The sequence below is a fragment of the Nitrospirota bacterium genome, from assembly GCA_004296885.1.
Taxonomy (GTDB): Bacteria; Nitrospirota; Nitrospiria; order Nitrospirales; family Nitrospiraceae; genus SYGV01.
Map to the genome: position 1 here is coordinate 57672 of SCVN01000015.1, position 57671 is coordinate 115342.

Below are 57671 nucleotides of genomic sequence, written 5' to 3' on the forward strand. Positions count from 1 at the left end.
AGTCCATCACCGTGCAGGAACAACACATGAAAGCCCAGGCGGCGGTGGTCAATGCCGCGGAGCAAAAAGTCAAGAACTTCGAGGCGCTGATTCGCTTCAAAACGATCGTCGCGCCCTATGACGGCGTGGTGACCGTGCGCAACATCAACGTGGGTGACTACGTCAACAAGGAAGGCACGCTCAGCACCAGCAAGGAGGCCAGCAATCTCTTTACCGTGGCTGACGTCGATAGGATGCGCCTCTTCGTCTCCGTGCCGGAGTCGTTCGGGTCCTTTCTCCAGCCGGGCCTGACGGCCGACGTGACGGTGCCGCAAATTCCCAATCGCCACTTCACCGCCACATTCCTGACCGTCGCCCGTGGATTCGACCCGGACACGCGCACCGCGATCACCGAATTCACGATCGAGAACGAGGACCGAGCCCTCTGGCCCGGCTCCTATGCCACGGTCCGCCTCACGGTGCCGGTCGACAGAAAAGTGCTCACGATTCCGTCCAGCGCGCTGGTGTTCCAGGAGAACGGCACGCAAGTGGCCGTGATTGCGGATGACGGCCGCCTGCACTTCAAATCGATCACCGTGAGCAAGATCCTCGACGCCACGGTCGAAGTGATGGAGGGGATTTCCACCAGCGACCGCATCGTGAACAACCCCAGCGCCGCGTTGCTCGAAGGCGACAAGGTGCGCATCGTCACGCCGGCGCCTGGCTATGAAGTCGGCACGCAGGACGCGCCGGGGCCCAAGGAACCATCTTCGAAAGCTCAAAAATGACGCTCACCTACACATGATGATCACGCGATTACGAACGAGGCCGGACCTGTCGCACATCCTTCGCGCCTGTACCCGGCGCGCCGGCTTCTTCCTGCTGGCGCTTAATCTGTCGGCCTGCGGAGGCGACTGGTTGCCGCACGCAGACCTGGCGCCCGCATATCAACCGCCGCAATATGTCGTCCCCGCCTCATGGCGCGGGGCAAGCCCCTTCGTCGAGGCCAAGCCGTCGGACGGCGAACTGCGTCCGGACTGGTGGAAGCTCTACGACGATCCGATCCTGAACAGGCTCGAAGAACAGGCCATGGCGGCCAATCCCAATCTGCAGGCGGCCGCCGAGCGCTTCGTCCAGGCCCGCGATATGATGATGAAGGCCCGCTCGCGCCGCATCCCGCAGGCCGGCGTGGGGTTCGGCGCCTCGAACAATAGGCAATCCCCCGACACGCTGTTTCGCGCCCCCGACAGTCCGCTCCGCGAATCGGACGTGCTGCTCTCGGGGCTCGCGTCCTGGGAGCCGGACTTCTGGTCGGTGATCCGCAATGCGACGCGCGTGGAGACCTACCGGGCCGAACAGCGCGCCGCCGAATATGGCCTCGCGCGCCTCAGCCTGCAGGCGGAAATCGCGGCGAACTATTTTACGCTGCGCGGCTACGACGCGCAGGATGCGATCTATACCCAGTCGATCGATCTCTACAAACATTCGCTCGACATCGTCAACACCCAGTTCGGCGGCGGGATCGCGTCGGCGCTCGACGTCGCCCGCGTCGAATCTCTGCTGTACAGCACGGAGACGAAAAAAGCGCAGATTCAAGGCAAACGCCAGGTGATCGAACATGCGATCGCCATTCTCGTCAATAGGGTACCGTCCAGTTTCACCATCGAGCCGATGGATGAACTTCGCATGCCGAATTACACGATTCCGCAGACAATCCCGTCCACCTTGCTTGAGCGCCGGCCTGACATCGCCGAGATGGAGCGCCGGATGGCGCAGGCGAACCGCGCCATCGGCATCGCCCGCGCCGCTTTTTTCCCTGATGTGAAGTTCCAGGTCGGCGGCGGATTTGAAGATACCGGCTTCAATCTGGTCAAGCTCGCCGAGAGTTTCTGGTCCTACGGCTCCACCGTGTCGCTGCCGGTCTTCCAGGGCGGGTATCGCCGCGCCCAGTTGCAGCAGTCCTGGTCGGCCTACCGCGAGACGGAAGATCGGTACCGTGCGACGGTGCTCAACGCGTTTCGCGAAGTCGAGAACGAGTTAAGCCTGACGAACCGGCTGACCCTCGCGGCCAATCGGCAGGACGCCACCGTCGGGGCCACGCTGAAAACGCAGGATCTGTCCATGGAGCTCTATCAAGGCGGGCTCATTTCCAGCCTCGATCTGATTTATGCGCAGGTCAACACGCTCACGGCGCGCATCGAGGCAGTGGAGATCAAGGCCGAATTGCTGAGAGCCACGGCAACCCTCATCCGCTCGCTCGGCGGGGGCTGGAACCGCAAGCAATTGCCTACCGACGAGGAGATTCAGCCGTTCGATACCCTCGAATATAACTTTGACAAACTCAAAAAACCGCCGCCCGCAGGAGGCATCGATGTCAACGCGGGCAATAACTGGGTGAATAATGATCTGACCAAGCCCCACCTTCCGTGACCGTCCCGCCGCGTCTCGCGTTAAGAAAGAAGGCAAGAAGTCCTACCCGGACCAGATCTGGCCGACCGACGCGGCCGTCCCTGCGCCTCCCAAGAAAAAGGGTCAGACCCCGAAGACCCCGGATGTGTCTGTCCTGCGCCGGCTGCCGAATGTTGCCTGAAGCCTGACACTTTTGGCGCTTGCTTTTTGCCTCGATGTCTATAAGAATGTGGATGGCAATAGCTACCCACTTCCCGTTGAGGAAACCCTATGAAAACAATCCAAATGACCCTTGATGACGACTTGGTCAGCTCGGTTGACAGGGCGGTTAGACGACTGAAGACGAGTCGCTCTGCCTTCACAAGGAATGCCTTGCGCTCAGAGCTGGAGCGGCTCCGCGTGCAGGAGCTTGAGCGGAAACACAGGGAAGGATATATCAAGAGGCCTCCGAAGAAAGGTGAATTCGACGCCTGGGAGCGTGAGCAGGTCTGGGCCGACTGATGCGCCGCGGCGAAGTACGGTGGTACAAATTCTCCCTTCCGGATAAGCGCCGACCTGTTGTCATCTTGACACGGGATTCCGCGCTGGATTTCCTTGGGGAAGTGACCGTCGCGCCCGTGACCAGCACTGTTCGAGACATACCCTCTGAGATCGCTCTCGGAGAAGAAGACGGCATGCCTAGGGCCTGCGCCGTGAATCTGGATCACATTCAGACCGTGTCCAAAGGAAAGATCGGGGCCCTTATCACGACGTTGAGCACCGACCGGATGGCCCAGGTGCGCCAAGCCCTTCGTTTTGCGCTAGCGCTGTAGCGATATGACCGCACGGATGGCATCTATGGAAAGCCTTATGCGAACGCTCAAAGAGCATCATTACCGGGAGTCCGGGCTTTCCAACGTCTACTTGCAGAATATCGCCTCCTATCGGTGTGACTGCGGGGAAAAGCTCGTGCAGATCCCAGCCATTGACCGGCTGCATGATGCTGTCGCCTATTACCTCCTGAAAAAGCCGTCGTTGCTCACTGGAGAAGAATTTCGTTTTCTCAGAAAATGGGTAGGACTGACGGCCATCCAATTACTGCCACTCCTCGGGGTAAAAACCAGAATTTCAATTTCCCGCTGGGAAAATGGGAAAGCACCGATTACCGCCTCCACGGATCACGCCATGCGACTGCTCGTAATGCGTCTCAAAGAGGAATCCCTCCATCAACGGATGTTCACCGAAATCGAGATTCAAGGGCACTTTGAGCAAATGGGCGCCAAGGCCGGCAAACCCGTACGGGTTACGATTTCCAAAGCAATGCTGGACCGCCTCCCCTTTCCGCATCAACCTATGGCTGCTGCTCGTTAAGCAAGTGAGCGCGCTGGTATCACCAGGGCGCCAATAGATACGTTGTCGCTGACCTCCGCCCCCGCTCAGTAAAAACATCGCGGACGGAAGCGACTACGTCACCTTGCTCTAATTCTTACAAGTTGCTGGGGACCTAGGCGGGAATCCCGCAGGACCGGCTCCGGGCCGACAGGCCGGACCGGTCCGCAGGGGTTCGGGGGCGCAGCCCTCCTTCACTTGTTACTAATGGTCAAAGTAGCACATGTAACTGCATATTCTCGTTATTGCTGTTGCTAGCATTGACAAGGCAAGCAGCCACTTCTAGTCTAGGTGGAGCTGGCCATGCAGTTTTGTATATTTTGCATGGTTGGGAGCTGGCATTTCACCCTCCTAGCCGGAGTTTGCCATGGAGCATACGAAAGTTGTCACACCAAGCGAGCTGGAAGACTTTGCTGACCAACGAGATAGCGAAGCGGTGATACCGGAGCTCGTTGCTCATCTGGTAAATCTTTCTGTGCCCGACTTGTCACTTCGTCGAATCCCATATGGAGATGCAATCGGATTGCCAGGCCTTGATGGCCTAGTTTCAACGGAGGGCGGCTTTCGCGAATTTGTTCCTAAACAAACAAGTTACTGGGAAATCGGTCGTGGCGCCAATGCTCAGGGAAAAGCGACGGACGACTATACGAAGCGCACCCAAAGCACGCCTCAAGCAGAACGAGCGAGGGCAACATTTGTTTTCGTAACACCAAGGAGTAGGGATTGGGATCAACCAGCCCAAGCCGCATGGATCGACAAGCGAAAGGGTGACGGCTGGAAAGAAATTAAGGTTATTGACGGAGTGCAGCTGTGTGAGTGGTTACGGGAATTCCCAGCTTTAGGCAAATGGTTGCTTCAGCGTATTGGACTAGTCAAAGCTCCTACAGGGTTCCAAACTCCCGCAGAGCACTGGTCAAATCTTGCGCAGATGGTTGGACCAGCCGATCCTCCGTTGCCGCCAAAGGTCTTCCTCGTAGGACGAGAAACTGCTTGCCAGCAGCTTGAGCGCCTATTCCGTCATGAAGCTCAGGAATTGATCCTTGCTATAGAGAGTGAACACGATGCAGAGGACTTTGTAGCCGCATTCCTGGAGTCACTGGATGAAGCCACGCGTCGTGGATATAGCAATCGGTGCATATTCATTTCCGATCCTAACGCTTGGCATACCTTTGCGAATTTGCGCTTCTCGCATGTCCTAGTAGCTAGTCCTAGGCTTGACCTAGCTGATACAAATGAACAGCTGCATCTTGCGGCTCGCACACGTGGTCATGCGATCATCTTTCCGATTTCTGGTGCCTGGTCTCATGGGGCTGAACAGCTTGTTCCAATTAGGAGCCCTTCTCACAGTCAGCTTGAAAAAACTCTCCTGGATAGCGGCTTTTCGCGGGAGCGGGCCGCTGAACTGGCCAGCGCCGGAGCACAGAGCCTAGCAGCACTGAAACGGTTCCTTCGCGGGTTGGGACAACTGCCGCCTTATGCAACGTGGGAAAACGCACGCCTCTTGGCCCAAGCGTCTCTAGTAGGCAAATGGAAAGGCAACAGTGAGGCGGACAAAAGAGCCCTGGAGATTCTCGTGGGAAAATCCTATGGGGAGTGGATCGAGGCGGCCCGAGCTGAAACATTGCGCGCGGACACTCCCCTTATCCAGAGAAATGAAGCATGGAAAGTGATCTCCCGTGGCGAGGCATGGGCCGCTCTCGGACCACGGATTAGCGATGAGGATCTAGATCGTTTTCAAAAGATGGCGCTTCAGATATTAGGCGAGAAAGATCCACAGTTCGAGCTAGAAAAGGAGGAACGATATGCCGCGTCTATTCATGGAAAGACGCTCACACACTCGCGTTCCATTCGAGAAGGGGTAGCTGAGTCGCTCGCCCTGCTAGGCGCAAAGGGAAATGCTTTATCAAGCACTTCGGACAGCAAGGCCGAAGGAACTGCAAGAATTGTGGTAAGGAGGTTGCTGGACCGCGCGGACTGGATAACCTGGGCAAGTCTCAATAATGAAATGCCATTGCTTGCCGAGGCTGCTCCTGATGAATTTCTTAACTCTGTCGAAGAAGCAGTTGAAGATTTAGCAGCTAGCCCTTTTATTGATGTGTTCCGACAGGAAGGCAGTGGTGGGGTTGGAGGCTGGAACTACATTACTGGAATTCTGTGGGCCTTAGAGACCCTTGCGTGGCATCCGAATTATTTAGGGCGTGTAACCATTTTACTAGGCGACCTAGCCGCTATTGATCCAGGCGGAAGTTGGGCCAATCGCCCTCTCAATTCGTTGGTAGATATCTTTCTTCCCTGGATATCCCATAGCCTTGCAGATTTGCCCACGCGAAGAACTGCTCTGGAGTCACTGCTGCGAGAACATCCAGGCGTTGCATGGAAGGTACTGCTTGGCCTCTTGCCTAGTTCACATGGAGTAACATCCGGCACACGCAAGCCAGTTTGGCGATCATTTATCACGCCCGGATGGAAGGAAACGGTGACAGTAGATCAATATTGGGAACAAGTTCGGACCTATGCTGAGATGTGCACCCAAGTTGCCGCGGGCCAACCGAACAAGCTCGTCGAACTCATTGACCGTTTAGCAGACTTGCCTGATCCAGCACACTCTCAGGTATTACGCCATCTCTCGTCACCAGCCGTAACATCTCTCTCGGATATAGATCGTGTGCGTCTCTGGGAAGCCTTGAAAGACATTGTCTTGAAACACAGAAGGTTTGCCGATGCTGAATGGGCGATGCCCGCAGAGCGGGTCGCAAAGATTGAGGAAGTGGCTAACACCCTAGCCCCTGCATCATTCGAAGTAGCCAGTCGACGCCTTTTTACGGAGCGCGATTTCGATTTATACGAAGAAAAAGGAAACTTTGAGGAAGAACAGAAACGGCTAGAGACCATTCGACACAATGCCATTAAAGACATACTAGCAGCTAGCGGCATGGATGGAGTCGTTCGATTTGCACGGGAAGTGGAATCACCGCGTAAGGTGGGGGATGCGTTAGGAACGATAGAAGATAGAAACATAGATGCGTTTCTTTTGCCAGCCTTTCTACAGACCGAAGACAGGTCACTGATTCATCTTCTTGGAAGCTTTGTATGGCGTCGCTATTGGAAGGCCAAACTGACCTGGCTTGACGAACAAATCAACAAGGGCTGGACAAAGGGTCAGCTCTTGGCGTTTCTTTTGCTAGTCCCTTCCGAGGAACAAGTGTGGCGTCGGGCAGAAGCTATCTTTGGGAACGAGGTCGATAACTACTGGAAGAAGGTTCGGTTTAATCCTTGGGGCATGGAGGCAGCAAATCTTCTAGAAGCTGCCGAGAAGTTGGCCTCCAATGGACAGCCAGCCGCTGCTATAGATTGCCTTTATGTGCTAGCTCACAAGAAAGTGCCCATTCCAATGGCTCTTGCATCAGCGGCATTGCTGGGTACCTTAAATACAGAAGACCAACAGAAACAAATTGATAGCCACCATATTATCGAGGTCATTACCTGGCTTCAGGAGCATGAAACCATGGACTCCGACGACCTCTTTAAGATTGAGTGGTACTATCTACCGATACTAAATCGGCTGCATGACGGCGAACCAAAGGTCCTTGAACATAAACTGGCTTCGTCACCAGCGTTTTTCTGCGAAGTTATTGGAGCTGCATTCAGATCAGATAAAGAAGACAAGGATAACAAAGGTGAATTCAGCGAGGTCCAGAAGCGAATTGCTCGGAATGCATATTCGTTGCTGCACGGGTGGCGCATTCTTCCAGGCACTGTCACCGACGGAACCTTCGACGGTGAAAGATTTACTGTCTGGCTGGAAGATGTAAAGAATCGCTGCAGAGAATCTGGTCATTTTCGAGTCGCCATGAGCCAGTTGGGGCAAGCGCTCGCTTATGCACCGCAAGACCCAGGAGGTCTTTGGATACATAAATCTATTGCAGCCGCTTTAGATTCAAGAGATGTAGCAGAGATGCGGCGAGCCTTCACAACTGGCCTGTTTAACAAGCGGGGAGTCCACGGCTTTTCCCATGGAGAAGAGGAAAAACAGATTGCCGCAGATTACCGACTAAAAGCTAAGGCACTGTCGGACAATGGGTTTCATAGGGTCGCCGACGCAGTTCGTAGCTTGGCCGAGGCATATGAACGTGATGCTGAGGCAGAGTCCCAAAGGGATCCCTTCGAATGAATAGTCTCCTTCCTGGAGGCTTTCATACACCCACCCTGCCGCTCTATCCCCTATATTATCCCGCTGAAATGGGAGCTTTCTTCCAAACAACAGTCCTTGATCAATGCATAACTGTCCGTACATTCTAACCGTCCGTACAGTTGTGAGGATAGCGGGCGATAAGGAGAAGCACCAGATGGATTATCGACCCTATTTCCTACCTGCGCGGAAGTTGGTGCCGGAGCCCGGACTCGAACCGGGACGCCCCTTTCGGAGCAAGGGATTTTAAGTCCCTGGCGTCTACCATTCCGCCACTCCGGCACTGCTCATGCCCAAGGAGCCCTTCAGTGCGGCATCGAACGTGGTGAGGATACAGGACAGGCCTACCCCTTTCAACAAGTTGCCGCCCCGGGATCACTCCAGGCAGAAACAGGGAGCCTTCTCAGCGCATTGGACAGAAATCTCATACGAGTGTCGAGTCGGGAGATAATATCGAAGCCTTGTGGCGATGCGCGGGGCACAAAGCAGGAACGGCCTGGGCCGGGGATGGCCACAGGCCGCTCGGTCGGAGGGCGTCGGTCGGAACCGGACGCGGCGGGAAGGGAACTCCTGTGGGAGAACCCGTTCGCTTAGGCCGCTTCCACCACCCGCGGGGTGTCCTTCTTGGCCACCAGCGCCTTGCCGCGCTCGATGGCCCGCTCCACCCCATCCTTCAGGTCACGGCCGATGCGGGTCGCCTGCACCTGCGTCTTCTTGGCATAGTGCCGCAGCTGCCGCCTGGTCTCTGTGCCGGACTGAGGCGCATAAAGCAACGCTAGCCCGGCTCCGACCGCCGCTCCGCCCGCAATCAAGGCCGCAATCTTCGCTGCTTGTCGTCCATTGGTCGTCATGGTCCGTCCTCCTTTGTGTATTGGTGGCGCCTGACCCTGCTGTTCCGTCGCTTATCACCTTCTTGAGTCTGATCAACGCCTTCGTCATGTAGCAAAGCAGCATCCATGCCAAATTTATAATTTTAAAATAATGATTTTTTAACAATTAGTTGCAGAATATACAAAAAGTCAACGTTGAACATAAGAACCGTGGATTTTCTACAACAAACCACAGTGCCCCGTTCCAAAAAGAAAACAGTTTTAGCTGGAGGACGATGGCTGGATGGGACTACCGGGCCGACTGGAGGAGCAGAATGGCCTTGTGCTGGGTTTCGGTTGCGTCTTGCCGCAATCCCTGCGCTGCATAGATGAGCGATAGGTTCACCAAACTGGCCGCCTCTTTGTTCTGGTCGCGCAACGCCCGATAGAGCGTCAACGCCCGCTCATGCTGCTCGGCCGCTCGCGCGAACTGGCCCTCGGCTAACGACAGACTCCCGAGCATGGCCCAGGCCTCCGCCTCACGACTCCGATCCTTGAGTGTTTGATAGAGGACCAAGGCACGCCGAGCCATGGCCATGGCATCTACCGACCGTCCATTGCTCCCATGCAGCCTGGCCAGACTGGTACGCAGGCCCGCCTCCGCCCTGAGATCCTGCTGCACCTCGGTCAGTGCAAGCCCCTCCTCGAACAGGGGCCGCGCGGCCGCTTCCTCTCCCTCCGTGAGATACCAGTCGCCGATCGCGCCGAGCGCCGATACTTGCTGTCGTCGATCGGCCCGCTCGCGCGCATCGGCCAAGGCGGCCTGCAACAATGCAAGCCCCGCGTCGGCCTGGCCTTGCCCGATCAGGAGCCGGCCCAGCCGGATGCGGGCCTCGCCTCTCCCGTCCCGATCGCGCGCCTGCTGAAAGAGCGTCTCCGCCTGCCCATAGGCCCGCTGCGCCTCACCCCCCTGCCCCGAGGCTTCGGAGACCCGTCCCACGCTCAGCAGCACCAGCCCCTGCGCCCGTGGTTCGGCCAAGGCCGCCCAGATCGTCACGGCTTCGCGCAACAGAGTGCCGGCTTCTTCATAGCGGCCCTGGCGCTCCAGCAGATCGGCCACGCTGCCCAACGCGGTTGCCTCCCCGCGCCGATTGCCGACGCGGCGGAAGGCCGCCAGGGCCCGTTGATAGTAGGGCATCGCTTCCTGGACATGATTCTGGATCGCGTGGAGGTCGCCGATGCGGAGCAGCTCCTGTCCGTCCAATGCGCGTGACGCGGGGGCGCGATCGTCTACCGGCAGCCCCGCCGCCGGCACAGGGTCGGTCGCAAGCAGGGCCGTGACGAGGGAAAGAACCAGCATGGTCCATGATACAACCGCCGCTCCCGCTTGGCTACATCTTGCAAAATGGGGCCGGCCTCCCTACTATGCGGGAACGAACGACGAAGGGAGCGCGCCTCGCCATGCTCGAAGCAATTCAATTTCCGAATCTGGACCCGGTCCTGCTCCGGCTCGGCCCCTTGCAGCTCCGGTGGTATGGGCTCATGTACCTGTTGGGCCTGACCGCCGCCTACTTCATCATCAAGGCACGGGCTGCGGCGCGCAATTTGGATTTGTCCACCGAGCAGATCTACGACATGATCGTCTATGCGGCGGTCGGCGTCTTCGTGGGGGGGCGGCTGGGCTATACGCTCTTCTACAACCTGCCCTACTACCTACAGCATCCGACCAAGATCGTGGCCGTCTGGGAAGGCGGCATGTCTTTCCACGGAGGGCTGCTGGGCGTGATCGTCGCTCTCACGCTCTTTAGCCGCCGCAAAGGCATTCCGGCCATGGTGGTGGCGGACTTGGCCGCCGCCGGCACGCCGATCGGGCTCGGCCTCGGCCGCCTGGGGAATTTCATCAACGGCGAACTCTACGGCCGCCCCACCGATGTGGACTGGTGCATGGTCTTTCCCGGAGCCGGACCTGAATGTCGGCATCCCTCCCAGCTCTACGAAGCGGGACTGGAAGGCGGCTTGCTCTTCCTGGTGACCTGGCTGGTCGGGCGAAGACCGACGCCGCCGGGGACGGTTTTCTGGAGCTTCATCACCGGCTACGGCCTCTGCCGGATGGTGGTGGAGTTCTTTCGGGAGCCGGATTTCCACCTGGGGTTCATCCTGGGCCCCTTCTCCATGGGTCAGCTCTTGAGCCTCCCGATGGTCCTGCTCGGCGCCTTTATGTTGGCCTGGGGGTATCGGCAAGAAACGCACAATGCAAAACGATGAATGATGAACGACGATCTATCTCGCGTTTAGCATTCATCCTTCCCATTCATCATTGCCTCAGTAGGGCATCTCCTCGTCATCCAGCCCGAAATAATGCCCGATCTCGTGAATGACCGTGTCCCGCACTTCCCGCACCACTTCGTCGGCTGTACTGTGACTATTGGCACAGCCCTAGTCGAAATAGCGTCAATATTTTGACGACGAAGTGACCAATTTTGCTACAGAATAACTTCATACAAAAAACCATGAATCGTAATACATTGATTATATTTGAATAATAAATTGGCTGCGATATTGCTCTTCCTTTGCTCATCAAATAAACGATGGGGCCCGCTCCGTTGCCCGTTTAAATTGGATCGACATGCCATGGTTACGAAGCCTTTCCGAAAATGGCACATTGCCTCTCAGTTCATTGGAGTTACCTTCCCAATCATTCTTCTGATTGTCGGGATCGCCGCATGGATGATCCATCAACACAACATTTCAAGATTACACGACAAACTTACCAAGAGAGCCCAAAGCATCAGCCTTCAGGTGATGGCGGACCGAAACTACTATACCAAGGTTATTGTCCCCCGCTTGATCGAGCTCGGAGGCAGCCTCGGCGCGAATTATCACCAAACCCGCGGACAATTCCCGCTGCCGGTGACGTTCGTCCAAGAAGTATCGGAGCAGTTGGCAACCCAAGGCGCTATCTTTCAGTCCCGTCTCCTCAGTCCCTGGCCAATCAACCCCAACAAGGGCCTGAAAGACCAGTTTCATCGCGAGGCCTTTGACTACCTGCGGATGCATCCAACCGGACGGTTTTACCGGTTGGACCAGTTGGAAGGTCGGACCGTCTTTCGGTACATGACAGCGGATATTGCCGTAGCCCAATCTTGCCTCGACTGCCATAATAACCACCCCCTCAGCACGAAACACGATTTCAAGCTGAACGACGTGATGGGAGGGTTAGAGGTCACCTTTCCGGCAGACCAATATCTTCAGGAAGATCGCGACGACTTGCTGATGATGGTTGCCGGAGGAACTGGGCTCTGCTTGATTTTGATGGGACTGATCACCATAGCGGCTCATCGGATGATCACGCAGCCGCTCGCCCGGCTGTCGGCCCACATGGATAGGCATGCCAACAAAATCACCGGGGGGCTCGCCATCCCAGGCGCAGCGCATATTGGCGGCAATGAACTGCTGCGATTCGAGGTATTTTTCGAACAGATGCTGGCGAAAATCTTTTCGCATCAAGCCAAGATTCAGAAACACGAAGCCGCGCTGGAAGTCGGCAATGTGCGCTTGCAGGAACAGATCGAGCAACAGGCTCAGGCCTGTCTCGACTGCGAGCAGCGGTTACGAACCGTGCTCGATTGCGCAAACGATGCCATTATCTATATCGACCTGGAAGGAACCATCCAGTGGTGCAATCAAAAAACAGAAATGCTCACGGGCCGGCCGGAAGCTGATTTGGTGGGACGGTCGGTTGAGGTTTTCCTCACGCCGGAATCCTTCGCCAGGGCCAGAGAGCGGCTGGCGTCGGTGAAACGCGGAGATACGGTCCCATCTCGCGTCGAATTCGATCTCATTAAGAAAACCGGCGAATTCGTGCGAGGGGAAGCCAACATTGCCAGCGTGCTGGAAGAAGGAACGGTCATCGGGCGAGTGCTGGTGCTGCGGGATATCGCCGAACAGAAAGTTGGATGACGAGGCCGGGGGCCTGTTTCAGCATCCTGCTAATAGGGCATCTCCTCGTCGTCCAGCCCAAAATAATGCCCGATCTCGTGGACAACCGTGTCCCGCACTTCCCGCACCACCTCGTCCGCCGTGTGACAGAGGCGCAGGATCGGCCCGCGGTATATCGCAATGCGCGCCGGAAGCTGGCCGCCCGGATCGAAGAAGGTCTCGTCATCCGCACCAGCGCCGGAATAAAGTCCTAACAGATCGTCTTCCGACTCCAGGCCCAACTCATCCAGCACATCCCGCGCCGGCTCTTCCTCCACCATGACCGCCACGTTCTTCATGATCCTGGCATAGTCCCGGGGCAACCCGTCCAGCGCTTGACGGACCAGACCGGAGAACTCTTCAGTCGTGACGGTCAACGCCGAACGTCGGCGGCGGGCCCGAGGCATAGAGTCTCTCTAGTATGTTTTGGGATCCATATACGCTTTGTCTTTCGACAGGAGCCCGTTCTTTTCGACCTGATTGCCATATTTGCGGAATGGAGGGGCATTCCAAATGACTTGGTTGCCGGGAGCCAGATTCGCCGCCTCTTTATAATGGGCGGTCGCCTCCTTCTTGTTGCCCAGCCGTTCCAGCGTCAAGGCCAGGTCATAGTGGGCCTCGGCCAACTCCGGCTGGACCTTGATCGCCGCTTCATATTGCGCTTGAGCCTGCGCCCACTGACCTTGCGTAAATAATTTGTTCCCCTCCTCCACGGCCGCGACCGCGGCGGCCGGCGTTCCTGCCGGAGCCTTCAGGGTCAGCACCGCCACGGCTGTCTTCTTCTCCGGCCCCGCGCAGCCGGCGACCACGAGGACAAGACCCAGCAACACCAGCACGTTCTTCATCATTTGCCTCCGCCGTTTCGGTTGGTGAGCTTCACACTTTCACGCCGACTCCGCTCCGCATAAAGATAAACTGGAAGCGGACCGGCCTGATCCCCAGACATGCGGCGGCCGCGTCCCGATAGACCTGGGCCTGGACCCGATAGTCCGCAGCCTTGGCTTCCGCCTCGCCGGCCGCCACTCGATCCGTCTTATAATCTGCAATCCAAACCTCTCCGTCAAGCCGGTACAGCAAATCCATCGCCCCATGCATCACGCAAGACCGAGGGCTGACGGCTGATGGCTGATGGCCGCCCCCATTCCATGGAATCGCAAAGGGCACTTCACGGCCCAGAATCTCGGCCCGCCTGAGCTCTGCAAAAGGCGCGGAGGCGGCAAACCCGGCAAAGAGTTCCTGCAACTCGACTCGAATCCGCTCTGCGTCCCCCGCCTGCTCCGCCGGAATATGCGCCCGGCAGAGGCGATCAATGTGGGCCGGGAGCCTCGCCGGATCAACGGCAAAGTCCCATGCCTGCACCACCAAATGGGCCAGGGTGCCGATCAACCGGGACCGCTCGGCCTCGCCCGGCTCACGACCGGTCGTCCCGGCTACGCCATGCGCCTGGCGCTGGAGCACTTGCGTCGGCGTCAGCTCGTCCGGCCGCAGACGCGCCGCAGCCCAGGCTTCATCGCGTTGCGCCCAGCGCCGCACCAACTCGGTCCCTGCCGCCTCAGCGCCGCGCAAGACGCCGAGCGGCTTCTTCTTCCGGGATACCGGATCGGCCGCCGCCATCACGCGCTGCGCGAGTTGCACGGACCCGACCCGACAGGTGCGATCCTCCGCCCGGCCCACCTCGCCATCCACCGCCTCGCGCAGCAGCGCCAGCAACGAATCGCGAGACGGCCGTCCGGGGAGCCCGCCGGACAGGATCAACCGTTCCTTGGCGCGAGTCATCCCCACATAAAGCAGGCGCCGCCGCTCCACCGCCTCCCTCGCCTCTCCTTTTTCCTTCGTGACCACCGCCCCCAGGCTGCACCGGTCGCCTTGCACCAGCCCGACCAGCCCGGTGGACCAGTCCTGCGACAGGAGCGGCGCCCGCCGGCTCGGCCCGGTCCCGTGGTGCAGCCCGGCCAGGATCACCACCGGGAATTCCAACCCCTTGGCTTTGTGGATCGTCAAGACCCGCACGGCCTCCAGCGACTCTTCGGCCAGCGCGCTCTCCGCTTCCTCCGGTTGTTCATCCAGCCGGCTCACCATCATATCCACGAATCCTCCCAGGCCCAGATGAGGCCGGTCGGCCAACTCCTCGGCCATGTGACGGACCTTGAGCAGATTGGCCGACGCCTGCTCCCCATGGAGCGACGAAGCGGCGATCTCCAGCAGCGGCAACCGTTCGAACAGCACGTGGATCGCCTCCGGGAGCGGGCGCAGGGGAAGGGCCAGGGCCAGCTCGGCCAACTGTGCGTATAGACGGAGAAGGATGGGCGCCCGCGGGCTGTCCCAGCCGTCCAGACGCAGGCCGGCGCGATAGTCCAATGCCCGGCGCTCGTGGAGTGCGACCAGCTCCCGATCGGTGACGCCGCCGAGGGGCGAGCGCAGCAGACCCACCAAGGCGATCCGGTCCAGCGGATTCTCCAGCACCCGCACGAGGTTGACCAGGTCAATGACTTCCTGCCGCCGGTAATAATGCTTCTCCCCGTCCGTCACGTAGGGAATGTCGTGGCGCCGCAAGGCATCCAGATAATCCTGCGCCTGGGTGAGCTTGCGGAACAACAACGCCACCTGCCCCGGCTTGAGCGGCTGCTGCCGGCCCTGCGCATCGGTCAGGACTTCATGCGCGAGCAGCTCCTCTTTGATCCACCGGGCCAGGGTCTCCGCTTCCGCACGGGTCGTCGCCGCCGCGTCCAGTGCATGCTCGTCCTCCGTCCCGCCCACCAGCAGGAGCGACGCGCCCGGCGCGGAAACGCCGCCCCGACGGCCCGGCTGGACGAGCAGGGGCACGTTCGGCGGCTGCAGGTGTTCCTGTTGCGTGAGCAACCGGTCGAACACCGCGTTGACCACGTCCAGGACCGCCCCGTGGCTGCGGAAGTTGGTCTCCAGCTTCAAGACCGACCCACCCCCCGACTCGATCTTCTCCACCACGCGCTCGAACGCCTCGATGTCCGCCCGCCGAAAGGCGTAGATGGATTGCTTGGGGTCGCCCACGATGAAGAGCTTTCCCGGCTCGAGCGCCACCGTCTGCCAGGTCACGGCGCAGGAGCCGGACCGTTCGGATAAGAAGAGCACGATTTCGTACTGCACCGGGTCCGTGTCCTGGAACTCATCCACCAGGATGGCGCGATAGTCCTGCTTGAGACGCTCGCGAATGCGGGGATGCTCGCGCAGCAACGTGCGCGCCCGCGCCAGCAGCCCGTCGAACGACAACCAGCCTTCCGCGACGAAGCCGGCCCTGACCCTTTCGACGAACGGCCGCAACAACCGCAGGAGATTTGTCATCAGAGGCTGGTCGACGGTCAGCAGGAGTTGAGCCCCTTCGATCAGGCGGCGGACCTCGGCGAAGTCCTGATCGGACCAGCCGGCCGGCGCCGCGCCGAGGTCCTTGCCCAAAATCTCGCGGCCGGCGCTATCGAGTTCGCCGAGACCTTCGATCCCCCGCTCGACGAGCAAACCGAACAGATCCCCGGCTGCGGCCAGCATGAACTCGACCTTGCGCCGCTTCGGCCGGTCGTGGGCCGACAGCAACGCCGCCGCCCGCGTGCACCGAGCCGCAAACCAGTCATGCAGCGGCGGACTGAGGTCGCCTCTCTCCACCTGGTCGGTCAGATCCGGGAGCGAGATCAACTCGCCGGACAGGGCTTGAGCCAGCTCGCGCAGCTCGTCCAGTCCCACCGCCCGCAGCACCAGCCGCCAGCGGGCATGGTCCGCCCCGGCCCGCCCCAACTCCCCGTCCAGCCAGGCGTCCCATTGCGCGGCAAAATACTCGGCGAAGCGATCCCCCTCGTCTTCCTGGAACGACGGGTCCACCCCGCTCTCGATCGGATGCAGACGCAGGAGATGGGCGGCGAAACTGTGCAAGGTCCCGATCTGCGCCTTCTCCAAGTCCCGCAGGGCGTCGGTCGCCCGCTCGACGATGCGGTCGGTGGTGAGCCCGTAGCGCTCGCGCAAGTCCGCCGTCGTGACCGCACCGGAGGCCGCCGGCTGCGCCTGCGCTGCCTCCGCCGCCGCCAGCAACGTGTGCAACCGCTCCCGCAGGCGGATTTTCATTTCGGCGGCCGCCTTGTTCGTGAACGTGAGCGCGACCAGCTGGGTGATAGGCACCGGCGCCGGCTCGCGCATCAACACATTGAGCATCCGGTTCACGAGCAAGGTGGTCTTGCCCGTGCCGGCGCCGGCGATCACCACGACATTGCGGTCGAACGTGGTCTCCGCCAACCGGCGAACGGCTCTATCCGCTATGGCTTCGTCCTGACGCCTCACGTCTCTTGCACCTTCTGCTTGCGCAACTGGCGCAGCTCGCGCGCAGGCGCGGACCGATATGCGCGCCGCCAGGTCGGCCCGTGATAGCGACGGCAGGCCGCCGCATAGTCGCAATAATCGCAATATCCGTCCGGCACAATCACAAACTGGCCGGCCTGGATGCCGTTCAACAACCGCGCCAACGTCTGCCGGATCTGCGGACCGGCCGGCCCCTGCCAAGCCGAGGCCTCAAAGGTCGCCCGGTCCACGGACTGGTCCCACCCGGGCGCGAGAAACAGGAACTCCACCCGCTCTGGGCCGAGGGAACGGACCGGGCCGGCCAGGACATCCGGCCCTTTCAGCCGCGCATACAAGGGCGGCTGCACACGCTGCCCCCGCACGGCCGCCTGCAACAGATTCCGGTCCTCGCCTTTCATGTCCCGGCCCTGTTTGAACTTATAGTCCACGATCCGCCAGCCCGGCGGCTGGCGCCGCTCGTCCACCCGATCCAGCCGGCCCCTGATGTGCACCGGCTTGAACTGAAGGCCCAGATCATCCAGGCTGCCCGACGCCTCGACCTCGAAGGCGACGGGTCGGAACCCGCCGGCCAGACAGTTCTCTCGATCCTGCGCGACCAGGACGGCAACGAGTCCCGCGACCGACTCCTGCGCCAACTCCCACAGCAGGGGATAGCCGGTCCCCTGGCGCGCCGCAATTGCGGCAAAGACATCCTGCACGGCCGACCGGACCAGGGTCTGTTCCCCATCTTGGCTCAGCCCGCCCTCCGGCCAGCCGGACTCGCGCAATCGGACATAGACCAGATTCAGCGCGGCATGGCACAACTCGCCCAGCATCTGAGCGGATAGGACTCCCGGCTCGATCGGCCGGATGGACTCCAGCCCCAACACCTGATCGGAAAAATATTGGAACGGGCAGCGGGCATACTGCTCCAGCGGCGTCGGAGCGATACCCCGGGCGGCCAGTCTGGTCCAATATCCCTCCAACGGACCGGCGAACCCGTCATAGGAACCGGCCTCCTCGCCTTCGATCCCCCGAAGCGCGACCAGGCTGTTGCGGAACAGGTCCGCATCGCGGCCCGTGGCGGCGAGGAACGATGTGACGTCGAGCCCCTCGCCCGCTTGATAGAGCGCCCACTCCGTCCTCGTCAGGAGGGTCGGCAGAAACGGCGCCGTGCCCGCCCTCGCCGCCAATCGCCGGGGCACATGCAGCACCGGATCGGACAGGCCTCCCTCGTCAGGTTCCGCGATCCCCTCCTGCACGAACGGCGACGGGGCCAGCACCCGCCCCTCCGCATCGGCACGCTGATACAACAGATAGAGCCGCTCTCTGGCGGCCTGCCGAAGCAGGGCCATCAGAAGTTGCTCTTCGTCATAGCCGGCCAGCTTTTCATCGATTTTGTAGCCCAGGGTTTCGGCGAGGGCCCGGCGGTCTCGGTCACGCAGGAAGGCATCCTCCCGAATCACGCGGGGAAAGATTTTCTCGTTCAACCCGATCACGAACAGGGCGCGGAAGGACAGACCGCGCGCCGCCATGGCATCCATCACCGTCACGCCTTGGCACCGGTCGTCCGTCGTCGGCAGAGTGGTCCGCTCCATCGCCCCGGCGAAGGTCCGCGCCCACTCCTCCCAGGAAACGACGACACCCAGCCGATCCAGCTGACGGAGTTGAGCCAGGACCGGCTCGACCGCCGACATCACCCGACCTCGGTCCGGGTCTTGCTCCCCCGTCTTCGGTCCCGACAGATTCACGTGCTGCTCCACCAACGAAGCGAAAGCGCCGGTCAGCTCTGCAAAGCCGCCCCGCTCCGGAAGAGCCCGGCAGTGCCGGATGAGTCGGGCAACCAATGTCCAGAGGATGTTCGCCTGGCCGTCACCCTCTCCTCCCCGTCCGTCCTCCGTCTGCGTCACGGCCAGCCGCTTCCAGTCCTCTTCCCCCCGCATGATCCCTGCCTCCCCGGCCAACCGTTTCCAGCAATCGGGCCTGGGTTCGCCGACTCCGTCCGATTCCGGCTCCGGCCCGACGCGATAGAAAGGCGACGTCAACAGATCGAGCACCGCCTGTCTCGTGAATCCGGAGACAGGCAGCCAGGCCAATTGCAGCAGGACCTTGGCCAGCGGCTCTCTGGTCACCGACGTCCCCCCTGTGGCGTTGAACGGGATGCGATGCTCGTCGAAAAGCCGGCGGAGCGATACCTGGTAGGGAGTCAGGGTCCTGGCCACCAACCCGATCTCATCGAAGCGATAGCCGTGCGTCTCGACCAGATTGAGCATCTCCTTGCAGACCGTCGTCAATTCGTCCTCGACTCCGACCGTGCTCAACACGTGAACCGGACAGGCCGGCCGGCGCGCCGCCGCATCCGCTCCGGCGGCTTCGCGGGAAATCTCGGTCGCCGAGAGGTGCCGATCGAGGAATCGCCGGGCGAACGCGAAACCCTGATGTCGGCCTTGCGGAAAGTACAGGGTGGCTGCAACATGAGCGGTAACCGCCTCGAAGAACGAGAGCTGCACCTGCGTGAGATCGTAGAACCCGTAGTAGCAGGCCCGGCGAAGCCCGGACAGAAAGGGGGATCGGGCAACCCATGGACACACCGCGGCGGTCAGATCGTCGGCCGTTCCCACTCCCAACGCCCGGCCGCTTTCCAACATCGCGGCCTGGAGCGTGAACAGCGCCCTCAGCATCGGACGTTCTTCCGCCTCAAAGAGGCCCTCGCTGAGCGCGCGCAAGGCCACAGCCGGCTCCACCGCGGCATCCTGTAAGTCGCGGACCGTCGCCCAAAGGGCGGCGACCGCGCCGGGGGTGGACCCGGCTCGAGCCAGGGGTTCCAGCTCCGGCAGCTCCCGCTTCAAAATGTGACTCAGGAGCTGCTCACAGAAAAAGTCCTGCACGATCTCGAGTTGCGGGGAAACCGTGCCCGGTTCGGCTGCGGCGCGCCATTCGCCGGCCAGCCGCAAGGCCAATTGGTAGAAAGTCAGGAAGTGGACGTTGAGCAGGGGGAGGCCGGACTCGACCACCAGCAGTCGTCGCAGGTACGTAACCAGGGACGAGGAGGGCACGATGAGGGCGAGGGAGGCCAGGGGGTCGGCCGCTTTGAGCCGCCGCACCTCCTCAACCAGCGCCAGCTCAAGGTCGGGAGCAAAGGGGCCGGTGACGATACGGAGCATGGGGGACTAACGATGATTGCAGAGTGATGAATGATAAATGTCGGAATCCACACTGTTCAGCATTCCGCGTTCATCATGCATCATTTACCCGGTCTCAGGGCCCATCAATTCGCCGTTGCAATCCTGGCAGGCCCAGTCTCCGTCCACGAAGGCCATGGGGTCGCCGCAGAGGGGACAATCCGGAGGAGGTCCCTTGTCGATGCTGGGCAAGGGAGGAAGCTCGATATCTAGCTCATCGTCCTCAGCAGCCATCATGCATTCTTCCCACGCCCAGCCATCAGCGATCCGCCGTTCGCTCCCAGCCTGACCACCTAGGTCGGTCTCGGCGCGAGCGCCTTCTCGACGCTCTGCCTGGTGGGCACGCCGATAAAGGTCAGCCGGCCGTTGATGATCGTGGCCGGCACGGCCCGGATCGAATGTCGCTCGGCCAATTCCTGCCCGTCCGGCGAATTGATGTCCACTTCGCGATAGCTGAAGCTGTGTTTCACCCGCATTTCCTTGAACAGGCTCTTGGCCGACGGACAGGCCCCGCACGTGGACGAGACCAACAGCACGACGTTCGCCATAGATACACTCCTTCACCTAACAGATGGTGCATCTTAACACCGCATGAAAAGAGCGCGCAAGGCCGAGCGAGACCGCTTGGGCTGTGCGTGAGTGATCCTCTCCCCGGCCGGCAATCGTTCGCAAACATTGAAAATCCTCCGCCGGTCCCGCATAGTAGCCTGGCGTGTCACAAGGAAGGCCTGCATGAACTCGTACGCGATGCTGACGGCATTCGGGCAAGACCGTCCCGGAATCGTGGCGGCTCTGGCCGAGGGCCTCTCTCAGCTGGGCTGCAATATCGAAGACACCTGCATGACCAGGCTGCGCGGGGAATTTACCATGATGGTCATGGTGCGTTTGCCGACGCATCTGCCCGCAGAGGCCTTGGGCGAACGACTGACGCCGTTCACCTCCCCCCACGGACTCACGGTTCTCTGCCGCGAAGTTCCCACGCAGGCAGCCGAACGTGGGGCCGAACCGGACCTGCCGATCTTCATGCTGTCCGTGTACGGCGCCGACCACCCCGGAATCGTCGCGCAGGTCGCTCGCGTGGTGGCGGATCACGGGGGCAACATCACGGACATGAACACCCGCGTCATTGGAGCGATGGACCGGCCCGTCTATATCATGATCCTGGAAGTCCAGATGCCGGCGGGGTCCCACCCGGAGGCCTTAGGGCAGGCGCTCGATCGTCTCAAGCCGTCGCTCGGCGTGGACCTGACCTTCCGGCCCCTGGAACAGGTTCGCCTCTAACAGGATGTTGAAAAAGTCTGCCAGCTTTGTTCTCGCGTCGCTCGGAGGCTCACCGTATGGGAGAGCGAGAGGCAACGTACCTCTCCGCTCGTACATGATCGAAGCGAGCGGTTCAAGCGAAGCTCGGTATGTACCTCCTCGCCCCTCTCGTTCGCTGCGGCCGACCCCGTGGAAGAGGCGCGTCTTGGCGCGCCTGGGGTGGGAGGGTGAAACGTTGGTCTTTTTGACCATCCTGCTGGGTGCTCTGATACCTTCAGCGCCAGCCTTAGCCACGGCTCCGGCACTGGCCAACAATAGTCTTTCAGCAGCCTGCTAATCGTGCCGGTCCGACCCATCCTTCTGTATCCCGATCCGGCGCTCAAAGCCAAAACCACGCGAGTCGACCCGGCCAACCCGGAGGTCGCGGCCATCGTCCAGGACATGCTCGATACCTTGCAGGCATCTCCTGGCGTGGCGCTCGCCGCCCCGCAAATCGGACACTTGATTCAACTGATCGTCGTCGATGTGTCGCGCAAGAAAGGAGAACGAGGACACGGACTCGTGGTCCTCCTGAATCCTCACATTCTCCAGCAAGACGGGCCGCGGATCATCCGGGAGGGCTGCCTCAGCGTGCCCGACTACACCGGCAATGTCCTGCGGTACGAACGCACCCTCGTGCAAGGCCTCTCACCGGACGGACTGCCTGTCATGCTGGCCACCTCGGGCTTCGAGGCCCTGGCGTTTCAACATGAGCTGGACCACCTGGACGGGATGCTCTTTTTGGATCGCATCGCATCGCTCAGCACGGACCTGTTTCGAAGAAAGAGATAACGAGAATCCGGTCTCCGTCGGGACAACGAGATTCCGGCTACTTCCCTGGAAGCGGCGAAGCCGGCAATGGGGCCGCATCCTCACGGGAAGAGGCTGAGCGCGTTGCAGAGAGACTCGACGGTGGCAGGGCCGACGCAGCCGGGTCCGGCTGCCAGACGAATTCCGGCTGCATGAGGGGCTGGTAGTGCGGAGGGATCGGAAAGGGAAAGGAAAAGATTTCATACATGCCGGCGATCGTCCTGGCCCCAAACATGCCGAGCCCATCCACAGGGCCACGGAACGTGCCGGCCAGCCAGCCTTCATTCCGGCCGACCAGATAGATTTGCTTCGGCACTTCAACCCAGCCGAGGCCGAAGTTGGCGATACCCCGCGCGAGCTTGAGACCGATCAGCACATCCAGCCCCGGCTCTTCGGCCGTCTGTTCCGGCGGCCGAGATTCGTCCGCCCAGGCCGGCGCCGTGGCCACCACCAGGAAACCCATCAGCATCACTCTCACCAACCCTTGCATGAGCCCTCCCTCTGCATCAGGGTCGCCATCATAACCGAATCTTCGCTTGACCGCCACTTGAACGGGGGTGGGCCTTTTTCCTCCTCGTCACGTCTCCCCAGCCTTGCAAGTCTCTTCCCGGTTCCGCTAAGGTACGCCGTCGATGCCGCAGCCGCCAGCCATTCGCTCCGTGATCGTTGCCGCGATCACGGGTCTCCTCTACCCCCTCTGCTTTCCCGATTTCGACCTGGGCTCCCTGGCCTGGATGGTCCTGGTCCCGCTCCACCTGGCACTGGCCCAACCGGCTCCACCGCGCCGCTCCTTCTGGCTGGGATGGCTGGCCGGCACGCTCGCCTTCGCCGGCATCATGTTCTGGGTCATCACGGCCATGCACCAGTACGGCAAGGTGCCCTTGGCGATTAGCGTCCTCCTGATGCTGCTGCTCGCAACCTATCTCGGTCTGTTTCTGGCTGTGTATGCCCTCGGTTGGGTTTGGTTCAAACGCCGCCTCCCCGCCTTGGCGTTCCTCGCAGCCCCCTGCTTGTGGGTCACCTTGGAATGGCTCCGGACCTATCTCTTTTCCGGTTTGCCCTGGGCCTTGCTGGGCTATTCCCAATATCAATGGCTGCCGGTCATTCAAATCGCCGACATCACGAGCGTCTACGGCCTGTCGTTTTTGGTGATCTTGGTCAATGTTTCCATCGCGGAACTCATCCTCTGGGGCCTGGCCAAGCGACAGGCCCAGAGCGATCCCCTCCCCTGGCCGGCCCTGGCGGCCACGGTGGCGGCCATGGCCGTAACTCTGGCTTATGGCCACTGGCGACTGGCTAGTCCGGCACCAGCGACGCAGGACCGGCGCTCGATCGCCGTCGGACTCGTGCAAGCCAACATCGACCAGGCGCAGAAATGGGATGCCGCCTACCGGCAAGCGACGATCGACCGATACGCCAGACTGACCGTCCAAGCGGCCAGCGGGGTTGACTTGGTTATCTGGCCGGAAGCAGCCACGCCGTTCCTGTTCGAGCGTGAAAAAGATTACAAGCTGGAAGTCATGGATCTGGTCCGTTCCCGCCGGGTTCCGCTCCTGTTCGGCAGCCCGGCTCTCCGCTACTATCCCAACGGCCGCCCCTATTTGCTGAACAGCGCCTATCTGTTGTCGCACGACGGCATTCTGCTCGGCCGGTACGACAAGCGGCACCTCGTGCCGTTCGGGGAATACATTCCCCTGCACTCGTCCCTCCTCTTTTTCCTGGACAAGCTGGTGGAAGGCATCGGGGATTTTGAAGCCGGCGCCCAGGCCACCGTGCTGTCCCTGCCCAGCCAACAGACGCAGTTCTCCAGCAATCCCTCCAATGGCAAGGCCGCATTCGGCGTCGTGATCTGCTACGAAGTCATCTTCCCGAACCTCGTGCGGGAATTTGCCGCCAACGGCGCCGATTTCATGGTCACGATCACCAACGACGCCTGGTTCGGCAAATCCGCCGCCGCCTATCAGCACTTCGGCATGGTGGTCCTTCGGGCCGTGGAAAACCGCCGGGCCTTTGCCCGCGCGGCCAATACGGGCATTTCCGGGTTCATCGACCCGCAAGGCCGCATCTTGCGCGCCAGTCCCATCTTCGAAGAAGCGGCCTTCACGGGGACGATTCCGCTCGACCGGACCCTCACGTTCTACACCAACTACGGTGATGTCTTTGCCTATGCCTGTGTTATAATCACCGGACTTTTCGCCTGGCTGTCCAGGCAGGGGACGCGAAGGCTCGGCCCATACGGCAGCACGAAACCGGCGACAGGGAGATAGCTATACCCATGTTGGACGAACTGCGCGGCAGACTCAAAGCGATCGGCGAACAGGTCACCGAACTTCGGAGGCATCTTTGACCTCCCTCACCTGACCACCCAACTCCAGACGCTGGAACAGACGACCACGCAGCCGGACTTCTGGAAAGACTCTCAGGCCGCCGCACGCGTCAGCCGCAAAAAAGCCACCCTCGAGCGTGAACTCCGCCGCTGGGACGAGATCGAGCGGCAGCAGGAGGACTTGCGTGCGATGCTGGAGCTGGCCGAGGAGAGCCAGGACGCAGCCCTGGCCGGCGAACTTCAAACCGAGCTGGGCCGGTTCGAAACGTCGGTCCGCCAACTGCGGATCGAACTCCTGCTCTCCGGAGAACGGGATGCGAGCAACGCGATCCTCGAAATTCACCCCGGCGCCGGCGGGACCGAATCGCAGGATTGGGCCCAGATGTTGTTGCGCATGTACGTGCGCTGGGCCGAACGGAAGGGCTTTCAGGTCGAGACCCTAGACCTGCAGGCCGGCGACGAGGCCGGCATCAAGAGCGTGACGTTGGGCATCACCGGGCCCTACAGCTACGGGTATCTGAAGGCCGAGGCCGGGGTGCACCGGCTGGTCCGCATTTCCCCGTTCGATGCCAACAAACGGCGCCATACGTCGTTCGCCTCGGTGTTCGTCTATCCCGAATTGGAGGACGATGCGGAAATTCCGATCGAAGACAAGGACCTGCGGATCGACACGTTCCGCGCCGGCGGCGCCGGCGGACAGAACGTGAACAAGGTGGAAACGGCGATCCGGATCACGCACCTTCCGACCGGCATCGTCGTCCAGTGTCAGAACGAACGGTCCCAGCTTCAAAACCGCATGGGCGCGATGAAGATCCTGAAGGCGCGGCTCTACGAGCTGGAGCTGAAAAAGAAAGAAGCGGAGTTCCAGTCCATCGTGGGCGAAAAAAAGGAGATCGGGTTCGGCAGCCAGATCCGCTCCTACGTCTTCCAGCCCTACCAGATGGTGAAGGACCACCGGACGGACCACGAAGTCGGCAACATCAGCTCGGTCATGGACGGAGAGATCACCGAGTTCATCGAGGCCTATTTGCAACAACAGATGGCCGACACCAAGGAGAAGCGCTAACCGCGTATGGCTTATGGCAAGAGAAAGGACCGCGATTATCCTAGTTCCGGCCATCAGCCATCTGCTATAAGCCATTAGCTCTCGTTCTGTATGGATGAACTAAACGACCAACAGCAACAGCGCATCAAGAAGCTGGACGCCCTCCGCGATCTGGGCGTCCAGCCCTACGGCACCCGGTTCGAGGCGACCGACCGGGCCGGCCGTTTGACCCAGCTCCACGGCGAGAAGTCCAAGGAAGCCCTGGAATCGGAACGGGTCACCTGCCGGCTCGCCGGGCGGATCGTGGCCCTGCGCCGGTTCGGCAAGGCGGCCTTCGCGGTGCTGCAGGACGGAGCGGACCGGCTGCAAGTCTATTTGAAGAAAGACTTGCTCACCGAACAGGCCTACAAGGTCTGCGAGGGGCTGGACTTGGGCGACTGGATCGGCGTGAGCGGCCACCTGTTCCGCACCAAGACGAACGAATTGACGGTGGAAGTCGGCGAGCTCACCTTCCTCAGCAAGGCGCTGCGCCCCCTGCCCGAGAAATGGCACGGCCTCACCGACGTGGAGACCCGCTACCGGCAGCGGTATGTGGACCTGATCGCCAACCCTTCGGTGCATGCGATTTTCGCCGCGCGCAGCAAGATTATCGCCGGCATCCGTGCCTTCCTGATCGAAAAAGGCTTCCTGGAAGTCGAGACGCCGATGATGCACCCCATCCCCGGCGGCGCCACGGCCAAGCCCTTCGTGACACACCACAATGCGCTGGGCGTGGATCTCTACCTGCGCATCGCGCCGGAACTCTACCTCAAGCGATTGATCGTCGGGGGTTTCCCGCGCGTGTTCGAGATCAACCGCAATTTCCGGAACGAGGGGATTTCCACGATTCACAACCCCGAGTTCACGATGCTGGAATTCTACGTCGCCTACGCGGACTATCACGACCTGATCGCGCTGACCGAGGAGATGTTCAGCCGCTTGGCCCGCGAGGTGGTGGGGAGCACCACGATCGAGTACCAGGGCAAGTCGATCAACCTGGCCGCCCCCTGGCGGCGCTGGTCCTACCGTCAGGCGATCCTGGAAGTGAACAAGCTGGATGAACGGGTCCTGACAGACCGAGCGGCGGCCCTGGCGGCGGCCAAGCAGCTCGGCATCCCGGTGGAGGAGAAGGCGTCGCATGTGGACGTCCTCAACGAGATCTTCGAAGAGACCGTCGAGCCCCAGCTGATCCAGCCGACGTTCATCACGGATTACCCGATCGAGATTTCGCCGCTGGCCAGGCGCAAAGACTCGGACCCCTCGCTCACCGACCGGTTCGAGCTCTACATCGCCGGGCGCGAGATCGCCAACGCCTTCTCCGAGTTGAACGACCCGTTGGATCAGCGCCAGCGTTTCGAGGCGCAGGATGCCCAACGGGAGGCGGGCGACGAGGAAGCCCATCATCTGGACGAAGACTTCCTGCGCGCGCTGGAACACGGCATGCCGCCCACCGCGGGGGAAGGGATCGGCATCGACCGCCTGGTCATGCTCTTCACCAACCAGGCTTCGATTCGGGACGTGATCCTGTTCCCTCAACTGCGTCCGGAGAAATGACCGTGCCTCTGCCCGCTCTGCCCTACGAGGTGTTCGTCGGTCTCCGCTACCTGCGCGCCAAGCGGCGCAACCGGACCATTTCGCTCAACACCTTCGTGTCGGTGGCGGGCATTACGATGGGCGTGGCGGCCTTGATCGGCACGTTGGGAATCATGACCGGCTTCAAGGAGGACCTGCAGGCCAAGATTCTCGGCACGACGTCTCACATCGTGATCCACGACCGCACGCACGACGGCATGCTGGACTACGAAGCCCAAATCAAAAAAGTCGAGCAAGTCCCCCACGTTCTGGCGGCCACGCCATTCGTCTTCCGGCAGGTGCTGCTGACCTCGGAATCGGCGGTACAAGGCATCGTTCTGCGCGGGATCGATCCGCAACAGGAGGTGCGCGTCACCGAATTGGGGAAGAACATCAAGAGCGGCAGCCTGGACGGCCTGGATCGTCCCGAGCAACCGGCGCCCCAAGCCGCAAGCCCGTCCGCGGCCGGCGAAGCGGGGGCGACGCCCGAGCCGAAACATCCCGGCATCATCCTCGGCAAAGAGCTCTCGCTCCGCCTGAACGCCTTCGTGGGCGACCAGGTGAACGTGGTCTCTCCGGTCGGTCCTGCGTCCAGGATCGGCACTATCGCCATGACCCCCAAGATCCGCGTGTTCACCGTGGTGGCCGTGTTCGAGTCCGGGATGTACGAGTACGATTCCTCGCTGGCCTACATTGCGCTCCCGGAGGCCCAGAAGTTCTTCAACATGGGGACCACGGTGACCGGCATCGAAGTGAAAGTGGACGACATCTTCATGGCGGCCGACATCGCGCGTTCGATCGAGGCCGCCCTGGGCTTCCCCTTCTGGGCCCGCGACTGGATGCAGCTCAACCGGAACCTGTTCTCCGCGCTCAAGCTGGAGAAAATCATGATGTTCCTGCTGTTGGTGCTGATCACGATCGTCGCCTCCTTCAACATCGTGAGCACGCTCACCATGCTCGTGAACGAAAAGCAGCGGGAAATTGCGGTGCTCAAGGCCATGGGCGCCACCCGCAAGGCCATCATGCGCATCTTTATGCTCAACGGACTCATCATCGGGCTGACCGGGACCGCGATCGGAGTCCCGCTCGGCTATACCTTCCTCTGGTTCATCCAAACCTATTGGACCTTCGATCCCACGGTCTACTACATCTCGCATGTTCCCGTGCACATTCAGGCCCTGGATGTGATTCTCGTGTCGTTGTCGGCGATCCTGATCAGTTTCGCCGCCACCCTCTACCCCTCCTGGCAAGCCGCCAAGCTGGACCCGGCCGCCGCACTCCGCTATGAGTAACCCACAGACACAGCCATTGGTCAGGATCCTGGACCTGCACAAGTCCTTCCCCATGGGCGGGCAGCAAGTCACGGCCTTGAGGGGCGTCAGCTTCGACATCGGGCGGGGCGAATTCCTGGCCATCGTAGGAGCATCCGGCGCAGGCAAGAGCACCCTGTTGCAGATTCTCGGCACGCTGGACCAGCCGACCAGCGGCAACGTCCTATTCGACGGCCGTGACGTGTTCGGCCTGCCCGAAGACGAACAGGCCGAGTTCCGTAACAAGCAGATCGGCTTCGTGTTCCAGTTCCATCACCTCCTGCCGGAGTTCACCGCCCTGGAGAACGTCTGCCTCCCCGCCCTGATCCAGAACCGGCCCAGAGCGGACATCGAGGCGGAAGCCGCGTCACTCCTGAAAGACGTGGGCCTCGAACAGCGACTGCAGCACAAGCCCGGCGAACTGTCCGGCGGCGAACAGCAGCGGGTGGCGGTCGCCCGCGCGCTCATGCAACGGCCGGCGCTGGTGCTGGCCGACGAACCGACCGGCAATCTGGACACCCATACGGGCGAAGCCCTCTTCGCGCTCCTGCGCAAGCTGAACCGCGAGCGCGGCACGACTTTTGTGATCGTCACGCACAACGACAAACTCTCCTCTCAAGCCGATCGCATCGTCCGGATGGAAGACGGAACGGTCGCCGGCTCGTAATGTGGCGCCCCTGCTTCGGCAAGATTTTCGCGTGAGCCAGCCGATGAATAGGCTCGCGTGGGGATAAGGGACTGAGAGGCAGGCCAGCCATGCCGGCGGAACCGCGTCGCGGAACGACTCAGGAGGGCTTGACCCGTTCGTAGACCTTGGCGTCAATGAAGACCTGCAACAACTGGGCGTCCACCTTCCCGTGCTGGACCTCATCCTCCAAGATCGCCAACGCTTTCGGCGTCGGCACGGCCGGTTTGTAGGGCCGATCCGCGGCGGTCAAGGCATCGTAGATGTCGCTGATCGTCATCATACGGGTCTGAACCGAAATCGTCTCGCCCGGCACCTGGCGCGGGTACCCGCTGCCGTCCAACTTTTCATGGTGGCCGTAGGCGATGATCGGGATGTTCTGGAGGGTCTTGGTCCAGGGAATGGTCGAGAGGAACTTGTAGGTGTGGGTCACGTGGCTCTCGATCTCCAGCCGCTCCTCGGTCGTCAGGCTCCCCTTCGGAATGGACAGCGTGATGACCTCGTCCGGCGTGAGGTACGAGGCCGGAGACGAGAAGTAGTCGAAATGCAGGCGCGCGATGTCGTTCAAGCGCTCGAACCCGCCCTGTTTCAGAACCGACGGCTTGTTGCACTGGAGCAGGAAGTCCAGGATGCCTTCCGTGTCGGCCACCTGGCGCGCCAAACCCTCATCCACCTCAGCGAGGAGTTCCGCCGTTGCCTGCCGGTCACCCGACATCAAGATGTCCACCTTTTTCCTCAACGCCTGGACCTCTAAGGTCCGCTTGATGAAATCGAATCGCGCCTTGAGCATGGCCAGTTGTTCGGGCATCAACTTGTTGGCCTTGACCAGCACGTGCTCGCGCACGCCGACCTTGCCGAAGTCGTGGAGCACCGCGGCATAACGGATTTCCTTCATCTGGTCGTAGTCGAAGGTCACCGAGGCGTAGGGCCCGGTATCCGCCCGGTCCACGACCTCCGCCAGGCCGCAGGTCAGGACCGCCACGCGGCCGCTGTGACCGCTGGTGGTCGGGTCCCGGCTTTCGATCGCCGTGACGCTGGCTGAGATGAATCCCTCGAAGAGTTTGCTGATCTCTTCGTAGAGGTTGGCGTTCTCGATCGCGATGCCGACCTGATGCCCCAGACTCACGAAGTCCTGCAAATCTTCGTCGCTGAACAGGCCCCCGTCCTTCTTATTGATCGCCTGCAGCACGCCCAGCATCTTATCCCGCGCCTTGACCGGCACACAGACCATGTTGCGGGTGACGAAGCCGCTTTTTTTGTCGGCCTGTTTGGCCAAGCGGGGATCGTTCTGGCAGTCGTTGATGATCACCGGCTCGCCCGTCTGGGCCACGTAACCGGCAATCCCCTGTCCGACCTTCAGACGAATCTCGCGGACGCCCTCGCCCTTCTCGCCCAAGGCGACTTCGAAGTACAGCTCCTGGGCCGGTTCGTCCAGCAGCAACAACGACCCGGCTTCCGCATCCATGATGAACGTGATGGCCTCGATCGCCTTCTTCCGAATCTCCGCCTGATTCAAGCTGGAGTTGAGCACCTGGCTGACTTCTTGAAGCTTCTTCAGCTGCGTGATCTTTTGTTGATGGCTTTGAAAGAGGCGGGAATTCTCCAGCGCGATCGCCACCTGGTTGGCGAGGCTCGAGAACTCCAGCATATCCCAGTTGCTGAACGGCTGCCCCCCCAGCTTGTTCACCGCTTCGAGCACCCCCAGCGTCTTGCCGCGGGCCCGGACCGGCACGGCCAACAACGACCGGGTCCGGAAACCGGTCTGCTCGTCCACCTGATGGGCCACGCGGTCGTCGTGCTGGGCATCGTTGACGATCAGCGGCTGGCCGCTGTTTGCCACGAATCCCGCAACCCCCTCGCCCGACTTCAACTGAATGGCTTGCAACTGCAACCCCTTCTCGCCCACGGCCACCACAAAGTTGAGCTGGCCGCTCCGCTCGTCGAGCAGCAACAACGACCCCGCCTCGGCCTCGACCAGTTGCGCCGCCCCTTCAATCGCGCGCCGAAGCACCTCCCCCTCGTCCAGGGTCGAGTTCAGGATTTCACTGACCTGTTCCAGATATTTGATACGGACGATCTTCTGCGCGTATTTCTCCGCCAGCCGGCTGTGATCCAGGCCCGCCGCGAGCCGGGTGGCGACGAACGCCAGGATATCCAGCGCCCCCCCGCCCTGCTTCTTACCCTGGGACAGGCCGGACACCACCAACACCCCCTCCAGACGGTCGGCCCGTTTGAGCGGATAGGCCACCAGGTCCCGCGTCATAACCGGGGCTTCCTCCGTGGTCACCTGCGCGACCAGTTTCTCCCGCGCCTCCTCATTCACCCCGTCGACCAAGCCGCAATCAGCCACACAACGAAGCGTGCCCGTTTGTTCGTCGCGCACATAGGCCCAGGCTCCCTGCATGCCGCTGATTTCCAGCAACACCTCCAGGCAAGACCGAGCTACGTCCGTCAAGGCTTTGCCGCTGCTCATGGCCTCGAGGATCACTTGTTGCAGATGTTGAGGAATGCCGCTGGCGAGGGAGGTTCCGCGGGCCGCCAGGGTCTTTGGGACACGCACCGTGCTCGCACGCCGGCTGGGACCTGGCGCGGCAGTTCTGCGCGTGCGCGCCGCCGGACCGGGCTTGCGATTCTTATTGGGCTTGGATGAGGCCATGCGATGTCCTATCGCTCCGCGCGGCTATGCCGACGGTGCGGCCGAGCCGGCCATCGCGGATTTCAAGGATCGCGCAAACTGCCCGATGCGTTCGGCCAGACGCGGGTCTTGCTGGTGCTCACCGATCTGCCGGACGATCGCGCTTCCGACAATGACCCCGTCTGCAATCCCCGCCACCTGCGCCGCATCCTGCGGGGTCGCGATGCCGAACCCGACTGCCACGGGGACGTCGGTGGCGCGCCTGATCTTTTCGACATTGAGCCGGACCTCGCCCAGATCCGTCAGTTTCGCGCCGGTAATGCCCGTGAGGGACACGTAGTAGACGAAGCCCCGGCTGCGGCGGGCAACCATCGTACGGCGGGCCGGCGTGCTCGTGGGGGCCAGGAGGTAGATCAGCCGGAGCCCGGACGCGGCCGCCGGCGCATCGAGCGGCCCCGCCTCCTCCGGCGGCATGTCCGGCACGATCAGCCCATCCACGCCGGCCTCCGCGGCCTGGCGGCAGAAGGCCGCCTCCCCCATCGCGTGGATCGTGTTGTAGTAGGCCATGAGGACGAGGGGAATCTGCGTTCTCCTGCGCAGTGACGCGACGGTCCCGAGAATCTTCCGCAAGGAGGTTCCGCCCCGCAGGGCCCGTTCGGCCGCCGCCTGGATCACCGGCCCGTCGGCGATGGGATCGGAAAAAGGCACGCCCAGCTCAACGACGTCGGCGCCGGCCTTTTCCAACTCCAGCACCAACGTTTCCGTTTCCTGCAGCGACGGATCGCCGGCCATGATGTAGGTGACCAGGGCCTTCTGCCCTTTGGCCTTCAACCGTTCAAATGTGGCGTCGAGACGGTTGGTCACAGTGTCACACCTTTAATGCGCGCCACTTGCTGCACGTCCTTGTCGCCACGCCCGGACAGGTTCACGATGACCACCTGGCGCTTCTTCAGCTTGGGAGCCAGCTTCACCACCTCGGCCACCGCATGGGCGCTCTCCAGCGCCGGCACGATGCCCTCCTCACGCGCCAACAGATCGAAGGCCGCCATGGCTTCGTCATCGGTCGCCGACGTGTATTGGATACGGCCGGCATCATGGTAATAGCTGTGCTCCGGTCCGACCGCCGCGTAATCCAACCCTGCCGACACCGAGTGCGTCAAGTTAATCTGCCCGTCGTCGTCCTGCAGCAAATAGGTCATGGTCCCGTGCAACACCCCCGGCCTCCCGCCGGCAAAACGGGCCGCATGCTTGCCGCTCTCCACGCCCAGCCCCGCCGCTTCCACCCCGACCATCTTAACCTTCTTGTCCTTCAAGAAGGCATGAAAGAGGCCGATCGAGTTGCTGCCCCCGCCGACGCAGGCCACCAGATAGTCCGGCAGTTTCCCTTCCAGCGCGAGGATCTGCTTGCGGGCTTCCCGCCCGATCACGGATTGAAAATCGCGGATCATCATGGGATAGGGATGCGGCCCGAGCACGGACCCAAGGATGTAGTTGGTGGTTCGAACGTTCGTCGTCCAGTCGCGCATCGCCTCGTTGATCGCATCCTTGAGCGTCCGGCTCCCCGCTTCCACGCCCGTCACGATCGCGCCCAGCAGGCGCATGCGGAAGACGTTCAGCGCCTGGCGCTGCATGTCCTCCGTGCCCATGTAGATTTCGCAGGAGAGACCGAACATGGCGGCCGCCGTCGCCGTGGCGACGCCGTGCTGGCCGGCGCCGGTCTCGGCGATCACCCGCTTCTTCCTCATCCGGACGGCCAGCAGGGCCTGGCCGATCGAATTGTTGATCTTGTGGGCGCCGGTATGGCAGAGGTCTTCCCGCTTGAGGTAAATCCTGGCGCCGCCCAACCGTTTCGTGAGCCGTTCCGCAAAGTAGAGGGAGGTGGGGCGCCCGACGAACCGCTTCAGGTAGCCGGCAAATTCCGCCTGGAATTTTCGGTCCTGCCTGGCCCTGGCATAGGCCTGCTCTAATTCGAGGATGGCCGGCATGAGCGTTTCGGGGACATAGCGGCCCCCAAAGTCGCCAAACCGGCCATGCGTATTAGGCAGTTGTTGCATAACGCATTAGTCTAAAAGTCTGAAAGTCGACACGCCACATCTTCTTGAAAACTTCATGACTTGATGGACGTTCCATCTTGATAACTCACGCGGAGTATAGCCCCGAGTCTCTTGCTACACAAGCTTTGCGGCTTGAATGAACGCCCGGATTTTCGCCTGGTCTTTTTTGCCCAGGCTTGCTTCCACCCCGCTGCTCACATCCACGCCGTAAGGCCTGACGTGTTGAATCGCATCACGGACGTTCTCCGCCGTCAGCCCGCCGGCCAGGAGCACCGGAGCATGCCTGGCCACTTCCGCCGCCAAGGTCCAGTCCGCCACTTCGCCCGTCCCGCCATAGGCAGCCGCGGAAAAGGCATCCACGACAAAGCCGCGCACCCCGGCCCGGCCTTTGAATTCCGCCAAGCTGAGCAAATCGGCCGGACCGCGGAGCCGGAAGGCCTTGAGCAGGGGCCGCCCAAGATTTTCGCAATAGGCCGCCGTTTCATCCCCGTGGAGCTGGGCCAGAGCCAAGCCGCATTCGTCCATGAGGTTGCGGACTTTTTGGGCTTCCTCATTGACGAAGACCCCGACCGGCAACACGAACGGAGGCAGGCCGGCGACGATACGCTTCACCAGCGGAGCGTCCACGCAACGGGGACTCTTGGCGTAGAACATGAACCCCAGCGCATCGGCCCCCGCCTCGACGGCGGCGGCCGCATCGTCGGCATTCGTGATCCCACAGATTTTGACTTTGACGGCGCTCATGCGTCTGCGTACCCGATCGCATCCACGAAGGTTTGGGCGAACAAGACCGCCGGCTGCTTGGCCCACTGGCGTAACGCCCGGCAGAGATCCCCGACTTCGGCACGGCCCAGCCCAGGCCCGGCGACAATCTGTTTCCCGACTCCCTCTTCGATCCGTTGCGCCAACAGTTCGGCCACGAGCGGCACATCTTCGTAACAGTCGTAGATCGCCGACAGGCTGATGCGCGAGAATCCGGCCTCCTGCAAGAGGCATCCGAGTTCACGTCCCACATAGGGATTGCCCCCGTTCCGTTGCTGGATCGCCTTGTAGACCTGAACGGCCTGCTCGACGTCCGGATCGCGCGGCGCCATGAGGTTGCCGGACCAATCGGGGCTGGAAATCGCGGCGATCCCACCGGGACGCAGCACCCGCTTGATCTCCTCCAGCGCGGCCAGCGGCTCGCCCAAATGTTCGAAGAGGGCGTGGGAAAACACCGCGTCGAAGGAACGATCCGGAAACGGAAGTTGATAAATGCTGCCGACCTTCCACTCGACGTTCTTCACCCCACGTTGCCGGGCCGTTGTTCGGGCCGCTTCGAGTTGCGATTCCGCAAGGTCCACACCGATCACCTGACCTGGAGCCACGGCCTCGGCCAAGCCCACCGTAATCGTCCCAGGCCCGCAACCACAGTCCAGCACGGTCATGCCCGGCTTCAGATGCGGCAGCAGAAAGCCCGCGTCGCGCGACGCATGGCGGCGCCGCATATACCGTACCGCCACGTCGCTGTACCCGACCGTATAGGTCTCTCGTGTCTCCATCATGCGCCAACCATCGAGGCCTTAACGAATCTGACAGAAGCTGATTCTGGCTCCGCCCGTGTCTCGCGGGACAAGGACCCGACCGTTCCCTCGGATGACCTCGTCGTAAAAAAGAACGCCTCGGGCCTCCCAATCACGCGCCAAGCCGGCCACATCTTGGGTCAGCAGCGCCGCCATCTGCGCTCCGTCTCCCGAAAAGCTCTGGGAAAGATGAATCGCCCCCCGCTGGAGCGAAAATTTCCCCTCCACAGGCCTCTCGCCCAGGAGTTGCGTGAACGATGTGGTCGCCGGCTGGAGGTCCGCCGCTCCGATTTCCACCCATCCCACCTGCGTCGAACCGTTCAGCCCGTCTGGGGAAGGCGGCACCCGGAGCGAACGCGGCGTCGTATCTTGAATGAGAAACGGCAGCCGAGGATCTTCTGGATGGGCCGTCCGCCAGGACACCTGCTGTCCGTCTGGTCTGGCTCGTCCCCCGGGAGGCGCCTTGGCAATCGTCAGTCCCCGGTCCCGGATCGCCTGCACGTCGCCGTTCACATCCCCGCTCTCCAGCGCGAACCCGGCCAGCCGGTTCGGCCTGTCCAGGGCCTCCAGCACCTGCTGTCCGAAGGGAAACTGCTGCGCCAGCTCCGGTTTCTTGACGCCGATCAGCTCCAGATAAGTCCCGTCCGCCAGCGGCACCAAGGCATTGTGCGTCCCGACTGTGGGATGCTCCCCGCCGACCAGAACCTGAAACCCCAAGCGGCGATAGAGCTCCGTCGCCTTGTCGAGATCTTCCACTGCAATCAGGATATGGTCGATGCCGAGGATCATACAAGCGAGGCCTTGTCCGCGTTCAAAAGCTCTTTGATCTTTGCTTCCCTGTTCTCCGCCTTGATGAGGGACTCCCCGATCAGCATGGCCTGGCAGCCCGCGTCCATGATGCGCTTCACATCGTCCCGCTTGTGAATGCCGCTCTCGCTCACGATCATCTTGCCGGAAGGAATGCGCTTGGCCAGCCTCTCGGTCACGCCCAAATCGGTCGAGAAGGTCTTGAGGTCCCGGTTGTTGATCCCGATCAGCCTGGCCTCGGGCAACCGCTCCAACACCGTGTCCAATTCCCGTTCATGGTGTGTTTCAATGAGCACATCCAACGAAAGTTCTTGCGCGAGCGCGAAAAAGTCGATCAACTGCCGTCGCTCCAGCGCCGCGACGATCAGCAACACGGCGTCGGCTCCATAGGCCCGCGCTTCGTAGAACTGGATGTCGTCCACCATGAATTCTTTGTTCAGACAGGGCAGTCCGATTTTTTCCTTGATCGCCTGGAGATAGTCCAGCTCCCCCTGAAAAAACTCCTTGTCCGTCAAAACCGACAAGGCCGAGGCCCCACATTCCTTGTACTGCTCGGCAATCTTCACCGGTTCGAACAGGTCCTGAAACTCCGGCCGCAACAGGCCCAGGCTGGGCGAGGCCTTCTTCACTTCGGCAATCAATGATGGACTGTCCGGCGGACGGGTGGCCTTGAGGGCCTGGATGAACCCACGTGTCGCTCCCCGGTCGCTGATCCTGGACTTGAGCTCGACCAGATACCCGCGGCTCTGCTTATGCCGCACCTCGGCTTTTTTATGCTCCAGGATTCGATCCAGGATCATCTTCTACTCTCTCTTTCACCTTCCACCACCCCAAGGGCATGGTGAAACTCAGAGCGAACTTCGCCGGAGAAACGGGGTACCCACCGAGACTCTACTGGGAAGGAAAGCGGAAACTGACCAAGTCTTCGAGGGAATTTCCGAAGGCTTCCGCTCAGCAGAGTCCGGAAGGGTCGTTTCGAGAGATGCGGAAGCGATGAGTGCACCATGCCTTTACTTACTTGTTCGTAAATGCGATCAACCGCTCCAGCTTCTCGTAGGCCGCGCCGCTTTTAATCACCCGGCCCGCCAGCTCGTAGCCTTCCTGCAACGTCTTCACCTTGCGGCCCGCCACGAAGGCCGGCGCCGCGTTCATACAGACGATGTCCCGCTTGGGCCCGGTCCTGCCTTGCAGAATCTCCCGCAAGATGTGCGCGTTCTCCTCCGCCGTCCCCCCGGCCAGTTCCTTGGACCTGACCCGTTGCAGGCCGAAGTCGCTCGGCTCCACGAAGTAGGTCGACACCACCCCGCCCTTCCCTTCCGACACCTTCGTCCGATCCGTCAACGTGATTTCGTCCAGTCCATCCATCCCGTGGACGATGAAACAATGTTGCGTGCCGAGCCCCAACAAGACCTTGGCCATCAGTTCCGTGAGATCGGCGGCATAGACCCCCAGCACCTGAAACCCGGCCCGAGCCGGATTGGACATGGGGCCCATGATGTTCAGGAGCGTGCGGATGCCCAACTCCTGACGGACCGGCGCACAATGCTTCATCGCCCCGTGGAACAAGGGCGCGAAGAGAAACCCGATGCCGACTTCGTTGATGCAGTCCGCCACCCGCTCGGGGGGAAGATCGATCTTCACGCCCAGCGCGCTCAACACATCGGCGCTGCCGGATCGGGACGACACGGCCTTGCCTCCGTGCTTGGCCACGGTCAGTCCGCCGCCCGCCGCCACGAAGGCCACCGTCGTCGAGATATTGAAGGTATGCGCCCCGTCGCCGCCGGTGCCACAGGTGTCCACCACCAGCGGATCGGCGACCCGGATGCCGACCGCCTTCTCCCGCATGGCTCTGACGGAGCCGGAAATTTCCTCCGCCGTCTCGCCCTTGAGACGGAGCCCCATGAGGTAGGCGGCGATCTGGGCCTGCGTGGCAACCCCGCCCATGATCTCCGACATGACCTCCTCGGCTTCCTTCTCCGAGAGGTGCATCTTCTCCGCAAGTTTGGCGATGGCTTCTTTAATCATGAGCAAATGGCCGATAGCTGATGGCGCATGGCCGGAGAACCGACTAGAGCTTCAGGAAATTCCTGAGCAGATCCATGCCGACTACGGTCAGGATGGATTCGGGGTGGAACTGGACACCTTCGACGCCCAGCTGTTTATGGCGCAGTCCCATGATCTCCCCTTCGGCGGTTTCGGCCGAGACTTCCAGACAGTCCGGCAGGTTCGTCCGATTCACCAGCAGGGAATGATACCGGGTCGCCTCAAAGGGGTTGGCCAGGCCATGGAAAATGGTTTTGCCGTCGTGGTGGATCATCGAGGTTTTGCCGTGCATCAGCCGCCCGGCCCGGATCACTTCGCCCCCGAAGGCCGCGGCCAAGGACTGATGCCCCAGGCAGACGCCCAGGATCGGGAACTGACCGGCGAACCGCTGGATGGCGGCCACCGACACCCCCGCCTCGTTGGGCGTACAGGGGCCAGGCGAGATGACCATCCGCTGCGGCCTCAACGCGGCGATCTCATCCAACGTGAGTTTATCGTTCCGGTAGACCCGGACGTCCTCCCCCAGCTCGCCCAGATATTGCACCAGGTTGTAGGTGAAGGAATCGTAGTTGTCGATCATCAATAGCATAACAATAAGAGCCTATGGCTTATGGCGAATGGCTGATGGTTAAAGGCGAGAGAGCCGTTCGTCTCCGTTCCTTTCTTGCCATTGGCCATACGCCATTTGCTCTTCTCCTATTCGAGCCCCTGCTCCGCCAACTCGATCGCCTTCATCATGGCCTTGGCCTTGTTACAGGTCTCTTCATACTCGCGGGCGGGATCGGAATCGGCCACGATGCCGGCCCCGGCTTGGATATAGGCCTGCTTGCCTTTGATCACGATCGTGCGGATGTTGATGCAGGTATCCATGTTGCCGGAGAAGCTGAAGTAGCCGACCGCCCCCGCATAAGGCCCACGCCTGGCCGGCTCCAACTCCTCGATAATCTGCATCGCCCGGATTTTCGGCGCACCGGACACGGTGCCGGCCGGAAAACAGGCCTGCATCACATCGTAGGCCGTCTTCGTCGGTTCCAATTCGCCCTGCACGTTGGAGACCAAGTGCATCACATGGGAATAGCGCTCGACGGTCATGAGCGCATCCACCCTGACGGTACCCTTCTTCGCCACCCGCCCGATGTCGTTTCGCCCCAGATCCACGAGCATCACATGCTCGGCCCGTTCCTTCGCATCCGCCAGCAGTTCCCGCTCCAGCATCCGGTCCTGCTCCTCCGTCTCCCCGCGCCTTCTGGTGCCGGCGATCGGCCGCACCGACACCTTGCCCTCTTCGCAATGCACCAGGATCTCCGGCGAGGAGCCCACGAGTTCGACGCCGCCGACCCGCAGATAGTACATATAGGGCGAGGGATTGACCAGCCGCAGCGCCCGGTAAATCTCGAACGGCGCGGTTTGGATGCGCGTTTCCCAACGCTGCGACAGCACGCCTTGGAAAATATCCCCGGCCTTGATGTACTCCTTGGTCTTCACGACCATCTTCTCGAAATCGGCGCGGCTCATGTTCGATGTAAAGGCGATGGACTTGCGGCGCCTCTTCGGGCCGGTGCGGCGCAGCGGCCGCCTGAGACGCGCGATCATCCGCTCAATGCGGGCCGTGGCGTCGGCATAGGCCCGTTTCAGGTCCGACTCCTTGCCGGACGGCACGTGGGCGTTGGCTACGACTTTGATCTTCTGCGCCACGTTGTCGAAGATCAGCAACGTATCGGTGATCAGGAACGCCAGGTCCGGCAGGCCCAGCGCATCCTTGCGGCGCGGCGGAATGTCTTCCAAATACCGGACAATGTCGTAGCCCAGGTACCCGACCGCCCCGCCCACGAAGCGCGGAAGCCCGGGCACCGTGACCGGATGGTACGCGGCCATGATGTCGCGCAGCCGATCCAGGGGCGTTTCCCCCGGCTTCGCCGAGATCGGCAGGCGCTGGACTTTTGTGCCCCGGACGATCAACAGCATGCCCCGCTCCTCGCGGATGACGATCGGCGAGCCGCTGCCGAGGAAGGAATACCGCGCCCAGTTCTCTCCCCCCTCCACGCTTTCCAGGAGGTAGGCGGAGGGGCCATGGTCGATCTTGGTAAAGGCGGAGACGGGAGTCTCGAAGTCGGCCAGGATCTCGCGGTACAAAGGGATGAGATTCCCCTGTGAGGCGAGGGCGCGGAACTCCTCGAAACTCAAAGAAAAGGAAGGGGTTTTCATCCTCGAAAACTAGCACGCACCCTGCGCAAAGTCAACGAGTGGAACCGGCCTCAGAGAGCCCGAAGGAACGTACCGGAATGTGCGCCAGAGGGGAACGGATCCGGAGTGACCAGCAGGGCGTAAAGGGAAGAGCCTTAGATTTTCTTCAGCGCGCCGCCTCGCCAAGAGGAGATCTGCCAGGCGTGGACGATCCGCTCGCGATCCTCGTCCGTACAGCGGGTAAATTCGATCCCGAGCTTGCTGTACTCCTTGCCCTTATCGTCGGTGAGCTGCTGGACATGCGTCACCCTGCCGCCCACTTCGGTGAGCTTCTGGCCGTTCGGCAGACTGAACGAGAGGGTCACGTCGGTCCCCAGGGGAAAGATTTCCCTGGTGCTGAGTTGGACCCCACCCCGGCTGATGTTCTTGATGGACCCCTGGTACATGCGGCTGCTCGTGGCGCCCCGGTAGATTGCGAACAGCGTGACGTCCAGCCGGTCGTGACGGCGGAGATTCTTCTTGTCGTCACTCACCTGTTCCTGTTCCAGCAGGTCAAGCACTTCGTAGGGCTCGACCATGCCGGTCCGCCCCTTGATCTTCACCGGCGGAAGCTTGTCGGCCCGGACCAACCCTTTCACCTGCTGATAGGTCGCGTCGCTGATGACGATGCCGTCGGTGGACGCCAGCGGTTCCAGGCGCGATGCCACATTGACCGTATCGCCGATCACGGTATAGTCCAGGCGCGACGGCGACCCGATATTCCCGGCGATGACCGGGCCGCTGTTAATCCCGATGCGCAAATGGAAGCCCGTTCGACCTTTCTTTTCAGCCTCCTCCTGCAAACGTTTCGCCTCCCGCTGCATCTCGATGGCCGCCGTCACCGCCTTGCAGGCATGGTCGGACATGGCCATCGGCGCCCCGAACACGGCCATGATCGCATCGCCGATGAACTTGTCCAACGTCCCATGATGGCGGAACACGATGTCCGTCATGGCGGTGAAGTACTCGTTCAGAAACCGCACGACATGCTCCGGGTCCAGGCTCTCGGACAAAGGGGTGAAGCCGCAGATGTCGGCAAAGAGCACCGAACAGTCCAGTTTGGCCCCCCCCAGTTTCAGCGTTCCCTCTTTGCCTTTCATCAAGTCCTCCACCACGCTGGGCGACAGGTAGCGTTGGAGGCTCATGCGAACATTGGTTTCTTTCTGGATGCTCTCGTAAAGCCAGGCATTCTCGATCGCGACAGCCGCCTGGTTGGCGATATTCGTGAGCAACTCCACGCTGTCTTCGTTGAAGGCGCCGGACACGATCCGGTTGTCCACGTAAATGACCCCGATGACCTCCCCGCTCTTGGTCTTCATCGGCACGCACACCAGCGAAGCCAGGTTGTAGGCCATCACGCTGTGCATGCCGTGGAACTGGTCCTCGTTCTGCGCGTCTGTGGCCAGGATAGGCTTGCCCTCACTCGCCACCCTGCTGCAGATATTGGTGCTGATCGTCAATCGCGATTTCGTCTCGCTCTCGGATTCCATCGTCATGTTGCGGGCCGCCTGCACGGTCAGGTCGCCGGTCACCGCATCCTTGAGCATCAGCAGCCCGCGCTCGGCGAACATGGCGTTGATCACCATGTCCATGATCAGATTGAGGAGCTTGTCCATCGTCAGGACGGAGTTGATCATGCGGCCCACTTGAGCCAGCGTGGTCATCTCGCGCTGAGACCGGCTCAACCGCTCCACGTTCACCTTGAGACCAAGCAAGGCCTCTCCGAGGCTGCGGAGGGCATCGAGGGCGGGCTGATAGGTCGGCGCAGCGGCCTGCACGTGGGTGCGCATCTGTCCGAGGTCGGCTTCGAAACGAGCGATGGCGCTCTTGACGCCGCCGTAGTGCTGGATATGCACCCGGCAGCGGCCGCAATAGACCGCGGCCGGCTGTTTGTGGTTACAGTACGGGCAAACTACGTGTTCGTCGGCCATTTCACATGCACCCTTAGCTCAGCGCTTGCAGGTCTCGCCCCATGGCATCCATGCTCGGGTAACGGTCCTCGGGTCGTTTCTCGAGCGCCCGCATCACGATCGCTCCCAACGGCGCTGGCACGGCGGGATTGAACACGCCCGGCAACGTGGGGGTTTCATGAATGTGCCGGTACGCGATATCCCCATCCTTGAACGGCACGGACCCGGTGAGCAGCTCGTAGAGCATGACCCCCACCGCATACTGATCGCTCCGCCCATCCACCGTCTTGCCCAAAATCTGTTCCGGGGCCATGTACCGGGGCGTGCCCATGACCTGGCCCGTCTTGGTCATCCCGCCGCCTTCTTCGATCCGCGCCAGGCCGAAGTCGGCGATCTTGATCCCCCCGCCCTTGACCGTCAGGATATTGTCCGGCTTGATGTCCCGGTGCACGATTCCCTGTCGGTGCGCGTAGCCCAACGCGTCGCAGATCTGCACGGCGAGGGCTTGCACCAGCTTCACCGGGCAGGGCCCCTTCTTGAGTTCATCCCGCAAGCTCCCCCCCTCGACGAATTCCATCGCGATGTAGATCGGCTCTTTCACATGGATGTCATAGATCGCCACGATGCCGTCATGCCGCAGATGGCTGGCGGCTTGCGCTTCGCGAATGAACCGCGCCACGGCCTCGTTGTCGTACTGAAAATCCTTCTTGATGAACTTCAACGCCACGTCACGCCTGAGCACCCGATCCAGCGCGCGAAAGACCGAGCCCATTCCGCCTTCCCCGATTTTTTCGATTCGGTCGTAACGCTCCCGGACCACCGCCATCGGATCGCTTTGGGGAGGCGGCCACGCGATGGGGGTCTGGCTCTGCGTTTGCGCCTGGGTCGCGGGCTGGGGTTGGACCGGCAGCTGCCTGAGACGCTGGGCCACGTCGCGATAATTCACATCGATTTCCATCGTCCGCATGTAATAGTCCCGCGCCTTGTCCGGCCGGCCGATTCGCTCGAAGGTCATGCCGATTTCATACCAAAACTGCGCTTGCACGCTCTCGGGAAGAGCCAGACGGCCCAGCTTTTCGAAATGGTTTTCCGCCAGATCGACCAGGCCCTGCCGCAAAAAGATGAAGCCCAACCGGAACAGCGCGTCCGGCTGGTACGGGGACGTCGGCTTGGCCAGTTGCTGGTAGACCGCAATGATTTTTTCATCCGGTCTGCCCAGCTTGACGTAGCGCTCGCCCAACTCGCTCAGCAAAATGAAGGCTTCCTGTTCGGAGAGCATGCCGCTGCTCAGTCGCTCCTCCATCTCGCAGATCTGCTGGGGTCCCATGACCGAATCCAGCTGATCCAGCTGGCTTCGATAGCCCTGGCCGCTGGGATTGAGCAGCAAGAGCAGTTCGAGCAAGGCGTGGGTGGCGTCCAGCTCGCCCGTGTCGGCATGCTCCTGCATCGCCTTGACAAGGATGCGCTCCAACTCCACCCGCAGCGGCTGGGACGCGCGGGCCGTCGGGAGCGCGGCCTGCACCCGCGCCCGCGCCGCCTCCACCCCTCCGCGCCGCAAGGCGAGCGAGAGGAGCTCCGCCTGGAGCGGCACATTATCCGGCCGCTGGATGGCGACCCGTTCGAGTCGGGCCTGGATGAGATCCGGGTTCTCCGGCCACTTTTCCATCAATTGCCGGTACTGCGCAAGCGCCTTGTCCCACTGGCCCCGTTCCAGCTGAAGGTCGGCCAGGAACCAGTGCAAACCGTCGTCCTCGGGATGGCTCAGCGCATAGCCCTCGAACAGCTCCATGGCCTTGGCATCCTGCCCCTCGATTTGATAGTAGAATCCGAGCCGGAAGATGTCGGCCTGGTCCTTGGCGCCGGCCCGCACGGACTGCTCCCACCCGTTCACCGTGTCGTTGAGCTGCCCCCGCTTCTTCAGTACCTCGACGGCGAGACGGTGGGCCTTGGCAGTGCGGGGAAACTTCTCGGTGACGGCGTGCAGGCCCTTCAGCACGACATCCCCCCGCTCCGGCCGCCATTTCCAGAGTTGCTCGTATTCGCTGACCGCCTGATCGGCATGGCCGCGGGACAGGTGGATCTGTGCCGCACGGTGAAACTTATCGGAGAGATTGCCCTTCAGGAATCGGAGCCGCTCGAAGACCCGCAATGCCTCGTCGTAATTGCCCCGGGCATAGTAGGTTTCCCCCTGCACCAGATGATAGCGCATGTACCTGACGCCCAGCTCGGCGACCTGCCGGGACAAGTCCTGGATCGGGTTGACCTCGTTGATCTTCTGGCAGATCTGATGCGCTTCGGTGAGCATCTTCTTATGGTAGTAGGCGACGGCCAGATCGTTGAGCGCCTTGACGTCCTGCGGGTCGCTCTGCACCTGCTTGCGCGCGACGGAGATCACCGTGTCCCAGTCCCGCTGGTTGTAAGCCTTGTCCCGTTTTTCAGACAGTCCTAGTCCGAACATGGGATGGTGTCCGTACCCCGGTGCGCGATAGCGGCGTCGGATGCGGCCCCGCAGGAAACCGTGGCAATCTCGTTGGCAGGAAACCGGCGCTGGACCATGGTCAGAGGGACGTGTTACCGGGTCGGAGCGGACCGCACGGACGACGTCCGGATCATTGACGTCCGACTACCAGACGCTGGCCGACGTGGATCGTATTGTCTTGCAAGTTGTTCAGCAGCTTGAGCGTATTGACGTCGACCCCGTATAGACGGCTGAGCGCCATCAGCGTATCGCCCGGTTTGACCTGGTGATACCGGGGTGTCGCCGCGGCGGCCGGGGCCGGATCCTGCATCGGAGCCGTGGCCATGGCGCCCGGATCCATGCTGCCGGGTTGCATCTTGTCGGGCCGCTTCCCCTTGGCCGGAGCCTTGCGCGCCCGCCCCTGCGCGTCTTGTTCTTTCAGCAGGGCCGCATCCCGCATGGCCGCTGCTTCCTCCTGCATCCGTCCCAACTGCTCGCGGACCGCTTGCACCTGGGCGGTCAATTCACGATTGCGCGCTTCCAGCTCGGACGAGTCCCGCTTGAGCCGTTTGAGCTCGCTGTCCATCTCGCCGGTCCGCTTTTCCTCCTGGGCCAGCAACCGCTGGAAATTCATCGCGCGGGCTTTTTCCGCCTCGTATTTTTCCCCCATCACGCAGCCGGCCAGCATCACCGTGCCGATCGCCAGCGCCACGAGACGTCCTGCATGTCTACCCATCATAAATTGCCTCTTCCCCTCCATCTCTCCACGCCAGTGAACCCCAATGCGAACGCACAAAGCATAGAGCCTAAGAGACTGAAAGTCAAAGCACAAGGCTCTTCGCAACTCGGACGGAAGCGCGTAAGGAGGCGACTCTCGGCCCCATCCGCTGGTTTGACCCCTCTCCGAGGGTATGTTACGGTTTGGGCCGGATCGCACCCGCGTCGGCTGGGGGCGGCCGGGCACCGAGGAGCAGCCATGCACCAGCCTGATAGTCACGGAAAGAAGGGGCCTCTTGGCGCGGCCAGAGCCGGCCGATCGGTGCTGTTGGACGGGATCGCCATCCACCTCGCCCAGCCCATGGACTCCTCGCAGGAATGGATCGGCGAGCGCGAGATCCTCCGGCAGTTGCTGGCCTGCTGGCTCGTGATCGACGAACGGGACCTGCCCCTGGCCCCCCGCATCTCCGGCCAGCCCGGCATCGGCAAAACCTCGCTGGCCATGGCCGGAGCCAAGGAGCGCAAGCAGGACTTGTACATCTTCCAATGCACCGCGGATACCAGGCCCGAAGACCTGCTGATCACGCCCGTGCTGGCGGAATCCGGCACGATCGCCTACCATGCCTCCCCCCTCGTCACGGCCATGCTGACCGGCAGCGTGTGCGTGCTGGACGAGGGCAACCGGATGAACGAGAAGAGCTGGGCCTCGCTGGCCTCCCTGCTGGACCACCGGCGCTGCGTGGAGTCCATCGTGGCGGGCCTGCTGATCAAGGCCCAGGACGATTTCCGCTGTTGCGTGACCATGAACGAGGATGCCTCGACCTACGAGGTCCCCGATTACATCCTGTCCCGCTTGCAACCGACCTTGAGCATGGGCTTCCCGCGACGGGACGACGAGCTGGCGATTCTGCGCTACCACATGCCCTTCGCGCCGGGTGAAATGCTGGGGCTGACCGTGGACTTCCTGCAAGCCGCGCATCAGCTGAACCTGGAGTTCTCGGTTCGGGACGGGATTCACCTGCTGCAATATGCGCTCAAGCGGCTGGCGCAAGACCCGACCCACCCCCTGTCGAAAGACAACGCCTGGCGGGAATCGCTGGTCAAGGTGCTGGGCGAAGAGGCGCTGGACCTGGAAGGACTCTCGCGGCGACGGAAGCGGGCGCTGGGAAACCAAACCTTGCCCCAGGGGCTGGGCGATTTTTTCTTCGAAGGGGACGATCCGCTGCACCCGGAACGGTAAACCATCGTCCGAACGTCTTCAAGGCGTCACGTCTTCGCGCGGCCGACTAGGCGACTTTCGGACTGTGCAACTGTATGACCGACCCAACCGATGCGATCCTGCGCCTCTCTCCGCGAATTCAGGTCCTGCCGATCCTCCATGGAAGCGGCGACCTGGCGCAGGAGGTCCGCGAGGCCCTGATTTCACGCCCCGTCGATTGTCTCGCGGTTCCCCTGCCGCCCTCGGTTGAACCGGCGCTGGAACAGGCCGTCGGGTCTCTGCCCCGCATCCACCTGGTGGTGCTCCCGGAGCCGGACCGGGATGGAACTCCACGGGCCAGCTACGTGCCGGTCGATCCCTGCCAGGCGGTCATCATGGGTATTCGGGTCGCCATGGGCGAGGGCATCCCGCGCGCCTACATCGATCGGGACGTGACCGCCTTCGAGCCGACGCCCTTCACCGCCCCGGACCCCTACGCGCTCAAACGGATCTCGCTGGCGGCTTATGCGGCGGCGCTGCTCCCCTCTCTCCCGGCGCCGCCCCCTCATAGCCAACGCGAGCGGCGCATTGCTTGGATGGCCTTTCGCCTCCACGAACTGGAGCTGGATTCTGCGTCCATTCTCTGTCTCTGCCATGTGGCCGACTGGCCCTGGCTGCGGGAGGCCTATCGGGAACGCAGTCCTTACGTCGATCCGGAGCCGATCGCCCAACGTCCGTCCGCCGCGCCGGTTTCTTCCTCGACCTTGTACTTTGCGCTGGGCGAGCTGCCGTTTCTGACGGAATTGTACGAACGGCGGCGCGCCGAGGTCCGCTCGGACCGCCACCTCTCGGTCGACGGCATCAAGGAACTGCTGCTGAGCGCCCGAACCCGCTGGACCGACAGACGCCACGCCGAGAATCGGTCGATCGCCAACTGGGTCACGCCCCACCTGTTGCAGCGATACCTCCAGTACGTTCGGAACCTGGCCCTGCTGGATCGCCGTCTGACTCCTGATCTCTACACCTTGGTCCTGGCCGCCAAGCAGATGGCGGGAGACGACTTCGCCATCACGCTGCTGGAAACCGCCAGGAGTTACGCCTTTCAAGAAGACACAGAGGACTGGGCCGGCTCCTCCCTGTCCATCGGCATCGGCAAACTGGAATTGCCGGACGGTCGGGTGGCAACCGCAAAGAACCGACTGCCAGGACCGGTCCTGGCCTGGCGGGCTCTTTCCCTCCGCCCCGCCCCGGAACCCATCACCAGCCGCCGCTGGACCCTGCAATGGAATCCGTTCCGGCAATGTTCCTGGCCGCCAGAGGACAACCGGATCGAAAGCTTCACGCAGCATGTGCGGGAACAGGCCAGGGCCATTCTGGGCGCAGACCTGGCCCGCGCGGAGAAGTTCACGAGCTCCATCAAGGACGGAGTGGACGTGCGCGAGACCCTTCGCCACTGGCACCGGACGCGGAGGCATCCGGGCCACGGTGCCGATAGCCAGACCGCCAGGCTGCGCATGGACATCTATGTCAAAGATATCCCGCCGGCCCGCGGCCAGGTCGAAGTGGTCCTGTTCCTGTTCGACACCCCGGCCGATCCGGCCCGTTATTCCTGGCAAGCCACTTGGTATGCCGAGCATCAGGAAGAGTCCACCCTCTGCTTCTATGCCAGCCCTTTCCAGGCGCAGATGGTCGGGCCGGGCATCGCCCAGTCCTGCTACGGCGGCGCCCTGTTCCTGTTTCCACCCAGACCGATCCCCGACATCTGGCAGGATCCCCGGCTGAACGCCGCCCGGACGTTAGAGGAACGGCTCATCGCCGCCGGAGCGCTGCACTCGCAGGAGCCGCATATCGTGCTGGTGACGCCAGTTCCGCCGCTGGCCCGCTGGCGAAGGATCGCCCGGTCGTTCAACCGCCGGCTGGTCCCGATTCCATTGAGCCGGTTCTCTGGACAGACCGTGGACCGGTTGCGCCGGTTCCACGTCCTGAACGGACACGAGATCCGGAGCTACGCCACGAAGTTTATCCGGGAATGAAAAGGGAAAGGAGCCGTCAGCTCTCAGCGGTCAGCTTCGGATTGGATCTCCATCGTTGGCCTTGCTGACAGCCGAAGGCTGATAGCTCCGAACAACTTCATGAGCCATTCGACTCAGACAGATGCGGAAAAGCATACCATGGCCGGCCGGCGCATCGAGACGCTGCGGAAAGAGATCCGCCGACACGACCATCTCTACTACGTCAAGGCCCGTCCGGAGATTTCCGACCTGGCCTACGACCGCCTGTTTCGGGAACTGGCGGATCTGGAGGCGGCCTACCCCGACCTCATCACCCCGGACTCTCCGACGCAGCGCGTCGGAGCCCCGCCCTTGGACGAACTGACGAAGGTCACGCATGAGCGGCCCATGCTCAGCCTGGACTCGATCACCGACCGGGAGGAAGTCCTGGCCTTCGACAAGCGCGTGCGACGGGAACTGGCCAAAGAACTGGACCGCGAGATGGAATCCGAGACGATCCATTACACGGTCGAGCCGAAGTACGACGGCTTGTCGGTGGAGCTGGTCTACGAGTCGGGACGGTTCGTGCGCGGCGCGACCCGAGGCGACGGGCAGGTCGGCGAGGACGTGACGATCAACCTCCGTACCCTCCGCTCCCTGCCGCTCACCCTCAACGAAGACCAGGCCCCGCCGGCCCATGTGGTCGTGCGCGGCGAGGTGTACATGCGCCTGGACGATTTCCAGGCGCTCAACCGCCGCATCACCGAACGGGGCGACGAGGCCTTCGCCAATCCCCGGAACGCGGCCGCCGGCTCCCTGCGCCAGCTGGACTCCCGGATCACCGCCGAGCGCCCGCTGGTCCTGACCTGTTATGAAACCATGGTCCGGTCCGGCAACCTGCCCCCCACGCATTGGGACGAGCTGGACACCCTGGCCGCCTGGGGATTGCCGGTTCCGGAACAGCGGCGGCGCTGCGACAGCATCGGCAAGGTGCTCGCGTTCCACGCCGACATCGAAGCGGAACGCGATGCCCTGCCGTTCGAGATCGACGGGGTGGTGGTCAAAGTGGACCGCCGCGACTGGCAGGCGGCGCTGGGCGAGAAGTCCCGGAGCCCGCGCTGGGCCCTGGCGTTCAAATTCACCCCGCGCAAAGAGATGACGGTCGTGCAGGACATCGCCGTGTCGGTGGGCCGCACCGGCACGCTCACGCCGCTGGCCTTGCTCAAACCCGTGGAGGTAGGCGGCGTCACGATCAGCCGCGCCACCCTGCACAATGCCGACGAGGTGGCCCGCAAGGACATCCGGGTGGGCGATACGGTCAAGGTGGAACGGGCGGGCGACGTGATTCCCGCCATCGCCGAACGGGTGCCGGTCCCCGGCGAGCAACGGGCCGAGCCCTTCCGCATGCCGGAGACCTGTCCGGTCTGCGGCGCCGCCGTGGCGAGAGAAGGGGCCTACTACTACTGTTCCGGTCAGGCCGCCTGCCCCGCCCAGCTCAAAGGCGCCCTAGAACATTTCGCCTCCAAACAGGCGCTGGACATCGACGGCCTCGGGAAAAAGACCGTGGCGCAGCTGGTGGAGGAAGGATTGGTCCGCGAGTTGCCCGACCTCTACGAGCTGACCAAGGAGCAGCTTCTGGCGCTGGACGGATTTGCCGACAAGTCCGCCTCGCTGTTGCTGGAGGCCGTCCGGCGGAGCAAGCAGGCGACGTTGGACCGCTTCCTCATGGGGCTGGGCATTAGGCAGGTCGGACGGCACATCGCCCGGGTCCTGGCCCGCCGCTTCGGAACCTTGGACGCGATCATGGCCGCGGACCGTGAGACCCTCGAAAGCGTCCACGAGATCGGGCCGGAGATTACGGCCAGCCTGGAATCGTTTTTCCGCGAAGAGCGGAATCGGCGCGTGATTCAACGCCTGCGCGAGTTGGGAATGCGCTTCGAGGAACCGGGCGGGGCGGAGAGCGGCGCGGCGCGGCGTCTGGAAGGACAGACCTTTGTCTTCACCGGCGGCCTGATCCGGCTCAGCCGGGACGAAGCCAAGCGTCTGGTCGAAGACCGCGGAGGCCGGGTCACCTCCAGCGTCAGCAAGCACACGAATTATGTGGTAGCCGGCACGGACCCCGGTTCCAAGCTCGACGAGGCCCGGCGGCTTGGCGTCCGAATCTTGACGGAACCGGAGTTTCGCGATCTACTGGAGCCATCGTGAAGACAAGCCGACTCATAGCCGTCACGCGCCGGAAGAAGCAGGCCCGGCGTCAGAACCCCAAGGTCGCGCCGGGCAAGACCCCGGAGTCGTCGTCCATTCTGGATGCGCTGGCCGGACCGGTGGCGGTGCTGGACCGGAAGGGCTTGCTGATCGCGGCCAATGCCGCCTGGAGACGCGCGGCCCGCACCCAGTCGCTCCCCTTCCCGCGGCTGAACCAGGGAACCAGCTACTTCAACGCGTGCCGGCGCGTCACCGGAGTGGCGGCGGAAGCGGCGAGGAAACTCCTCGCCGGCGTGCAAGCGGTGCGGGACGGAGCGCTGGCGCAGTTCTCGCTCGAGTACCCCTCTCGCACCCAGAAAACCCCACGCTGGTTCCTGGTGCAGGCCGCTCCGCTTGCGCATACGGACGGCAGGGTGGTCCTCTCCCACCAGGACATCACCGCCCTGAAGCACCAGCAACTGGAGCAGGATAAGCGGTTGAAAGCGTTGGAAGCCAGGAATCAACAGCTCGACCAGATCGCGATTCGGGACCCGCTCACCGGCCTTTACAACCGCCGTTTTTTCGACGAGATGCTGGCCCGGGAATGGCGGCGCTTTCAGCGGACCGGCGAGGGCTTCACCCTCATCATCATGGATGTGGACGCGTTCAAGAGCGTCAACGACCGGTATGGGCACGAAGCCGGTGACCGGGCCCTGCAGCAAGTCGGCGCGGGGTTGCGCGCGACGCTCCGTGCCAGCGACCTGGTCGCGCGCGTCGGCGGGGACGAGTTTGCGGCCCTGCTCCCCCGCACCGACACCGAACGCAGCCAGCCCGTCATCGAGAAGTTGTGCGACACGGTCAAGCAACTGCGCCTGCAGACCGAGTCCGGCCCCATTCCCGTGTCGCTCAGCCTGGGCACGGCCACGGTGCCCGGGTTTCCCCCGGTCACCTCCGCCGCCGAGCTCCTGCGGGTGGCCGACAAGCGGATGTACGAGGCGAAGCGTCTCTACTCAGAGGGAAAATCAGCCCCCCGCTGACTCGGCCGACGCCCCGGCCTTCTCTTCCTTGACGATCTGCACGCTCTTGATGGACTTGGGGTCCGCTTCGTGCACGATGAGGCGGCAGGACCCGGCGCGCACCTCTTCGCCGGCCGCCGGGATGCGGCCCAACTGTTCCTGAATCAGGCCGCTGATCGTGTTCGCCTCCTCGTCCAGCGTGACCTTCAGAAACTCGTTGATCCGGCGCACCTCGGTCCGCCCATGCACCAGGATCTGATTCTTGCCGATGCGCTTGATCAATTCCACGGCCAGGTCGGTCTCGTCCATAATTTCGCCGACGACTTCCTCCAACAGGTCCTCCAGCGTGATCAGGCCCATCATGCCGCCAAATTCGTTCACGACGATGGCCATGTGCCGCTTCTCCCGCTGGAACTGCTTCATCAGATCGTCCGCCGGTTTCCCCGCCGGCACGAAGAGAGCCGGATTCGCGATCGCCTTGAGCTGGACGCCGTCATGCCCCTTGGCCAGCTCCATCAACGCCTTGGTCTTGTAGAGGATACCGATGATGTTGTCCAGGCTCCCCTCAAACAACGGAATGCGGGAGTACTTGGACGCGAACAGCTGTTCCCGCGCCTCCTTCAACGTCAGATTGCCGTCGAGCGCAAACACATAGATGCGCGGGGTCATCGAATCTTCGGCCGTCAGGTCGTTCAAATGGAAGACGTTCTTGATCATCTTGACCTCTTCGGACTCGATGACCCCCGCCTTGCCCCCCACGTCCAGCATGATCTTGAGCTCTTCCTCGGTCACGAATGGCACGGTGAGTCCCTTCCCGCCCGTAATCGCGGAGATCATCGGCTCCAACGCGAACAGGATCGGCGAGAGGCCCTGCTCGATCCAGTAGACCGGATAGGCCATCGTCAGCACCACGGACACCGCATGCTTGGCGGCCAGCGTCTTGGGCACGATGTCGCCGAAGATCAGCAGGAGAAAGGTCAGGATGCCGGTCGCGATCGCCACGGCTTCCGATCCGAACATACGGATCGTCAGGATCGTGGCCCAGGAAGCCGCCCCGATGTTGACCAGATTGTCCCCGATCATGATGGTGGAGAGGAGCCGCTGGGGATGGGCCCGCAAATGCAACGCCAGCGTCGCCCGCTTGCCGCCGGCCTCCGCCAAGGCTTTCAGCCGCGTTTCGTTCACGGAAAAAAATCCGATCTCGGCCGCCGAGATCACGGCTGACAGGAAAATCAAAACCAGCAGGATCAGAAAGTCCATGGGGAAATCAGGCGAAGACCAGTGCCGTGAGCGCTTCCCTGTCACCGACTCCGACGAACAGACGAGTCATGGCGGAGAGAGAGGCAGAAGCGGCGAGACGCAGAAAGACCGGCTGAATGCCTATGGGGCCACCGTCATCCATAAGGGCATGATCGTAACACAGCCGGCAGAGCCTGGCAACGAACGTCGAAAGACGGCCAGCAAAAGCAATGACTTGCACATCAACGAAGGGATTGTGGAGGCGGCAGGAAGGCCCTAGGTGTCGTCGCGCAGGACCAACGGCTCGACCTGAAATTGAGATCCCAGCCTCTCCGCTACGGCTTCCGCCTGCTGTTCCGAGGCAAAGCGGCCGACCAGCACACGATATCGGATGCCCATGGGAAGCTCGACTTGCGCGACGCGCACATCGTGGTATTGAGCTTTGAGCCTCCCCGCCAGCGATTGCGCATTGGCTTGCTCGGCAAACGACGCCACCTGGATCTGGAGATAGCCCATGGCGCCTGGACGGCCCTGGTAGGCGGTAACGCGCAACTCGATCTGGTCGGTGCCCGCCCCGGTCATGCCGAGGCTCTGGGCCGCCCCCAACGACAGGTCGAGGATTCGATTCTTGGCGAAGGGCCCCCGGTCGTTGACGCGCACCGTCACCATCCGGCCGTTGCTCAACGACTTCACCTGCAGGACGGAGCCCAGCGGAAGCGTCCGGTGCGCGGCCGTGAACCGGTGCATGTCGTATCGTTCGCCGTTGGCGGTCTTATGTCCGTGGAACCCCGGTCCATACCAGGAAGCCACACCCCGTTCCACATGGCCGATTGGGTATCCAGCCGGATAGCCGGCCGGGGAAACGGTCCTCTGTGGCCCGCCCCCGCAGCCCGGCATCAGGCAAATCAGCAGCCACAACGAGAGACAGGAACGGGTGAGGAGGGGCGGAAGAGCGATGCCGTAAGCCTCTTTCAGCATCCTGTTAGATTTCGTCCAAGGACTTGTCCCGGAGCATCGCCAACGCCTTCTGCTGATCGGACACGGTGAGCACCACGATCGCACGCTTCCCCTCGCGAGATGGGGTCAAGTAGGCACATTCGATGTTGATCTTGGCCTGTTTGAGCAATTCGGCCACTTCGCTCAGCGCGCCAGGCTTGTTTTCCAGACTTAAGACCAAGGCCGCCTCTTCCCGAAATTTGATCTTGCCCTCCGTGAGCGCAACTTTTGCCTTCTCCACATCGTTCACCAACAAGCGCAGGTGCCCGTGGCCTGTGACCTCAGGGGCCGAGAAGGCCTTGATGTTCACCCCTGCCGCGCCGAGCACCGACGCCACATGGGCCAGGGTGCCCGGTTTGCTTTCCTCGCTGATCACCAATTGCGTTATCGCCGGCATAATGTTCGCTCCGTGTTAAACAGGTCGTTTTTCTTCACGCTTCACGCTTCACGCTTCTTTATACCCATAGAGCCACCGGGCTGTGGCCCCGCCCACGTTGCGCACCGAATGGGTGACGTGGGCCGGAATGAAGACTTCCTCTCCAATGTGTGGGCGGAACGTCGCGCCTTGCATCTCCAGCTCCAACTCCCCTTCCAACACTATCACCAACTCGTCCGTGTCGTGCACATAGTCTTCCCACACTTGCCCCGGCTGGTCAACCCAGAGGCCGCAGGAGAAGCCGCGGGAGCGCCAGTCCTGCTCGATCTGCCTACGATCTGCACCCATCTGCTCCATCTTCCGTTCACAAGGGATTGTCGCAGCAACACCTTCTTTCATTTTTTCGGTCTCTGTGGGGCAATTTTAACGGCAATCTTCATAGAAGAACTGCGGCCGATAAAGCACAAAGGGGATGCGGCGAGTGGCCTGCATCCCCTCCATGACTGACACAAGCGCCACTGGCGCTTAGCACGGCTTGCCTAGGACTGAGGGCATCTCCATCGTCGACGGATGATCCTGGTGCGTGCCCTCATGGAGCGGCCGGCCCGATTTATGTCCCGGTCCTGCACCTGCCCTGACGCCCGCTCCATCCAGACCGTATCGCAGGCCCGTCGCAATCTGATCGCCCGGTGGCGCGCCATGAGTTCCCTCCTGTTCAACCCTGAATCAGGGCCCTTTACGCCAACTGGAACGTCTCATTCAAAAACGCATATTCATAGATGCCGTTCAGGTCCACGCCGGCCATGACCGCCAGCTGCCGCACTTTCGACCGATAGCCCTTCGGCACGACCAGGTAAAACGGCACGCTCTTGTCGGCCAGCGTCTGCCACCGCTTGTACCGGTCCAGCTTGGTCAGCGAATCCTCGGTTTCGACCTCGGCGATCCACTCGACCTGGTTGCCGCTCGGGGTAAATTGCCAGCCGAGCACATCCGGCTCGTCGGTTTCCGAACCGGGGTTGATCGTGACCTTGCACTGGAACGACTTGGCCCAGCGCTGCGCCACCAGACTGACGACCTGGTCGTGGAGCGACGCGATCCTGATCTCCTGAATGATCGTATCCATTGTCACTCACCTCCTCGCTGCGGACATCGGCGCGCCGTGGTGCTCAGGCCCGCGACGCGGCCGCACCGATGCCCAACACCGTCTGCACCGTGCTCAACAGGCTGTCCGGCAGAAACGGCTTCCGGATACAGACCGCGCCCAAGGTCTGCACGCCATACCGGAGCATGGTCTCATCCGCATAGCCGGTCATAAGGAGCACCTTGGTCTCCTTCCGAGCGGCTTTCACGACTTCGGCAAGCTGGCAGCCGTTCATCGCCGGCATCTGCACATCCGTCAGCAACAGATGGATCGGCCCCCGATGCCGTTCACACTGTCGCAACGCTTCGCCCGGACCAGCCGCCTCCAGCACCAGATACCCGGCTTCTTTGAGCATGTCCAGCACCAAGCTCCGCACCAGGGGGTCATCATCCACCAGCAGTACCGTTGCCGATTCGGCACCCGCAGCCGACGAGCCACACTGCTTCCGGTCACTCTCAAGAGCGGCGCTTTTGATTTTTTGACGCACCTGTCGCTCCCTGACTCCTGATCTTCCTTACGAGCAGCCGCTCGTCGCGCCGCAGTTCATGCACTTGAGACAGGTCCCGTTGCGCACCAACGTAAACTCCTTGCAGTTTTGACAGGGATCGCCTTCGTAACCTTTCAAGCGCGCCAGCTCGACGGTCGTATAGGTCAGCGTTTCGCGTTTCAGCTCCAGCTTATGCGCCACCGCGCCGTTGCCGCCGTTTTCGCCGTTGCCGTGTCCGTTGCTGCCGTTGCCGTTCCTGCGCCTGGCCGGAAAGACCTCCGGGCTGATCGAGGAGGAGGCGAGGGCTTGCGGGTCCGCTTCTTCGCTGTCCTTGCACTCAGGGTCTTGCTCGTCCTTCTTCACCGAATCCATGCGCAGATCTTCCGGTACCACTTGCGCCAAGTCGTGGCGGCCCAGGTAGGTGATGGCCAACTCGCGGAAGATGTAGTCGATGATCGAGGTGGACATCTTGATCCGGTCGTTCAGCTTGACCGGACCGTTGGGCTCGAACCGGGTGAACACGAAGGCCTCGACGAACTCCTCCAGCGGCACCCCGTGCTGGAGTCCCAGCGAAATGGCGATCGCGAAGCAGTTCATCAGGCTGCGGAAGGCCGCCCCTTCCTTGTGCATGTCCAGGAAGATCTCGCCCACGGTCCCGTCGCTGTATTCGCCGGTCCGCAGATAGATCTTGTGCCCGCCCACAATCGCCTTCTGCGTGTAGCCCAACCGCCGTTCCGGCATCCGCCGCCGCCTCGCCAGGTAGCGGACGAGCACCCGCTCGGTGATCTTTTCGGCGGTCGCCAGCACGTCCCCGCTGGCCGCCGCATCGGCCAGCTCGCCGGAATCCGAGGCCGAGTTGAGCGGCTGACTGAGCTTCGAGCCGTCCCGATAGAGGGCCACGGCCTTGACCATCGAATGCCAGGACAACAGATAGGAGGCCTTCACCTCCTCCACCGTCGCGTCCGCCGGCATGTTAATGGTCTTGCTGATCGCCCCGCTGATGAAAGGCTGCGCCGCCGCCATCATCCGGATATGGGCGTCTACGGCGATATACCGCTGGCCCGTGCGGCCGCACCGGTTGGCGCAGTCGAAGACCGGCAGGTGTTCCGGCAGCAGATGCGGCGCCCCCTCGACGGTCATGGTGCCGCAGCAATAGTCGTTGGCGACGACGATCTGCTCCTGGGTGAACCCGAGCGCCTTGAGCATGTTGAAGTTCGGCTCGTTGATCTGCGCGTCGGTCAGGCCCAGCTTTTCGCGGCAGAACTCCTCCCCCAGCGTCCACTTGTTGAACGCAAACTGGATCTCGAAGGCCTGGCCCAGGCCCGCTTCCAGCCGGTC

General features: G+C 62.0%; 48 protein-coding genes, 1 tRNA gene and 1 pseudogene (2 of these 50 cut by a window edge). 20 read left to right on the top strand and 30 right to left on the bottom strand.

Annotated features, from left to right (window positions below; genetic code table 11):
• From EPO61_07470 to EPO61_07495, 6 genes are all read left to right on the top strand, one after another.
• Positions 1-767, top strand: the 3' portion of a protein-coding gene (locus tag EPO61_07470) for an efflux RND transporter periplasmic adaptor subunit (GenBank protein ID TAJ08742.1). 445 nt of this gene lie to the left of the window's left edge; the window shows 767 of its 1212 coding nt (coding positions 446-1212); the start codon falls outside the window, past its left edge; it ends in the stop codon at positions 765-767.
• Positions 768-783: 16 nt separating this feature from the next.
• Positions 784-2409, top strand: a complete 1626-nt coding sequence (locus EPO61_07475; GenBank protein TAJ09000.1) for an efflux transporter outer membrane subunit — start codon at positions 784-786, stop codon at positions 2407-2409.
• A gap of 249 nt (positions 2410-2658) precedes the next feature.
• On the top strand, positions 2659-2889 hold the full coding sequence (locus EPO61_07480) for a ribbon-helix-helix protein, CopG family (protein TAJ08743.1): 231 nt from the start codon (positions 2659-2661) through the stop codon (positions 2887-2889).
• Complete coding sequence (locus EPO61_07485) at positions 2889-3200, top strand: type II toxin-antitoxin system PemK/MazF family toxin (protein TAJ08744.1); 312 nt, start codon at positions 2889-2891, stop codon at positions 3198-3200. The genes EPO61_07480 and EPO61_07485 overlap by 1 nt, the downstream gene beginning before the upstream one ends.
• 37 nt (positions 3201-3237) lie before the next feature.
• A complete protein-coding gene (locus tag EPO61_07490; protein TAJ08745.1) occupies positions 3238-3738 on the top strand; it encodes a hypothetical protein in 501 nt (166 codons plus the stop codon).
• Between the two features lie 385 nt (positions 3739-4123).
• Complete coding sequence (locus EPO61_07495; protein ID TAJ08746.1) at positions 4124-7927, top strand: hypothetical protein; 3804 nt, start codon at positions 4124-4126, stop codon at positions 7925-7927.
• A gap of 212 nt (positions 7928-8139) precedes the next feature.
• Here EPO61_07495 and EPO61_07500 read toward each other — a convergent pair.
• From EPO61_07500 to EPO61_07510, 3 genes are all read right to left on the bottom strand, one after another.
• A tRNA-Leu gene (locus tag EPO61_07500) sits at positions 8140-8227 on the bottom strand.
• A gap of 308 nt (positions 8228-8535) precedes the next feature.
• A complete protein-coding gene (locus EPO61_07505; GenBank protein TAJ08747.1) occupies positions 8536-8796 on the bottom strand; it encodes a YtxH domain-containing protein in 261 nt (86 codons plus the stop codon).
• Between the two features lie 268 nt (positions 8797-9064).
• Positions 9065-10114: a tetratricopeptide repeat protein gene (locus EPO61_07510; GenBank protein ID TAJ08748.1), complete on the bottom strand. Its 1050-nt coding sequence runs from the start codon at positions 10112-10114 to the stop codon at positions 9065-9067.
• 113 nt (positions 10115-10227) lie between these two features.
• Here EPO61_07510 and EPO61_07515 point away from each other — a divergent pair, with 113 nt between their 5' ends.
• Positions 10228-11019, top strand: coding sequence for a prolipoprotein diacylglyceryl transferase (locus EPO61_07515; GenBank protein ID TAJ09001.1), 792 nt, complete (start codon positions 10228-10230; stop codon positions 11017-11019).
• 57 nt (positions 11020-11076) lie between these two features.
• Here EPO61_07515 and EPO61_07520 read toward each other — a convergent pair.
• Positions 11077-11160 (bottom strand): annotated as a pseudogene (locus EPO61_07520) (hypothetical protein).
• Between the two features lie 225 nt (positions 11161-11385).
• Between EPO61_07520 and EPO61_07525 the strand changes: the two are divergent.
• On the top strand, positions 11386-12714 hold the full coding sequence (locus EPO61_07525; GenBank protein ID TAJ08749.1) for a DUF3365 domain-containing protein: 1329 nt from the start codon (positions 11386-11388) through the stop codon (positions 12712-12714).
• Positions 12715-12743: 29 nt separating this feature from the next.
• Here EPO61_07525 and EPO61_07530 read toward each other — a convergent pair whose 3' ends face one another.
• The 5 genes from EPO61_07530 to EPO61_07550 all read right to left on the bottom strand — a co-directional run bounded on the left by EPO61_07530 (position 12744) and on the right by EPO61_07550 (position 20758).
• Positions 12744-13139, bottom strand: coding sequence for a metallopeptidase family protein (locus tag EPO61_07530; protein ID TAJ08750.1), 396 nt, complete (start codon positions 13137-13139; stop codon positions 12744-12746).
• A gap of 9 nt (positions 13140-13148) precedes the next feature.
• Positions 13149-13580 carry a tetratricopeptide repeat protein gene (locus tag EPO61_07535; GenBank protein TAJ08751.1) on the bottom strand — a complete coding sequence of 144 codons (432 nt, stop codon included), beginning with the start codon at positions 13578-13580 and terminating at the stop codon, positions 13149-13151.
• A gap of 28 nt (positions 13581-13608) precedes the next feature.
• Positions 13609-17250, bottom strand: a complete 3642-nt coding sequence (locus tag EPO61_07540) for a hypothetical protein (protein TAJ08752.1) — start codon at positions 17248-17250, stop codon at positions 13609-13611.
• On the bottom strand, positions 17028-20192 hold the full coding sequence (locus EPO61_07545; GenBank protein ID TAJ08753.1) for a hypothetical protein: 3165 nt from the start codon (positions 20190-20192) through the stop codon (positions 17028-17030). The genes EPO61_07540 and EPO61_07545 overlap by 223 nt, the downstream gene beginning before the upstream one ends.
• A 311-nt stretch (positions 20193-20503) precedes the next feature.
• The gene (locus EPO61_07550) at positions 20504-20758 is read right to left on the bottom strand and encodes a glutaredoxin (protein ID TAJ08754.1); all 255 of its coding nucleotides are present in this window, start codon (positions 20756-20758) and stop codon (positions 20504-20506) included.
• Positions 20759-20942: 184 nt separating this feature from the next.
• Between EPO61_07550 and EPO61_07555 the strand changes: the two genes are divergently transcribed.
• Both EPO61_07555 and def read left to right on the top strand, forming a co-directional pair.
• On the top strand, positions 20943-21491 hold the full coding sequence (locus EPO61_07555) for an ACT domain-containing protein (GenBank protein TAJ08755.1): 549 nt from the start codon (positions 20943-20945) through the stop codon (positions 21489-21491).
• A 318-nt stretch (positions 21492-21809) separates the two neighbouring features.
• Positions 21810-22301: a peptide deformylase gene (gene def / locus EPO61_07560; protein ID TAJ08756.1), complete on the top strand. Its 492-nt coding sequence runs from the start codon at positions 21810-21812 to the stop codon at positions 22299-22301.
• 37 nt (positions 22302-22338) lie between these two features.
• Here def and EPO61_07565 read toward each other — a convergent pair whose 3' ends face one another.
• On the bottom strand, positions 22339-22809 hold the full coding sequence (locus tag EPO61_07565) for an exosortase system-associated protein, TIGR04073 family (GenBank protein ID TAJ08757.1): 471 nt from the start codon (positions 22807-22809) through the stop codon (positions 22339-22341).
• 142 nt (positions 22810-22951) lie between these two features.
• Between EPO61_07565 and lnt the strand changes: the two genes are divergently transcribed.
• The 5 genes from lnt (at position 22952) to EPO61_07590 (ending at position 29278) form a co-directional block, all read left to right on the top strand.
• A complete protein-coding gene (lnt, locus tag EPO61_07570; GenBank protein ID TAJ08758.1) occupies positions 22952-24586 on the top strand; it encodes an apolipoprotein N-acyltransferase in 1635 nt (544 codons plus the stop codon).
• A gap of 72 nt (positions 24587-24658) precedes the next feature.
• Complete coding sequence (locus EPO61_07575; GenBank protein TAJ08759.1) at positions 24659-25711, top strand: peptide chain release factor 2; 1053 nt, start codon at positions 24659-24661, stop codon at positions 25709-25711.
• Positions 25712-25801: 90 nt separating this feature from the next.
• Positions 25802-27283 carry a lysine--tRNA ligase gene (lysS, locus tag EPO61_07580; protein ID TAJ08760.1) on the top strand — a complete coding sequence of 494 codons (1482 nt, stop codon included), beginning with the start codon at positions 25802-25804 and terminating at the stop codon, positions 27281-27283.
• A complete protein-coding gene (locus EPO61_07585) occupies positions 27280-28593 on the top strand; it encodes an FtsX-like permease family protein (protein ID TAJ08761.1) in 1314 nt (437 codons plus the stop codon). The genes lysS and EPO61_07585 overlap by 4 nt, the downstream gene beginning before the upstream one ends.
• The gene (locus EPO61_07590; GenBank protein TAJ08762.1) at positions 28586-29278 is read left to right on the top strand and encodes an ABC transporter ATP-binding protein; all 693 of its coding nucleotides are present in this window, start codon (positions 28586-28588) and stop codon (positions 29276-29278) included. Before EPO61_07585 ends, EPO61_07590 begins: the two co-directional genes overlap by 8 nt.
• A 118-nt stretch (positions 29279-29396) precedes the next feature.
• Here EPO61_07590 and EPO61_07595 read toward each other — a convergent pair whose 3' ends face one another.
• The 13 genes from EPO61_07595 to EPO61_07655 all read right to left on the bottom strand — a co-directional run bounded on the left by EPO61_07595 (position 29397) and on the right by EPO61_07655 (position 45469).
• Positions 29397-31952: a GAF domain-containing protein gene (locus EPO61_07595; protein ID TAJ08763.1), complete on the bottom strand. Its 2556-nt coding sequence runs from the start codon at positions 31950-31952 to the stop codon at positions 29397-29399.
• Between the two features lie 24 nt (positions 31953-31976).
• Positions 31977-32795, bottom strand: a complete 819-nt coding sequence (locus EPO61_07600; protein ID TAJ08764.1) for a tryptophan synthase subunit alpha — start codon at positions 32793-32795, stop codon at positions 31977-31979.
• Positions 32792-33985 (bottom strand): tryptophan synthase subunit beta, encoded by a 1194-nt coding sequence (gene trpB, locus EPO61_07605; protein TAJ08765.1) that lies wholly within the window; start codon positions 33983-33985, stop codon positions 32792-32794. The genes EPO61_07600 and trpB overlap by 4 nt, the downstream gene beginning before the upstream one ends.
• A 114-nt stretch (positions 33986-34099) precedes the next feature.
• Positions 34100-34729 carry a phosphoribosylanthranilate isomerase gene (locus EPO61_07610; protein ID TAJ08766.1) on the bottom strand — a complete coding sequence of 210 codons (630 nt, stop codon included), beginning with the start codon at positions 34727-34729 and terminating at the stop codon, positions 34100-34102.
• Positions 34726-35529 carry a methyltransferase domain-containing protein gene (locus tag EPO61_07615; protein ID TAJ08767.1) on the bottom strand — a complete coding sequence of 268 codons (804 nt, stop codon included), beginning with the start codon at positions 35527-35529 and terminating at the stop codon, positions 34726-34728. Before EPO61_07615 ends, EPO61_07610 begins: the two co-directional genes overlap by 4 nt.
• Before the next feature lie 18 nt (positions 35530-35547).
• The gene (locus EPO61_07620) at positions 35548-36336 is read right to left on the bottom strand and encodes a VOC family protein (GenBank protein TAJ08768.1); all 789 of its coding nucleotides are present in this window, start codon (positions 36334-36336) and stop codon (positions 35548-35550) included.
• Complete coding sequence (gene trpC / locus EPO61_07625; GenBank protein TAJ08769.1) at positions 36333-37154, bottom strand: indole-3-glycerol phosphate synthase TrpC; 822 nt, start codon at positions 37152-37154, stop codon at positions 36333-36335. The genes EPO61_07620 and trpC overlap by 4 nt, the downstream gene beginning before the upstream one ends.
• A gap of 214 nt (positions 37155-37368) precedes the next feature.
• A complete protein-coding gene (trpD, locus tag EPO61_07630; GenBank protein ID TAJ08770.1) occupies positions 37369-38379 on the bottom strand; it encodes an anthranilate phosphoribosyltransferase in 1011 nt (336 codons plus the stop codon).
• A 43-nt stretch (positions 38380-38422) separates the two neighbouring features.
• Positions 38423-38986 carry an aminodeoxychorismate/anthranilate synthase component II gene (locus EPO61_07635; protein TAJ08771.1) on the bottom strand — a complete coding sequence of 188 codons (564 nt, stop codon included), beginning with the start codon at positions 38984-38986 and terminating at the stop codon, positions 38423-38425.
• A gap of 107 nt (positions 38987-39093) precedes the next feature.
• Positions 39094-40602, bottom strand: a complete 1509-nt coding sequence (gene trpE, locus EPO61_07640; GenBank protein ID TAJ08772.1) for an anthranilate synthase component I — start codon at positions 40600-40602, stop codon at positions 39094-39096.
• A 134-nt stretch (positions 40603-40736) separates the two neighbouring features.
• A complete protein-coding gene (locus EPO61_07645) occupies positions 40737-42551 on the bottom strand; it encodes a GAF domain-containing protein (protein ID TAJ08773.1) in 1815 nt (604 codons plus the stop codon).
• A gap of 13 nt (positions 42552-42564) precedes the next feature.
• Positions 42565-44988 (bottom strand): tetratricopeptide repeat protein, encoded by a 2424-nt coding sequence (locus tag EPO61_07650; GenBank protein ID TAJ08774.1) that lies wholly within the window; start codon positions 44986-44988, stop codon positions 42565-42567.
• 151 nt (positions 44989-45139) lie between these two features.
• Positions 45140-45469: a LysM peptidoglycan-binding domain-containing protein gene (locus EPO61_07655; GenBank protein TAJ09002.1), complete on the bottom strand. Its 330-nt coding sequence runs from the start codon at positions 45467-45469 to the stop codon at positions 45140-45142.
• A gap of 495 nt (positions 45470-45964) precedes the next feature.
• On the opposite strand from EPO61_07655, the gene EPO61_07660 reads away from it, so the two are divergent.
• The 4 genes from EPO61_07660 to EPO61_07675 all read left to right on the top strand — a co-directional run bounded on the left by EPO61_07660 (position 45965) and on the right by EPO61_07675 (position 52115).
• Positions 45965-46945, top strand: coding sequence for an ATPase (locus EPO61_07660; GenBank protein TAJ08775.1), 981 nt, complete (start codon positions 45965-45967; stop codon positions 46943-46945).
• A 74-nt stretch (positions 46946-47019) separates the two neighbouring features.
• A complete protein-coding gene (locus EPO61_07665; protein ID TAJ08776.1) occupies positions 47020-48936 on the top strand; it encodes a hypothetical protein in 1917 nt (638 codons plus the stop codon).
• 99 nt (positions 48937-49035) lie between these two features.
• The gene (ligA, locus tag EPO61_07670; protein ID TAJ08777.1) at positions 49036-51099 is read left to right on the top strand and encodes an NAD-dependent DNA ligase LigA; all 2064 of its coding nucleotides are present in this window, start codon (positions 49036-49038) and stop codon (positions 51097-51099) included.
• The gene (locus EPO61_07675) at positions 51096-52115 is read left to right on the top strand and encodes a GGDEF domain-containing protein (GenBank protein ID TAJ08778.1); all 1020 of its coding nucleotides are present in this window, start codon (positions 51096-51098) and stop codon (positions 52113-52115) included. The genes ligA and EPO61_07675 overlap by 4 nt, the downstream gene beginning before the upstream one ends.
• Here the strand turns inward: EPO61_07675 and EPO61_07680 are convergent.
• A complete protein-coding gene (locus tag EPO61_07680; protein TAJ08779.1) occupies positions 52101-53354 on the bottom strand; it encodes an HlyC/CorC family transporter in 1254 nt (417 codons plus the stop codon). The genes EPO61_07675 and EPO61_07680 overlap by 15 nt on opposite strands.
• On the opposite strand from EPO61_07680, the gene EPO61_07685 reads away from it, so the two are divergent.
• A complete protein-coding gene (locus EPO61_07685) occupies positions 53353-53613 on the top strand; it encodes a hypothetical protein (GenBank protein TAJ08780.1) in 261 nt (86 codons plus the stop codon). The genes EPO61_07680 and EPO61_07685 overlap by 2 nt on opposite strands.
• Here EPO61_07685 and EPO61_07690 read toward each other — a convergent pair.
• The 6 genes from EPO61_07690 to EPO61_07715 all read right to left on the bottom strand — a co-directional run.
• Positions 53610-54311 carry a septal ring lytic transglycosylase RlpA family protein gene (locus EPO61_07690; protein TAJ08781.1) on the bottom strand — a complete coding sequence of 234 codons (702 nt, stop codon included), beginning with the start codon at positions 54309-54311 and terminating at the stop codon, positions 53610-53612. The two genes, EPO61_07685 and EPO61_07690, sit on opposite strands and share 4 nt — an antisense overlap.
• A gap of 4 nt (positions 54312-54315) precedes the next feature.
• Positions 54316-54726 (bottom strand): ACT domain-containing protein, encoded by a 411-nt coding sequence (locus EPO61_07695; GenBank protein TAJ08782.1) that lies wholly within the window; start codon positions 54724-54726, stop codon positions 54316-54318.
• A gap of 48 nt (positions 54727-54774) precedes the next feature.
• Positions 54775-55053, bottom strand: a complete 279-nt coding sequence (locus EPO61_07700) for a cupin domain-containing protein (protein TAJ08783.1) — start codon at positions 55051-55053, stop codon at positions 54775-54777.
• Between the two features lie 388 nt (positions 55054-55441).
• Positions 55442-55828, bottom strand: coding sequence for a hypothetical protein (locus EPO61_07705; GenBank protein TAJ08784.1), 387 nt, complete (start codon positions 55826-55828; stop codon positions 55442-55444).
• A 43-nt stretch (positions 55829-55871) separates the two neighbouring features.
• On the bottom strand, positions 55872-56333 hold the full coding sequence (locus EPO61_07710; protein ID TAJ08785.1) for a response regulator: 462 nt from the start codon (positions 56331-56333) through the stop codon (positions 55872-55874).
• Between the two features lie 27 nt (positions 56334-56360).
• Positions 56361-57671 carry the final stretch of a vitamin B12-dependent ribonucleotide reductase gene (locus tag EPO61_07715; protein ID TAJ08786.1) on the bottom strand. The gene runs 2244 nt beyond the window's last position, so the window shows 1311 of its 3555 coding nt (coding positions 2245-3555); its start codon lies off the right edge, out of view; the stop codon is at positions 56361-56363.

What these genes read in the sequence shown, in the direction of transcription:
- EPO61_07475 (TAJ09000.1), top strand. Translation starts at nt 784, where the DNA reads ATGATCACGCGATTACGAACGAGGCCGGACCTGTCGCACATCCTTCGC.
- EPO61_07480 (TAJ08743.1), top strand. Translation starts at nt 2,659, where the DNA reads ATGAAAACAATCCAAATGACCCTTGATGACGACTTGGTCAGCTCGGTT.
- EPO61_07485 (TAJ08744.1), top strand. Translation starts at nt 2,889, where the DNA reads ATGCGCCGCGGCGAAGTACGGTGGTACAAATTCTCCCTTCCGGATAAG.
- EPO61_07490 (TAJ08745.1), top strand. Translation starts at nt 3,238, where the DNA reads ATGCGAACGCTCAAAGAGCATCATTACCGGGAGTCCGGGCTTTCCAAC.
- EPO61_07495 (TAJ08746.1), top strand. Translation starts at nt 4,124, where the DNA reads ATGGAGCATACGAAAGTTGTCACACCAAGCGAGCTGGAAGACTTTGCT.
- EPO61_07505 (TAJ08747.1), bottom strand. Translation starts at nt 8,796, where the DNA reads ATGACGACCAATGGACGACAAGCAGCGAAGATTGCGGCCTTGATTGCG.
- EPO61_07510 (TAJ08748.1), bottom strand. Translation starts at nt 10,114, where the DNA reads ATGCTGGTTCTTTCCCTCGTCACGGCCCTGCTTGCGACCGACCCTGTG.
- EPO61_07525 (TAJ08749.1), top strand. Translation starts at nt 11,386, where the DNA reads ATGGTTACGAAGCCTTTCCGAAAATGGCACATTGCCTCTCAGTTCATT.
- EPO61_07530 (TAJ08750.1), bottom strand. Translation starts at nt 13,139, where the DNA reads ATGCCTCGGGCCCGCCGCCGACGTTCGGCGTTGACCGTCACGACTGAA.
- EPO61_07535 (TAJ08751.1), bottom strand. Translation starts at nt 13,580, where the DNA reads ATGATGAAGAACGTGCTGGTGTTGCTGGGTCTTGTCCTCGTGGTCGCC.
- EPO61_07545 (TAJ08753.1), bottom strand. Translation starts at nt 20,192, where the DNA reads ATGCTCCGTATCGTCACCGGCCCCTTTGCTCCCGACCTTGAGCTGGCG.
- EPO61_07550 (TAJ08754.1), bottom strand. Translation starts at nt 20,758, where the DNA reads ATGGCGAACGTCGTGCTGTTGGTCTCGTCCACGTGCGGGGCCTGTCCG.
- EPO61_07555 (TAJ08755.1), top strand. Translation starts at nt 20,943, where the DNA reads ATGAACTCGTACGCGATGCTGACGGCATTCGGGCAAGACCGTCCCGGA.
- EPO61_07565 (TAJ08757.1), bottom strand. Translation starts at nt 22,809, where the DNA reads ATGCAAGGGTTGGTGAGAGTGATGCTGATGGGTTTCCTGGTGGTGGCC.
- lnt (TAJ08758.1), top strand. Translation starts at nt 22,952, where the DNA reads ATGCCGCAGCCGCCAGCCATTCGCTCCGTGATCGTTGCCGCGATCACG.
- lysS (TAJ08760.1), top strand. Translation starts at nt 25,802, where the DNA reads ATGGATGAACTAAACGACCAACAGCAACAGCGCATCAAGAAGCTGGAC.
- EPO61_07585 (TAJ08761.1), top strand. Translation starts at nt 27,280, where the DNA reads ATGACCGTGCCTCTGCCCGCTCTGCCCTACGAGGTGTTCGTCGGTCTC.
- EPO61_07590 (TAJ08762.1), top strand. Translation starts at nt 28,586, where the DNA reads ATGAGTAACCCACAGACACAGCCATTGGTCAGGATCCTGGACCTGCAC.
- EPO61_07595 (TAJ08763.1), bottom strand. Translation starts at nt 31,952, where the DNA reads ATGGCCTCATCCAAGCCCAATAAGAATCGCAAGCCCGGTCCGGCGGCG.
- trpB (TAJ08765.1), bottom strand. Translation starts at nt 33,985, where the DNA reads ATGCAACAACTGCCTAATACGCATGGCCGGTTTGGCGACTTTGGGGGC.
- EPO61_07610 (TAJ08766.1), bottom strand. Translation starts at nt 34,729, where the DNA reads ATGAGCGCCGTCAAAGTCAAAATCTGTGGGATCACGAATGCCGACGAT.
- EPO61_07615 (TAJ08767.1), bottom strand. Translation starts at nt 35,529, where the DNA reads ATGATGGAGACACGAGAGACCTATACGGTCGGGTACAGCGACGTGGCG.
- EPO61_07620 (TAJ08768.1), bottom strand. Translation starts at nt 36,336, where the DNA reads ATGATCCTCGGCATCGACCATATCCTGATTGCAGTGGAAGATCTCGAC.
- trpC (TAJ08769.1), bottom strand. Translation starts at nt 37,154, where the DNA reads ATGATCCTGGATCGAATCCTGGAGCATAAAAAAGCCGAGGTGCGGCAT.
- trpD (TAJ08770.1), bottom strand. Translation starts at nt 38,379, where the DNA reads ATGATTAAAGAAGCCATCGCCAAACTTGCGGAGAAGATGCACCTCTCG.
- EPO61_07635 (TAJ08771.1), bottom strand. Translation starts at nt 38,986, where the DNA reads ATGCTATTGATGATCGACAACTACGATTCCTTCACCTACAACCTGGTG.
- trpE (TAJ08772.1), bottom strand. Translation starts at nt 40,602, where the DNA reads ATGAAAACCCCTTCCTTTTCTTTGAGTTTCGAGGAGTTCCGCGCCCTC.
- EPO61_07645 (TAJ08773.1), bottom strand. Translation starts at nt 42,551, where the DNA reads ATGGCCGACGAACACGTAGTTTGCCCGTACTGTAACCACAAACAGCCG.
- EPO61_07650 (TAJ08774.1), bottom strand. Translation starts at nt 44,988, where the DNA reads ATGTTCGGACTAGGACTGTCTGAAAAACGGGACAAGGCTTACAACCAG.
- EPO61_07655 (TAJ09002.1), bottom strand. Translation starts at nt 45,469, where the DNA reads ATGCAGGAGGAAGCAGCGGCCATGCGGGATGCGGCCCTGCTGAAAGAA.
- EPO61_07660 (TAJ08775.1), top strand. Translation starts at nt 45,965, where the DNA reads ATGCACCAGCCTGATAGTCACGGAAAGAAGGGGCCTCTTGGCGCGGCC.
- EPO61_07665 (TAJ08776.1), top strand. Translation starts at nt 47,020, where the DNA reads ATGACCGACCCAACCGATGCGATCCTGCGCCTCTCTCCGCGAATTCAG.
- ligA (TAJ08777.1), top strand. Translation starts at nt 49,036, where the DNA reads ATGAGCCATTCGACTCAGACAGATGCGGAAAAGCATACCATGGCCGGC.
- EPO61_07685 (TAJ08780.1), top strand. Translation starts at nt 53,353, where the DNA reads ATGGGGAAATCAGGCGAAGACCAGTGCCGTGAGCGCTTCCCTGTCACC.
- EPO61_07680 (TAJ08779.1), bottom strand. Translation starts at nt 53,354, where the DNA reads ATGGACTTTCTGATCCTGCTGGTTTTGATTTTCCTGTCAGCCGTGATC.
- EPO61_07690 (TAJ08781.1), bottom strand. Translation starts at nt 54,311, where the DNA reads ATGCTGAAAGAGGCTTACGGCATCGCTCTTCCGCCCCTCCTCACCCGT.
- EPO61_07695 (TAJ08782.1), bottom strand. Translation starts at nt 54,726, where the DNA reads ATGCCGGCGATAACGCAATTGGTGATCAGCGAGGAAAGCAAACCGGGC.
- EPO61_07700 (TAJ08783.1), bottom strand. Translation starts at nt 55,053, where the DNA reads ATGGGTGCAGATCGTAGGCAGATCGAGCAGGACTGGCGCTCCCGCGGC.
- EPO61_07705 (TAJ08784.1), bottom strand. Translation starts at nt 55,828, where the DNA reads ATGGATACGATCATTCAGGAGATCAGGATCGCGTCGCTCCACGACCAG.